This window comes from Streptomyces sp. NPDC044003 (genome assembly GCF_056435185.1).
Map to the genome: position 1 here is coordinate 56402 of NZ_JBWKFA010000017.1, position 57671 is coordinate 114072.

Sequence of the window (57671 nt, forward strand, 5' to 3'; positions counted from 1 at the left end):
GGGGGACGGCAGGGCGGTGGGGACCACGGGCTCGCGGGGCCGGCGGGAAACGGGGCGGCCGACCCGTCCGGGGGACGGGCCGGCCGCGGCCTGGAGGTGCGAGCCCGGGCGCCCGGGGCGGTGTGGCTAGGCGGTGCGTTCGGCGGTGATGAAGACGAAGGAGCCGGTGCCGGACTGCTCGCGGACCGTCAGGCCGGCTTCGGTGAGCCAGCCGCGGACCTCGTCCAGGTCGAACAGGAGCATTCCGGCGGGGCGGCTGGGGAAGAAGTGCGCCCCCTGGAAGTAACGGTCGACCGGGTCGTCCGCCCAGCGGAAGGTGAGCAGGGTGAAGGTGCCGCCCGGCTTGAGGACGCGGCCGATCTCGGCGATGGCGATGTCGGCCTGCTCGGGGAAGGCCTGGAGCGCGTTCCAGCAGTTGACGGCACCGAGGCTGGCGTCGGCGTACGGCAGGGTGAGCGCGCTGGCGACGACGGCCGGCACCTGGGGCAGGGCACGGCGCAGGGCGGTGAGCATGGGCAGACCGAGGTCCTGGGCGATCAGCCGCTCGGTGCCGACGGCCTGCTCCAGGACGGCGGTCCAGCGGCCGGCACCGGCGCACAGGTCGAGCACGGGGCCGTCGACGGGCCGGGTGTGGTCACGGAGGTAGGTGTCCTCGTCGGCCGGGGTGACGGCGTCGTCCCAGTTGAGGCCGGCGATCCGCAGGAAAGCGGGGCGCAGCACGGTCTCGTAGTAGACGCCCATGCTCGGCATGGCGGCGAGCTTCTGGAGGAGGTCGGCGGTGTCGTCCTCCTCGGAGGCCTGCGAGCCGGTCGCGCCGCGGGAGAGGTCGAGCAGGCCCTGGGCGAGCGGGTAGGCGGTGGCGCAGGAGGCGCAGCGGACGGCGCCGTCGTAGTCGAGCGGGCCGTCGCACGACGGGCAGCGCAGGGCGTCGGCGTGGCGGGCGAACGCGTCGGGGCCCAGTTCGCCGACGGTGTTCCCGGCGGCGGCGGGGGCCGGGTAGGAGGTCTCGTTGACGGAGCCGTGCCGGACCGCCCAGTAGGCCCGCATGCCGGCGTAGGCGAGGACGGTGCGGGTGTCGTTGTTCCAGTTGGCTTCGATCTGCTCGGGCGTGAGGGCCTTGATCCACTCGGTGTCGAAGCCGCGCTCGTCGTCGTTGAGGTTCCAGGCGGCGGGCGAGGGCCAGCAGCGACCGAGGTCGGGGGCCTCGGGGTCGAGGGGGCGCAGGGCGCGCTCGAGGCGGGTCAGGTCGTGCTCGTCGAGGGCGAGTCCCTCGGTGGCCGCCGCGGCCAGGATGCGCTCGCGGTGCTCCGGGAAGTGGGCGAGCAGGTACACGAGGGCGAGGGTCAGGGGCGTGCCGGCGCCGCTGTCGGCGAGCAGCTCCAGGTAGCGGTCGAGACCTTGGCGGACCGCGGTGCGGACGGGGCCGTCACCGGCCGGGTGGTCCTGGTACTCGGACTCGGCGAGCAGGCCGAGGAGGACGACGAGGTGGCCGGTGCGCCGGGCGTCGGCGGCGTCGAGCGCCGCCACCAGGGTGCCGGCGCGCTCCGCGGCGCCGTCCACCGGGCCGTCGGCCGACCACAGGGCGGCGGCCAGGCGAGCGAAGCCCTCCTGCAGGTCCTCGCCCTCGGCGTGGCGGAAGGCGTCGAGGAGATCGGTGAGCACCGGGGACGTCGACGGGTGGCTCATGTGCGGGTCCTTTCTCGGATTCGGGCGGGCGCCGGGTTCCGGGGCGACCGTTCGGCGCCCGTGAGCTGCCCGGACACCGCATGGGCGAGCGCCGCCGTGTTCGCGGGCTCGGTGAGGTAGAAGTGGCCGCCGGGCAGCACCCGTCGGACGAAGTGGCCGGTGGTGGTCGCCGCCCAGGCGTCGGCCGTGTCGGGGGTGACGACCGGGTCGGCGTCGCCGACGACGGCGGTCACGGGGCACGACAGCCGGTGGCCCGGGTCGCGGTAGGTCTCGAAGGCCTGGAAGTCGGCGCGGATCGCCGGCAGCAGCAGGCGCAGCAGCGTCTCCTCGCCGTCCGAGCGGTGGGTGGTGCCGCTGATCCGGTCGAGTTCGGTGACGAGGGCGTCGTCGTCGCGAAGGTGGACGCCGAAGTCGCGGGACGCCGAGGGCGCGAGCGCGGCCGAGGCGAAGAGGTGGACCGGGGCGGGGCCGGTGGCCTGGAGGCGGGCGGCGGTCTCGTAGGCGACGAGGGCGCCGAGGCTGTGGCCGAGCAGGGCCAGCGGAGCGTCCCGGAGCGGGGCGAGCGCGGCCGCGATGTGTCCGGCCATCAGGGCGAGGTTGCGCAGCGGTGGTTCGGCCAGCCGGTCGTGGCGGCCGGGGTACTGCGCGGCCAGCACCTCGATGCCCGGGCCGAGGGCCTGGGCCAGCGGGTGGAAGGCGTGGGCGGAGCCGCCGACGTGCGGCAGGCACACGACGCGGACCGCTCCCGGAGGAGCGGTCCGCAGGGTGCGGAGCCAGCTCACTTGGTGATCGTCTCGACGCTGGGCGTGGCCGAGGCCTTGCCGAGGCGCTCGCGCAGCTTCATGGCGGGGTTCTCGACGAGGTAGAAGCTGGCGGTGGCGAGGACGATCGAGCCGCCCAGGGTGACGGCGAACAGCTCGGGGAAGCTTCCCCTCGGCATGAGGTCGCCGCGCCAGAAGTAGATGATGGCGATGTGCCACAGGTACAGGCCGTAGGAGATGCGGCCGAGGAAGCGCATCACCGGGTTGCTCATGGCCGCGACGATGGCGCGGGAGGGGTTCGGCACGGTGACCGGGGCGACGAGCAGCAGACCGAAGAGCGTGTAGAGGAAGTGCTCGGTCATGCCGCCGGCCATCGACGGGTAGTCGGCGTGGCCGGGCTCGCCGATCGGGCGGACGCAGGCCAGGACGTAGACGCCGGCCGCGAGGACCCAGCACCACACCGGCTTGTTCTGCACGAACCGGTAGAACGCGGGGACGCGGTCGGGTGCGACGTCGGCGCCCGCGGAGAGCGCGGCGAGGCCCATGCCGACGGCGATGAACCCGAGCCACTTCGGCGGCCACTCGTTCTGAATGGGGTAGAGGCCCATGGAGGGCAGGAAGGTGTACGCGGCGTAGGCGAAGCCGATGACGACGAGCGGGCTCAGGCCCCACAGGATGCGGCGGACGCGCACGCCCGGATCCGTGGCCTTGCCGGCGAACTTGTCGAGGGCCCAGGCCAGCAGCGGCAGCGCGGCGTAGAAGGCGACCTCGGTGGCGAGGGTCCAGGTCTGCTCCAGGCCCTCGCCGACGAGGCGGGCGTCGATCTGGTAGACCTGCAGCAGCAGCACGGGGCGGAGGACCTGCCACAGGCTGTGCACGGCCTCGCGGTTGAGGGTGAGCATGGTGACGGCGACCAGCACCCAGTACGCGGGCAGGGTGCGCAGGGCGCGACGCCAGAAGTAGGGCTTGATCTCGGGCTTGCGGGTACCGGCGATGGTCGCGAGCGCGAACGGCCGGTAGAGCAGCATGCCGGAGAGCACGAAGAAGATGGGCAGGCTCACATGGAGCTGCTGGAGCATGACGCCGAGGAACCCGTTGGGTTCCTTGTCCATGAACCCGACCATGCCGGAACTGAACCCGACGTGTGTGCAGAGCACTCCCATGGCCGCGAGCCCACGCATGCCCTCAAGCTCCGGGAAGAACCGGCGCTGGGTGCTGCGGGTGCTGCTGACGGCCTTGGGAGATCTGGTTGTGGTGATGGCCACCGGCCCGACCCCCTGATCAGCGAAGAGACGGGGGCCAGCCTCCCGGCGACCGGTTCACGGCTGCATCTTGCACGTTGCGGTGTTGCCGCCGGAACGTCGCGGCACCGGAACCGGGCGCCCGGTGGGCGGCGGCTCGTCGGCCGGGGCGCGGACGACGAGGGGACGGAGACGACGGAAGGGAGCGGTACGGGTCGACAGGACCCGTACCGCTCCCTTCTCGTACGGTCGGTTCAGACGCCGGCCAGGTGGTCGGCGAGGCAGTCGAGGAAGCTGTTCCAGCCCGCCTCGACCTCTGCGGCCTTCTCCGTGTCGAGTCGGCCGACCTGCTGGAAGCAGAGCGTCGTGCCGCCGTCGTGGTCCTCGAAGGTGACCGTGGTCAGCTCCTCCGCCTCACCGCGCTCGGCGCGCTCGGCGACGTTCTCGTCGTTCGGGTCGACGAGCGTGAACACCAGGCGCTCGTCCGCCACGACCTCGCGGTAGACGCCCGTGAACGGGAACTCACCGATGCCCTCGGCCGCCATGGTGGCGTTCCAGGTGCCGCCGACCCGCACGTCGAGGGCGACCGTGGAGAGCTCGGTGGTGAAGCCGCGCGGCCCCCACCACTGGGCGAAGCGCTCCGGCTCGGTCCACGCGCGGTAGACCTCGGCGCGCGGGGCGTCGAGAACGCGGGTGACGGTGATCGCCGTCAGCTCGGTGGTGTCGGCCACGGATCAGGCCTCCGGCGCGTCGAACAGCGGGCGGATCTCGACGCCGCCGTCGTGGACCGGGACGAACTTCGCGATCTCCAGGGCCTGCTCCAGGCTCTCGGCCTCCAGCACGAACGCACCGCCGAGGGACTCACGGGCCTCGGCGAACGGGCCGTCGTTGATCTCGCCCTTGCGGACGTTCTTGGCGGTGCCGGCCGGCTGCAGGGCGAGACCGTTGAGGATCTTGCCGCCGAGCTCCTCGACCTTGCCGGGGAACGCCTCGTGGGCCGCGAGGAGCTCCTTCGGAGCGTTCTCCCAGCCGCCGGGGATCTCCGCCTCGTAGATGAAAACCGCGAACTGAGCCATGGGGGGATCTCCTTCTGACTGTGCTCTGTCTGCGTGGTCGGTGCACCCCACGACGACGACAGGGTGCGCAGGCGTGGGTCCACCCGCCCAGCCTCCCCGGCGGGAGGGCCGTGCGGCATCTTCGAGGTTGCTGTCGTTCGGGCGGTTCCCTCGAGCCGCTGGCGGCCCGGCCGTCGGGCGGGGCGCTGCGCAATCGAGGAGATGCGCGGTGGTGCGCGGCGCCCCGACGCTGGCCGTATGACTGACTTCGCCAACAAGACGTACTTCATCACCGGTGGTGGCAGCGGCATCGGCTTCGCCACCGCCCGCCGCCTGCTCGACGAGGGTGCGAACGTGGTGATCGCGGGCCGCGACGCCGCCCGCCTCGAAAAGGCCGTCAAGGAGCTGGACGGCGGCGACCGGGTGCTCGCCGTGACCGTCGACGTCTCCCGCCCGGCAGAGCTGGAGGCGGCCTACGAGCAGGTCCGAGCCCGCTTCGGCGCCCTGCACGGCGTCTTCGCCAACGCCGGCATCGGTCTCAACGCCCGCACCGCGGACGTGACCGAGGAGGACTTCGACCAGGTCGTCGACACCAACTTCAAGGGCTCCTTCTTCACCGTGCAGAAGGCGCTGCCGCTGCTCGTCGAAGGCGCCTCCGTGGTGCTCAACGCCTCGTGGCTGGTGCACCGCGGCATGGGCGCGGGCTCGGTCTACGCGGCCAGCAAGGCGGCCGTGCTCAACCTGCCGCAGACCCTCGCCCCGGACCTGGCAGGCCTCGGCATCCGGGTCAACGCGGTCACCCCGGGCCACATCCGCACCGAGATGTTCGACGCCGTCGCCCCGGTCGAGGAGGTCCGCGAGTTCTTCCGCGGCCAGGTCGCCCTCGGCTCCCTCGGCACCCCGCAGGACATCGCCGAGACGGTGCTGTTCCTGCTGTCGCCGCGCGCGGCGTACATCACCGGTCAGGAGTTCGTCGTCGACGGCGGTCTCGTCGGCTCCGTCCCCGCCTGACCGGCGCTGCCCCCTTCCCGGCCCGCCAGCACACGAGGAGATTGAAGTGATCGGCTTCCGGCTCGACGAGGAGTACGAGGTCCTGCGCAAGACCGTGGAGGACTTCGCGCGCACCGCCGTGGCCCCGGCGATCGGCGACCTGTACAAGCGGGACGCGTTCCCCTACGACCTGGTGGCCGAGATGGGCCGCATGGGGCTGTTCGGGCTGCCGTTCGCGAAGGAGTACGGCGGCCAGGGCCGCGACTTCCTGGCGCTGTGCCTGGCGCTGGAGGAGCTCGCGCGTGTCGACACCTCGGTCGCGATCACCCTGTCCGCGGGTGTCTCGCTGGGCGCCATGCCGCTCTACCGGTTCGGCACGCCCGAGCAGAAGGAGCGCTGGATGCCGCAGCTCTGCGCGGGTGAGGCGCTCAGCGCGTTCGGGCTGACCGAGCCGGGCGGCGGCACCGACGTCGCCTCGCTCACCACGACCGCTGTGCGCGACGGCGACGAGTGGGTGATCAACGGGGCGAAATCGTTCATCACCAACTCCGGTACGGACATCACCCGGCTGGTCACGGTCACGGCCGTGACCGGGGTGCGCGCCGACGGCCGCCAGGAGGCCTCGACCGTCGTGGTGCCCGCGGGCACACCCGGTTTCGAGGTGGCACCGCTGTACTCCAAGGCGGGCTGGAACTCCTCGGACACCCACGAACTGTCCTTCACCGATGTGCGGGTGCCGGCCGGAAACCTGCTCGGGCGGGAGGGCCGCGGTCTCGCCCAGTTCCTTTCGGTGCTCGACGAGAGCCGGATCGCGATCTCCGCGGTGGGCGCGGGCATCGCGCAGGGCTGCGTGGACGAGTCCGTGCGCCACGCCAAGGAGCGGATGGCGTTCGGCCGGAGCATCGGCGCCAACCAGGCCGTCCAGTTCAAGATCGCCGACATGGAGGTGCGGGCCCACGGCGCCCGGCTCGCCTACTACCAGGCGGTGACGAAGATGCTGCGGGGCGAGCCGTTCGGGAAGGAGGCGTCGATGGCGAAGCTGATCGCCGCGAACGCGGCGATGGACAACGCCCGGGACGCCACGCAGATCTTCGGCGGCTACGGCTGTCTCAACGACTATCCGGTGGCCCGTTTCTACCGCGATGCCAAGGTGCTCGAGGTCGGCGAGGGCACGAGCGAGGTCCAGCGGATGCTGATCGCCCGCAGTCTGGGGCTTCCCGTCGCCTTCTGAGGACCGGCGTCCGCTTCCGGGACGGTCGCGCCGAGAAGGGAGGAGGGGGACACCGCGTGCGGTGTCCCCCTCCTCCTTGGGCGCGCCTCCGGCATCAGGCCGCCTGGCCGAGCCGTTCGGCGAGCATCAGGGTCGCCTGTTCACGCAGCTCGACCTTGCGGACCTTGCCGCTCGCAGTCATCGGGAAGGAGTCGACGACGGTCACGTAGCGCGGGATCTTGAAGTGGGCGAGCCGCCCGGCGCAGTACGCCCAGAGCGCGGGGGCGTCGATCGGCCGGGCGCCGTCGCGCAGCCGGATCCAGGCGATGAGCTCCTCGCCGTAATACGGATCGGGCACGCCGACCACCTGGGCGTCGAGGATGTCGGGGTGGGTGTGGAGGAACTCCTCGATCTCGCGCGGGTAGATGTTCTCGCCGCCCCGGATGACCATGTCCTTGATCCGGCCCGTGATGCTCACGTAACCGTCCTCGTCCATGACGGCGAGGTCCTCGGTGTGCATCCAGCCGTCCGCGTCGATCGACTCGGCCGTCTTGTCGGGCTGCCGCCAGTAACCCCGCATCACGGAGTAGCCGCGGGTGCAGAACTCGCCCTGGCGACCACGGGGCACGGTCTGCCCGGTCTCGGGGTCGACGATCTTGATCTCGACGTGCGGGCCGGCCGTGCCGACGGTCGACACCCGCCGTTCGAGGGAGTCGTCGGGGCGGGTCTGGCAGGCCACCGGCGAGGTCTCCGTCATCCCGTAACAGATCGTCACCCGGGACATGTGCATCCGGTCGACGACCTGCCGCATCACCTCGACCGGGCAGGGGGTGCCGGACATGATGCCGGTGCGCAGCGACCTGAGGTCGTAGGCGTCGAAGTCCGGGTGGTTGAGCTCGGCGATGAACATCGTCGGGACGCCGTACAGCGAGGTGCAGCGCTCCGCCTCGACTGCCTGGAGGGTCGCCGCCGCTTCGAAGAACGAGCCGGGGATCACCACGCACGCCCCGTGGCTGAGGGCCGCGATCGTGCCCATCACCATGCCGAAGCAGTGGTAGAAGGGCACCGGCAGGCAGACCCGGTCGGCCTCGGTGTACTCCAGCAGCTCGCCGGTGAAGAAACCGTTGTTGAGGATGTTGCGATGGGTCAGCGTCGCACCCTTGGGCAGACCGGTCGTCCCCGACGTGTACTGGATGTTGATGGCGTCGTCGGGGTGCAGCGCCGCGTCGATCTCGGCGAGCCGGCGCACCGCCCGCGGGTCGGGCCCGGCGAGCAGGCCGTCCCATTCCTCGCCTCCGATGACGACGGTGTGCCGCAGCGACGGGCAGCGCGGTGCGACCTCGGCGATCATGTCGGCGGCGTCGGTGGTGCGCAGGGTCCGGGCGGCGACGAGGACACGTATCCCGGCGTGGCCGAGGACGTACTCCAGCTCGTAGGAGCGGTACGCCGGGTTGATGTTGACCAGGATCGCCCCGATCTTCGCCGCCGCGTACTGGGTGAACACCCATTCGGCGCTGTTGGGCGACCACAGCCCGATCCGGTCGCCGGGCTCGACACCCAGGTTCAGCAGGCCGGCGGCGAGCGCGTCGGTACGGGCGTCGAGCTCGGCGTAGCTCCAGCGGCGACTGCTGCCGGTCCGGTCCACCAGGGCGTCCCGGTCGCCGAAGGAGGCGACGGCCCGCCGCAGGTTTCGGCCGATGGTCTCGTCGAGCAGCGGCAGGGGGTGGCTGCCACTGATGTGACTGGGCGGGGCGGGCGTCGTCGCGTCCGCCGACTCAATACGGTCCATCCCCTCAGGCTGGTCGCGTGGCGACACGGCCCGCATCTCGGTGATTGCCCTCTTCCACCAGGCCGTTCGTGCCTTTCCGACGGCACGAACCCCGCACGTTCGAAGAAGGGCCGGCCGCCCCGTCCGACCTATTCTGCGGTTGCCGAGCCCGACGGCCCCGCCGCGGGTACACACCCCCACCCCCGTCATCGAGCCTGTTGGGAGACTGCCTTGAAACTCGGCCTCGCATTCGCGGACTACGCCTGGGACGGCGGAGCGGAGCGCATGGCGGACACGCTCGCGACGATGGCCCGCACCGCCGATGACGCCGGATTCGACGTCATCGGGGTCGCGGATCACGTCTGGCAGGGCCCCCACATGGGCGGCCCCGAGCAGCCGATGCTGGAGTGCTTCACCACACTGGCCACGATCGCCGCGCACACCCGCCGCATCCGGCTGATGCCGATGGTCGCCGGGGTCCATTTCCGTTCTCCGGGCCTGCTGGCGAAGACGGTCACCACGCTGAACGTGCTGTCCGGCGGCCGCACCGACCTCGGCATCGGCGCCGGCTGGTACGAGGAGGAGGCGCGCGGTCTCGGCATCGACTTCCCGCCGCTGGCCGAGCGGTTCGAGCGGCTGGAGGAGACCGTCCGGATCTGCCGGAGCATGTGGGACGGGGAGCGCGGCGACGAGAAGCCGATCACGGGCCGCCACTACCGGCTGGACCGTCCGCTGAACGTGCCGCAGAACCTGACCCGGCCGCGGATCGTGATCGGAGGCGGCGGTGAGAAGAAGACGCTGCGGCTGGTCGCCCGCCACGCGGACGCCTGCAACCTGTACCCGGGCCCGGACCTGAGCGACAAGCTGGAGGTGCTGCGCCGTCACTGCGAGGCCGAGGGCCGCGACTTCGACGCGATCGAGAAGACCTGCATCATGCCGTTCACGCCCGCGGACGAGGCCGCCGCCGACGAGCTGGCCGGGACGCTGCGCCAGATCGCCCAGGCCGGCGTCACCCGGGTGATCGGCATCCTGGAAGGCAAGGACCAGGTGGGCCGCATCGAGCTGATCGGCGAGCGCGTGCTGCCCGCTGTCGCGGACGCCTGACGTCTCTCGTACGGGTCGGGGCCGGACGGCCCCGACCCGTACCGTACGAAGACCGGTGCCCGGCCCCGCCGACGAGCGGGGGCCGGGCACCGGTGTGTGCGGCGGGCCGTCAGTCGGGCAGCCGGACGGAGAGCGCGTGGTGGAAGACGTCACGCGGGTCGTAGGTCTTCTTCGCCCGCTGGAGCCGCGGGTAGTTGTCCTTGAAGTACAGGGTGTGCCACGGCACCCCGGAGGTGTTCCACTCGGGGTCGGCGAGGTCGGTGTCCGCGTAGTTGACGTAGCTGCCGTCGTTGGCGTCGTCCGGCACGGGCACGCCGCCGGTCCGTGCGTACACGTCGCGGTACATCTCGCGCACCAGCCGGATGTTGGTGTCGTCCTCCTCCGGGGAGGCCCACACGGCCATGTAGGCGGCCTTGAGGACCGAGTCGCGCTGGGCGGCGGCGGTGGCGTCCGGGGCGACGGCGTTCACCTTGCCGCCGTAGCCGATGAGGATGAGCTGCACGGGGCTCGCCTCACCGGTCGTCAGATGGCGGTACAGCGCGTCCGTCTGCTCCTTCGCGTAGCCCTTGCGCAGATAGGCGGCCTTGATCTTGATGCGCCGGGTGAAGGGGTCGCCCGGGTCGCCCCAGCCGGGGTACGACGACATGTACAGCCAGGGCCTGACCTGCTGGGAGACGAACAGCGGCTCGGCGTCCACACCCGCCGTGACCTCCTCGAAGAACGAGGTCATCAGCTTCTCGGCGTCCGGGGTGGCGTCGTCCATGTGGGCGCCGACGGTCAGCCCGAAGCCGGATCGGTGGGTGCCGTGGAAGTAGCCGGCCAGCGCCGCGTACGGCGAGTCGGGGTCGCTGTTGCGCTCGAACCAGGAGCCGAAGTTCGCCTGGAGGGTGGCGAACGCCTCCGGGGTCATCGACTCCCAGGACCACACCGCCATGCCGCTGCGCCAGGCGCCGGGCGCCTTCGGCAGCAGTTCGCCCGGGTCGTCGGAGCGGGCGTCGGGCGCCCTCATCCAGTAGCGGGTCACGACGCCGAAGGTGCCGCCGCCACCGCCCGTGTGCGCCCACCACAGCTCGCGGTGCGGGTCGCCCTCCTCGCGGGTCGCGACGATCGCGCGGGCGGTGCCGTCCTCGTCGACGACGACGACCTCCACCGCGTACAGGTAGTCGACGACGGCGCCGAGGCTGCGGGAGAGCGGCCCGTAGCCGCCGCCGACGATGTGCCCGCCGACCCCCACCTCGGGGCACTCGCCGGCCGGGATCGTCACGCCCCAGCCCTTGAACAGCACGCGGTAGACATGGCCGAGGGTCGCGCCCGCGTCGATGGCGAAGGCACGCCGCCCGGCGTCGTACCGGACGTCGGTCATCTCGGACATGTCGAGGAGGATCTCGACACCGTCGGTGGCGAGGTTCTCGAAGCCGTGTCCGCCGCTGCGGACGGAGATCCGCTTGCCGGCCGCCACGGCCTCGGCCACCGCGACCACCACCTGCTCGGTCGTGGTCACCACCCGCACGTAGTCCGGCTGCCCGACGAACCGGTGGTTGGTGCCGAGCACCATGCTCGGGTAGCGGGGGTCGTCCGCGGTGATGGTGGCCGCCGCGAAGGCGGGGCTGTCCGGCTCGGTCACGTCTCTCCTCCGTGGAAGGGGCGGCCGCCCGAGGCCTCGGGCCGGGCCGCCGAGGGGCCGCCACCAGCGTGGCCGAGGACCGCTCGGGATGTCTTCTCCCGCCGTGCGCTTCCCCCGTGGCCTGGCGTTCTTCCAGATTGCTCAAGGACCGGGCGTGGCCCGGATTCGCTTGTGGCCCCGGCCCGGCCGCTGGTTTCGTGGGGCGCCCAGGCCCGACGAAGGAGGATCCGTCACATGTGCGGCATCGCAGGTGCCATGGTCCTGCAGGGCGGCGCGGGAGTCGACGCCCGGGTGCTGGACCGTATGACGGCGACCCTGCTGCACCGGGGGCCCGACTCGGTCGGCACGTACCTCCAGGAGGGTGTCGGTCTCGGCTTCCGGCGCCTGAGCATCAACGACCTCGCCGGCGGTTCGCAGCCGATGTCCAGCGAGGACGGCTCCGTCGTCATGGTGTGCAACGGCGAGATCTTCAACCACCGTGAACTGCGCGCCGAACTCGTCGCCAAGGGCCATCGCTTCGCGTCCGACTGCGACGTCGAGGTCCTCGTCCACCTCTACGAGGAGGAGGGCACGGCGCTGCTGCACCGGCTCAACGGCCAGTTCGCCTTCGCGCTGTACGACCGCACGCGGCGCCGCCTGTTCCTCGCCCGCGACCACGTCGGCATCCTGCCTCTGCACTACGCGACGACGCCCGACCAGTTCGTCTTCGGCTCCGAGGCCAAGGCCGTCCTGGCCCACCCGGGCGTCGGCCGGGCGGTGGACCTCACCGGCCTCGACCAGGTCCTGACCTTTCCCGGCCTGGTCAGCCCCCGCACCATGTTCCAGGGCGTCAGCGCCGTGCGCCCCGGTCACTACCTCCTCGTCGAGGACGGCGACGTGCGCGAGGTGCGGTACTGGGACCTCGACCTGCCGCCGGCCGGCGAGCCCCAGGAGCACCCGGACGCCTACTACCCCGAGCGGCTGCGGGAGCTGTTGACCGAGGCGGTGCGGCTCCGGCTGAACGCCGACGTGCCGGTCGGCTTCTACCTCAGCGGGGGGCTCGACTCCTCGCTGATCGCCGGGCTCGTCGGCGAACTCGCGCCGCCGGCCGACTCGTTCTCCATCACCTTCCCCGAGGCCGAGATCGACGAGTCCGGCTATCAACGCCTGATGGCGCAGAAGGCCGGGTCCCGCCACCACGAGATCCCGTTCACCACGGACGACATCGTCGAGGGACTCGAGCGGATGGTGCGGCACGCCGAGACGCCGGTGAAGGAGACCTACAACACGTGCTCCCTCGCGCTGGCCCGGCAGGTGCGGGCGAGCGGCACCACGGTGATCCTCACCGGTGAGGGCGCCGACGAACTCTTCGGCGGCTACGTCGGCTACCGCTTCGACCGGCTCGGCCGCGGCGCCGGACGCTCCGCCGACCCGCTCGCCGACGCCCTGGAGGACGACGTCCGGCGCCGGCTGTGGGGGGATGCCGGGCTGTTCTACGAGCGCCCGTACCACGCCTGGCGCGAGGCCAAGCTCGCCCTGTACTCGGCGTCGGTGCGCGACGCGTTCGCCGAGGTGGACTGCCTGCGCGAGGCGCCCGTGGACCACGACCGGCTGGCCGGCCGCGATCCGCTGGCGCAGCGCTCGTACCTGGACTTCCGGCTGCGGCTCTCCGACCACCTGCTCTCCGACCACGGCGACCGGATGGCGATGGCCCACTCCGTGGAGGCCCGCTATCCGTTCCTGGACCGTGCGGTGGTGGAGTTCGCCACCCGGGTTCCGGCCCATCTCAAGGTGCATCCGCGGGGCGGCGAGAAGTACGTCGTGCGGCAGGCGGCCCAGGGGCTGGTGCCCCCGGAGATCGTCGACCGCGAGAAGTTCGGCTTCCGCGCGCCCGGCAGCCCGGCATTGCTGCGCGCCGGCACCGAGTGGATCAACGACATGCTTTCGCCCGCGCGGATCAGGCGGCAGGGCTACTTCGACCCGGCGACGGTGGAGCGGCTCCGTGCCCGCTACACCCGCGACGGCTTCGAGATCCATCCGCACTACGGCGACGACCTGCTGCTCACCGTTCTGACCTTCGGCATCCTCCTGGACACCTTCTCCCTGCCGGACCACCCGTGACGGGCCGGACGTCGGCCGGACGGGACCTTCCGGGACAGAGAAAGGAATCACGATGACGTTCGAGGCCATCCACGACCTGGTGGGGAGGGCGATCGAGCGCTTCCCGGACCACGTGGCCGTCGAGACGGCCGACGGCCGCCTCAGCTACTCCGAACTGGACGCGCGCGCCGCGCACGTGGCCGCGGAGCTGCGGGCCGCGGGCGCCGGTGCCGGCGCCTTCGTGCCCGTCCTGGTCGAGGACCGCCGCGACCTGGCCGCCGCCGTCCTCGGCATTCTGCGCATGGGCGGGGTGTTCGTGCCGGTGGACCTGGCCGCGGCGCCGGCCCGGCTGCGCGCGATGCTGCTCGACCTCGACCCGCGCTGGGCCGTGGTCGGCGACCCGGTCGACCCGGTGGCGCTCCAGGCGCTCGCCGAGGCGGCACCGGCCGCCCGTACCGTCACCGCCGGTCCCGCTGCCGAAGCCGGGGCGGTCGAGGCGCACCGGGCAGGCGCGGACGACCCGGCGTACGTCTTCTTCACGTCGGGCACCACGGGCCGGCCCAAGGGCATCGTCGGCCGACTCGGCTCGATCGCCCCGTACATCCGGTGGGAGACCGAGCTGCTCGGCGCCGGACCGGGCTGGCGCGTCGGCCAGCTGGTCTCGCCCTCCTTCGACGCCGTGCTGCGCGACCTGTTCGTCCCGCTGACCTGCGGCGGCACCGTCGTCGTTCCGCCGAAGGAGACGCTGCTCGACCCCGCGGCGCTGGCCCGCTGGACGGACGAGCAGCGCGTCGCCCTGATCCACACCGTGCCCTCGCTGTTCCGGGGCCTGGTCTCGGCCGCGATCGCCGGGGACCACACGCTCTCCGCGCTGCGCTGGGTGGCGCTCTCCGGGGAGCGGCTCGCACCGGCGGACGCCGAGCGGCTGTTCGGGCACTATGGCGACCGGATCCGGCTGCTGAACCTGTACGGGCCGTCGGAGACGACCATGACCAAGACCTTCCACGAGGTCACCCGCGCCGACCTGGGCCGCCCGTCGATCCCCGTCGGCCGGCCTCTTCCGGGCACCGAGGTGCTGCTCGTCGACGAGCGGGGCCGGCTCGCGGAGCCCGGCACGGTCGGCGAGATCCACCTGCGCACCCCCGACCGCACGCTGGGCTACCACCGGCGTGCCGAGGAGACCGCCCGGGTCTTCGTGCCCCACCCGGTCACCGGCGACCCGGCGGACGTCGTCTACCGCACCGGTGACTTCGGCCGCCTGCTGGACGACGGCAGCCTGGAGTTCCTCGGCCGCAAGGACCACCAGGTCAAGATCGGCGGCGTCCGGGTCGAGCTGGAGGGCGTCGAGAGCGTGCTGCGCGCGCATCCGGACGTCGCCGACGCGGCCGTGGTCGCCGGCGACGAGGACGGCGCCGCCTACCTGTGCGCCTATCTGGAGCTGCGGGAACCGGCCGGGGAGACCCTGCCCGAGGGGTTCGAGCAGCGGCTGCGTGCCCACCTCCGCGAGCGGCTGCCGGACGGCGCGGTGCCGGCCCTGTTCGTCCCGCTGGCCGAACTGCCCCGCACGCTCAGCGGCAAGACCGACCGCAAGGCGCTGCCGGCGCCCGTCCGGCGCGCCGCCGGGGGCGCGGGCGGCGAGCCGCCGCGCACCGCGACCGAGCGGACCGTCGCCGAGCTGTGGCTGGCGACGCTGCCCGTGACCGGCGTCGGCCGGAACGACGACTTCTTCGCGTCCGGCGGCACGTCGCTGCTCGTCGTCGAGCTGCTCAGCCGGGTGAACCGTACCTTCCGCGTCGCGGTGCCGCTGCGGGACTTCCTCCTGTCACCGACGGTCGCGACCCTGGCCGCGGCGGTCGAGCAGGAGCTGCTCGCGGCCGACGCCCCGCTCGACGACCTCTTCGCCATCTAGGGACCGCCGATGACCACGCACCTCGCCCAGCCGACCACCGCCGCCGGCCTCCCGGCCGCCGAGCGGTCCTGCGTCCGCTGCGGCATCAGCAGCCGCTACCCCGGCCTCGTCTTCGACTCCGACGGGGTCTGCGACCTGTGCACCCGGTACGCGGAACACGGCACCGAGATCGACGCCTGGTTCGGGGACGTCGACCGGTTCGTCGAGCTCGTCCGGGGCCGGGCGGAGGCCCGCGGCTCCGCCTACGACTGTCTGCTGCTCTACAGCGGTGGCAAGGACAGCAGTTACGTGCTGTACCGGCTGATCGACCTCGGCCTGCGGGTGCGGACCTTCACCTTCGACAACGGGTTCATCTCCAAGACCGCGCTGCGGAACGTGGAGACGATCACCTCCGAGCTGGGGATCGAGCACGTCACCGCCACCCACGCCGACCAGAACGCGGTGTTCCTGCGCAGCCTCCAGCAGCACAAGAGCGTGTGCAACGGCTGCTTCCGCTCGCTGCTCGACCTGAGCACCCAGCACGCCCACGACCTGGGCGTCCCGACCATCGTTACCGGTCTGTCGCGCGGTCAGATCATGGACGAGCGGCTGACCTGGTTCCACCGTCAGGGCATCTTCGACCCGGCCGAGATCGAGCCGCGGCTGCGGGAGGGCCGGCAGGTCTACCACCAGGCGGGCGGGGCCGTCTCCGCGGAGGTGGTCGACTCGGTGGAGGTCGTCGACTTCTACCGCTACAGCGACGTCACCAAGGACGGCATCCGCGCGCTGCTGCGTGAACGCTCCGACCTGTGGGCGCAGCCCGGCGACACCGGCTTCTGCAGCTCCAACTGCATGATCAACGACGCGGGGGTGCTGGTGCACTCCCGTGAACGGGGCTTCCACAACTACGAGGCCCCCACCCGCTGGGAGGTGCGCCTGGGCCACCTGGACCGGGCGGAGGCGGACGAGGAGCTGCGCACACCGGCGGCGACACCGCGGGTGCGCAAGATGCTGCTGCAGATCGGTTACCCGCTGCCGGAGGAGGGCGTCACCCGGCCGCCGGCCGAGGCGCCGGTGGCCGAGCGGACCTCTCCCCCGGCCCCGTCCCCCGCCGGCTCGGCCGTCCGGGCCGCGCGGCGGGCACCGCTGACGCCCGCTCAGCGCGAGGCGCTCGGGCGCGGAACGGAGGCACCGGGCCGCCGGGCCAGGGCCCTGCTCCTGCAGACCTCGGGGCCGGCGGACAGCGCCCTGGCGCGCCGGGCGACGCTGCGGTTGCTGCTGCACCACGAGGCGCTGCGGCTGCGGTTCGTGCGGCGCGGCGAGACGTGGGAGCAGTACGACGCCGGTCCGGCAGGAGCCGTCCCGGTGCTGCGTCTGGACGCGTCCGGACGAGACGCGGCCGCCGAGGCGGAGCTGGTGGGCACCGCCGTGGACCGGCTGCGTTCCCGGCTCGACCTCGCCGACGGGCCGCTGTTGCAGGTCGCGCTGGTCGACCGGGGCGAGCTGCCGGCCCGGCTGCTGCTGGTCGTCCACGAGCTGGTCGCCGACACCCGTTCCTGGCGGGTGCTGCTGCGCGACCTGTCCGCTCTGTGGGCGGGCGGCGGCGAGGCGGAACTCACCCTGGCGGACTCCTTCCTGGAGCGGGCCGCGGCCGTCGTGCCCGGCCCGGTCGTACCGGCCACGCCCGCGTCGGGGACCGGGGGGGATCCGGTGCGGCTGACCGTGGCCTGCGGCGCTCCGGCGAGCGCGACCCGGGTGGCCGGGGCGCTGGCGGCGGTCCTCACCGACCTGGGTGACGCGCCGGACGTCGAGGTCCTCGACCACACCTCCGGGGAAGGCCCGGCGGGCATCGGCCGCTGGACCCTGGCGCAGGCACCCGCGTCGGGCGATGCACCGCTGATCCGGTACCAGCACTTCGGTGACCTGGACGCGCTGCTTCCGAATGGTTCGCCGTTCACGCGGGTGACGGCCGACGAGGCGGACTTCACCGTGCTGCCCGACACCGGTCGGGACGGCGTGAGCGTGCACGGCGTGGTCCGCGCGGGGGTGCTCCATCTGGACTGGTGGTGCCCGCCCGGCATGCGTGGGCGGCTGCTGGCCGCCGGGATACCGGAGCGGGTGGCCCGTCGGCTCACGGCGTCGCCATGACGGCTGCCGCGCCCGTCCCGGTCCGGACGCTCGGCGTCCTCGGCGGGATGGGGCCCGCGGCGACCGCGGAGTTCCTGCGGCTGCTGGCCGCACGGGCGCCGGCGGCCGACGACCAGCACCATCCGCGGATCGTGATGCTGTCGGACCCGTCGGTCCCCGACCGGTCCGCGGCGCTGACGGAGGGCGGCCCGTCGCCGCTGCCCGCGCTCCGCGAGGGTCTGGCGACGCTGACGCGCTGGGGCGCGGACCTGCTGGCCGTGCCGTGCAACACGGCGCACGTGTACCTCGACCGGTTCCGGGCCGAGCTCCCGGTGCCCCTCGTCCACATCGTCGACGCGACGCTGCGGGCCGCCATGGCGAGGAGCCCGGAGGGCGGCTGGCTGGCCGCCACGGCGGGAACCGTGGCCAGCGGGCTGTACCAGCGGCGGGCGGCCGAGCTCGGCTACCGGCTGATGCAGCCGGGGGCTGCTGCCCAGGGGCCGATCCACCGAGCGGCCGTGCTCGTCAAGGCGGGTCGGACGGACGAGGCGGGGCAGGTACTGGCCTCGGCCCTGGGCCCGCTGTGGCGCGAGGCCGCCCTGCCGGTGATCACGGCCTGCACGGAACTTCCCCTCGCCTACACGGCGGCGCTGCTGCCCGGAAACGCCACGGTGTCCAGTCTGGACGCCCTCGCCTCGGCCTGTGTCGACGCGCTGTACGCGACGCGGGCCCCGCGCACCACGCCGGACCTGCTGGCGGTGGCATAGCGGCGCGGGGCCCGGACGGTCAGATGCGGACCGTGAGGCAGTCGGGGGTCTTCGGGCCGGTGCCCAGGGCATACGCGTTGTAGTCGTCGAGGTGGCCCTGTGCCACGGCGGCGGCTTCGGCGAGGCGGGTGTCGATGTCGGCGTCGTGGGCGAGGACGTCCTCCATCGCCTCCATGAAAGCCATCTGGACGGCGTGGAAGGCGCCGAGGACGGCGCCGTGCGCCTCGGGCGGGCCGGCACGCAGTTCCAGCTGTTCGCCGGTGGCGCGGTGGTGCGGGTGCTCGTCGAACCAGCCCTCCTCCTCGAGGAGGGCGATGCACCCGTACGTGGCGGGGGCGGAACCGCTGGCACGGTGCCAGGCGGCGGCGGCGCGAGGGCTGTTGAGGTACATCATGAAGGCGAGCGCGCCGTCCCGGACGGCCTCGTCGAGGCCGTCGGCGAGCCACAGCGAGTCGCCGCCGATCCAGTTGCCGGCACAGGGCAGATCACCGTTGCGGGGCAGCACGCCGACCTCGAGGTCGAAGCCCGCTGCGGCCGCCGCCTTCACCATGTAGTTGGCGTCGAAGGAGGAGCTGAAGCGCAGGACCACCTCTTGGCCGGCGAGGGCCTGGAAGGTGCCGGCCCAGTCCTCGAGGACGTCGCTCTTGCGGTAGTGGCCGGCCCGGTACAGGTCGCGCCACCAGCGGACGTACGCCTTCACCGCGTCGGAGGTCAGGTCGAGGCGGGTCGCCCGGCCGTGCCGCCCGTTGCCCGCGTCGGTGAGCAGTGCGCCCTGCTGGGCGACGGCGTGCTGGAGGAACTTGCCGTCGACGGGCCAGGCGATGGCGTGGGCGGGGCCGTCGTCGAGGCGGGCGACGGCCTCGCACGCGGCTGTCGTCTCCTGCCAGGTGCGGGGCGCGGCGGCGATGCCGGCCCGGCGCAGCAGGGTGGTGTTGGCGTACAGCAGCATCGTCGAGAGGGTCATCGGCACGGTCGCGAAGTCGCCGTCGACGGTGTAGTACTCGCGTACGCCCGGCAGGAAGTCGTCCAGGACGACGGGCTCGCCGAGGATGGTGCCGCGTCCGGCGACGGCCTTCTCCACGGAGACGAACAGGGGCCGGCCGTCCGGGGTGCGGGCGTCGCGGGCGAGCTGCGAGGCCCCGGCGTAGTAGGTGGCGAGCGCGGGCGCCCGGCCTTCCGCGGCCGCCCGCGCGACGGCCTCGGGCAGCTCCTCGTAGGAGTGGCCGCGGATGTCGATGCGATAGCCGGGGTGGGCCTTCTCGAACTCCCGGGCGCGCTCCCGGATCGGCTCCAGGAAGTCGGGGAACGGGAACTCGGACAGCCAGGCCTCGATGACGACGACGTCGTCCGGGGCTCCGGAGTGCATGGGTCCTCCAGTGAGGGGGATCGGGGCGGACGCGCCGAGGCGGTCCGCCGCGCGGGTCAGGCCGTGACGACGGGGAGCTGCGTCCGCCGCGGGGCGGGCTCTTCGCCGGCCGGGGCGGCGGCGGGCTCGACGACGACCGGGGCGCCGTTGAAGACGGCGTTGCCGGACAGGGCGTCGATGGTGGAGTCGTCGGTGAGGGCATTGGCGTTGACGCCGGGGTACCGGGCCGCGGTGCGCTGGGTCGATCCGGCGTGTCCCCAGCCGTGCGGCAGGCTCACGACGCCGGGCATGATCCGGTCGTTGGCCTCGACCGCGACGACGAGGTCGCCGGTGGCGGAGACGATCCGGGCGTGGGTGTCGAGGCCCAGGCGGGTGATGTCGTCGGGGTGGACGTGCAGGGTGCAGCGGTTGCTGCCGCCCATGAGCGTGGGCACGTTGTGCAGCCAGCTGTTGTTGGAGCGCAGCTGGCGTCGTCCGATGAGCAGCATCGCGGGGGTCGGTGCGGCGAGCCGCTCGCCGAGGCGGCCGATCTCGTCGGCGAGCTCGGCCGGGGCGAGCCGGATCCGCCCGGATTCGGTGCTGAGCACCTCGTCGATGCGGGGCTTCAGCGGGCCGAGGTCGATGCCGCTGGGGTGCTTGCGCAGCTCGGCGAGGGACAGGCCGTAGGGGCCGAGGCGGAGCATCGCGTCGAGCATGAGCTCGGGTCCGCTGTCGCCGTCCAGCAGGGCCCGCGCCTCGGCGAGCTCCATGCCGTGGAAGGGGGAGCCGGGAATCTGGGTGCCGGCGCCGAGGAGCTGGCCGAGGACCATCTCGTCGACGAGGGACGGGTCGGCGTCGGCACCCTGGCCGGAGGCGATGAGGCACAGCCGGGCCATGATCTCGGCCTCGGAGAGCTGTCCGGGTTCGAGCGGCAGGACCGGCGGCGAGAACCGGGTGTAGTTGCGCACGGTGACGGTGAGCAGCAGCAGGTCGTAGTGCGGCATCTGCATCATGCGCGGCGGCGGCAGGATGACGTTCGCGTGCCGGGTGGTCTCGTTCAGGTAGGGATCGACGCAGACCATGAAGTCGAGCTCGTCGAAGGCCCTGCCGAGGCGGGGCCCGTTGGGGGCGGACAGGACGAGGTTGCCGGCCACGCACACCAGTGCCTTGACCTGGCCTTCGCCAGGGGTCTCGATCTCGTCCGCCAGGGTGGCGACGGGCAGGTCGCCGCAGGCCTCGGGCAGGCCGCGGACCCGGCTGTGCCAGCGGCCGGAGGTGAAGGGCCGCGGACCCCAGGGCACTTCGAGGGTGGCGGGCTTGGTGAACATCACGCCGCCGGGCCGGTCGAGGTTGCCGGTGAGGATGTTGAGGACGTCCACCAGGTACTGGGTGAGGGTGCCGAACTCGGCGGTGCTGGTGCCCATCCGGGTGTAGACGGCGGCGGTGGGCGCGGCGGCGAGGTCGCGGGCGAGGCGCCGGATCGTCTCGGCGGGCACGCCGGTCGGCCCTGCGACGGCCTCGGGGCCGAACGGGGCGGCGTGGGCGCGCAGCTCCTCGAGGCCCTCCACGTCGAGGCGCACGGTGGCGAGGTCCTCGGCGAGCAGGGTGTGCACCATCGCGAAGAGCAGCAGGGCGTCGGTGCCGGGGCGGACGAAGACGTGTTCGTCGGCGAGGTCGGCGGTGCGGGTACGGCGGGGGTCGACGACGACGATCCGGCCGCCGCGGGCCCGTATCGCCTTGAGCCGGCCGGGGAAGTCGGGGGCGGCGCACAGCGAGCCGTGGGACTCGGCCGGGTTGGCGCCGATGACCATCAGGTGGTCGGTGCGGTCGAGGTCGGGTACGGAGATCGCCGTGGCGTTGCCGAAGAGCAGGCCGACGGCGACGTGCTTGGGCATCTGGTCGATGGTGCTGGCGCTGTACAGGTTGGTGGTGCCGAGCGACATCGAGAGCGGGCCGCGGTAGAAGATGCCGCCCATGGTGTGGAAGGTGGGGTTGCCGAAATACGCGGCGAGGGCCTGGCGCCCGTGCTTCTCGACGACACCCATGAGGCCCTGCTCCACGGCCCGGAACGCCTCGTCCCAGGTGGCCTCGCGCCACTGGTCGCCGGTGCGGATCATCGGGACGCGCAGCCGGTCGGGGTCCTCGTCGATACGGCCGAGGCTCGCGCCCTTGGGGCATATGTAGCCGCGGGAGAACGGGTCGTCGGCGTCCCCGCGCACGCCGGTGACGCGGTCGGCCTCGTCGAGTTCGACCTTCAGGCCGCAGACGGCGTCGCAGACGGGGCAGGAGCGGTGCGCGGTTCTCAACGGAACTCCAGGGACGTGGGTGTGAGGGTCCGTCACGGTGACCTCGGAAGGACCGGCCCGACAAGGCCGGACCGGGCGGCAGGCCGCCGCCCGAGGATCTCACCGGGCCGGGGCGGCGGGCATCTCCTGCTGTGCTCTCCTCCGGCGGTCCGGCCGCCGGGCGGGCCGGAAGGGCGTCCTGACGAGGCGCTGCGCAATCGAAGAGATGCCTGTCCCGAGCGACGGGTGCGACGCTGCGAGCTCCATGGCCGTGGGCCAGGTCCGGTCCGGCGCCGTAGGCGCGGGGCCGGCTCCACCGAGGCGGCTTTCGTCCCAGGCGTAAGGAATCCGCGCAGCATGACAGTCACCGCGAGTGCCCCCGAACGGACCGCCGAGGTGCCGGTGCCCGAGCCCGGCCTGACGCCCGACGCGATCGTGGCCCGGGCCGAGGCGCTCGCCCGTGGTCTGATCGGCCGCCAGGCCGAGACGGAGCGACGCGGTTTCTACGCCGAGGACACCCACGAGGAGTTCCGCCGGGCCGGCCTGTACCGGATCCTCGTCCCGCGGCGGTACGGCGGCTACGAGTTCGGCGTCGAGACCTTCATGCGCGTGGTGGTGGCGCTGACCCGGGGCTGTCCGTCGACGGGCTGGATGTACTGCCTGGGCGCGGCGCACGCCCACGCGGTGGCGACCCTGTTCGACGAGCGGGCGCAGGCCGAGATCTTCGCCGGCGGCGACTTCCTGTGCCCGTCGACGGTCGCCCCCAGCGGCACGGGCGAGCGCATGGACGACGGGCGCTGGCGGATCAACGGCACCTGGCGCTACTGCTCCGGCTCTCCCTATGCCACGCACTTCCTCGGGCACACCCTGGTCGACGACGGCACGGGCGAGCCCCGTCCGCTGCTGTTCGTCGCCCCGCGCGAGACGTTCACCCGGCTCGACGACTGGGGGGCCCAGCTGGGCCTGCGCGGCAGCGGCTCGCACAGTCTGCGGATCGACGACGGTCTGATCCCGGAGCACCTGACGCTGGACACCCACCTGAGCCAGGTCGACGTCACGGACGGGACGCCGGGCCGGGCGCTGCACGGGAACCCGACGTACGGCGGCGGGCCGCTGAGCTTCATGATCCTTGAGGACGCGGCGCTCGCCGTCGGCATGGCCAAGGGCGCTCTCGACGCGTACGAGGAGCTGATGCGGTCGCGGCAGACGCTGTTCCCGCCGATCGTGCCGCGCACCGAGGATCCCGACTTCCAGTACTGGTACGGCGAGGCCGCCGGCCTGGTGCATGCCGCCGAGGCGGGCCTGCTGGGCGCCGTGCGCCAGTGGGACGAGATCGCCGTCAGGGGTGAGGTCACCCCGGAGCACGAGCTGAAGGTCGCCACGCTGTGCCGTGAGGCGGTGCGGATGAGCTGGCGGGCCGTCGAGAGGTACCTCTTCCCGACCGCCGGATCCAGCGCCGTACGCGACGGTGAACGCATGGAACGCGTGTGGCGCGACATGTCCATGCAGCAGAGCCACGCGGGCATCTCCGTCTTCCTGTTCACCATGGCCAACCGCGAGCTCACGCGGACCCGCTTCGGCGTCGCCGCCGCGCACTGAGCCGCGCGCAGCACGCCAGGAGATGCGCCCCACCATGTCGGGGCGCGACGATCGGCCCCTGTCCGGAACCGATCATCCGTTTTCCGGCCAGATCAATATTCCACCCTCACACCGGGAAATTTTCGAGGAGGTACCCGTGTCGGGCGACAAGACCGGTACGCGCGCGGTGGTACTCGGCGGCAGCATCGCAGGGCTGTTCGCGGCCCGAGTGCTCGCCGATGCCTACGACGATGTGCTCATTGTGGACCGCGACGTCCTGGTCGGGGTGGAGGGGCCGCGCAAGCACTGCCCCCAGAGCCGGCACATCAACGGCCTGCTGGCCCGCGGCCAGCTCGCCATGGAGGAGATGTACCCCGGGATCACCGAGGAGATCTTCGCCGACGGCGTCCCGACCGGTGACCTGGCCGGCCACGTGCGCTGGTACTTCAACGGCAGGCGGCTCAAGCCGCAGGTGGCGGGCCTGACCTGTGTGGCCGCCAGCCGCCCCATGCTGGAGAAGCACATCCGCCGGCGCACCGCCGCCCTGTCCAACGTCTCCTTCCGCGAGCAGCACGACATCCTGGGCCTGGTGACCACGGCGGACAAGAGCCGCGTCACCGGCGTCCGCGTGCAGAGCCTCGTCGAGGAGAGCGGCGAGCAGGTCATCGAGGCCGACCTCGTGGTCGATGCGACCGGCCGCGGTTCGCGCACCCCGGTCTGGCTGGAGGAGCTCGGCTACCCGCGGGTGGTCGAGGAGCGCAAGAAGATCGGCCTCGGCTACGTCACCCAGCACTACAAGCTGCTGGACGACCCCTACGACGGCGACCTGTCGATCAACCCGGTGGCCTCCCCCGAGCTGCCCCGCGGTGCGATCTTCACCAAGACCGACGGCGACCGCGTGGAGCTCACCACGTACGGCCTGCTCGGCGACCACCCGCCCACCGACCAGGAGGGCCTGTACCAGTGGGTGAAGTCGCTGGCGGTGCCGGACATCTACGAGGCGCTGCAGCGCGCCGTGCCGCTGGACGAGCCGGTCGCCTTCCGCTTCCCGACGACGCTGCGCCGCCGCTACGAGGAGATGGACCGCTTCCCGCTCGGCCTGCTGGTCGCCGGTGACGCGGTCACCACCTTCAACCCGGTCTACGCCCAGGGCATGACGGCCGCCGCGCTCTGCGCCCTGACCCTGCGCGACCACCTGCACTCCGGTGCCACGCCGATCCCGGCGCAGTACTTCCGGGACCTGGCCCGTGACGTCATCGACCCGCCGTGGGAGATGACCAACGCCGTCGACCTCACCTTCCCCGGGGTCCAGGGCGAGCGCACCAAGCAGGTCAAGGCCGCGCAGAAGTTCCTCAAGCTGGTGCAGACCGCGGCCGTCCACGACGGCAGGGTCACCGCCGCCTACATGCGCGGTGCCGGTCTCGTCGACAAGCCGGAGGCCATGATGCGTCCGGCGTTCCTCGCCCGCGTGCTGTGGAACGTGGTGCGCGGCACGGTCGTGGAGAAGCTCAGCGGCCGGAAGGCCGGCGCGTCTCCCGTCCGGCCGGTGGCCACGCCCCCGGTGTCCGTCCCGTCCCGCGACGACGAGCTCGTCTCGGCCAAGTAGCACGGCCGGCGAGGACGAGGGGAGTGGGTGTGACCGAGACGGCCCAGCTGATCCGGGCCTACGCGGTGACCGACGGTCTCGACGAGGCGGCGCTGTGCGCCGCCTGGGGCGAGGCCGCGGCACACTACGGGGCCGCCGACGCCGAGGGGGGCCTGTTCACCGACCTCGGGGACCTCGCGGCCCCGGGCCCGTGGGAGGCCGCCGAACGACTGTGGGCCGACCAGGAGTTCCTGGTCTTCCCCGCGGGCACCGGACCGGCCGCACGGCTGGTCGTCGGCCGACCCGCCGCCGGCGGGCAGCTGCTGGTCCTGGCCGTGAACCGGGCGTTCACGGCCGCGGGCCACCGTCTCGCCCCGCTCGCCGACGCCCTCGGCGCGGCGTACGCGGAGCGGGTCGGGGCCGACCCGGCGACGGTGGAGTTCACCCTCGACGCGGGGACGGCCGGGGCCGTCTCGGCGCTCGCCGCCGGAGAGGGCGCCGACCCCGCGGACGTGCTGCTGGCCGCCTACGCCTGCCTGGTCGGGCGCCATCACGGCACCGACCGCCCGCATCTCGCCGTCCGCACCCCGGACGACGACCGCACGGCTCTGACCGCCGACCTGTCCTCGGCACCGTCCTTCCGGGCCCTGGTACGCCGGATCGCCGCCGCGCCGCAGGCCGGTCACGAGACGCCCGTGAGCGGCGCGTTCGCCGTGGAGGGCGCCGACGAACCCGTGCTGCGGCTGGCCGGGGCACGGGTGCGCCGACTGAGGGCGGGCGGTGCGCTGCCCGGCGGCGCCGACCCCGTCCTGACGGTGACGGCCGGACCCGCCGGTCCGACCCGGGGGTTGCTCGAGTACCGCCCGGTGCCCTGCGACACGGCGGCCGCGACCGGTCTGCTCGGCCAGCTGCGGACCCTGCTCAAGGCGGCCCTCGCCGCCCCCGACGCGTCCGTCGACACCCTTCCGCTGGAGACCGGTGAGCAGCTGCGCGCAGCGGTGCGCGCCGCCGACCTCACCGGCGCCACGCCCCAGGCCGGGCCACCGGTCAACGCCCGGGTGCGCGCAAGCGCCCGGGCCTTCGGGGACGTGCCGGCGCTGGACGGCGACGGCGGCCCCGTCCTGTACCGCGAGCTGACCGGCCGGGCCACCCGGATCACCAACGCGCTGCGCGCGCTCGGCGTGGGTGAGGGCTCGGCCGTGGCGCTGCGCCTGCCGAACGGGCCGGGACAGGCCGCCGCGCTGCTCGGCGTCCTCGACGCGGGCGCCCACGCGGTGGGCCTCGCCCCCAAGGACTCCGGCGAACGCGTCAAGGCCGTGCTCGCCGGCCTGCGGCCCGAGGTCCTGGTCGTCGCCGGGGAGGAGGCCGGAGCGGCGTTGCCGACCTGGTTCCGTGCCGAGGTCGGCGGCCGGGTCCTCGACCTCGACAGCCTGACGTACCTCCCGCCCGGCCCGGTCCCGTCCGCGGCGGATCTCGACGGGGACGAGCAGGACCGCTGGGCGTACGTCGCCTACACCTCCGGCTCGACGGGAACGCCCAAGGGCATCCCGCAGACCCACCGCACCTTCGGCCAGTTCGTCGACTGGTTCGCCTCCGCGTTCGGCATCGGCCCCGGCTCCCGGGTGGCCCAGTGGGCGCAGCCCGGCTACGACGCCGGCCTGGTCGAGCTGTTCGCGGCGCTCACCACCGGCGCCACGCTGTGCCCGGTTCCCGACCGGCTGCGGGCCCACCCGGAGAAGCTGGCGGCGTGGCTGGAGTCCGAGCGGATCACCCACTTCCAGACCGTGCCGAGCTTCGCCCGGGAGCTGCTCGCCGCGCTGCGGGCCACCGGCGGGGCGCCGTCCTCGCTGAGGTGCCTCCTGCTGGCGGGCGAGCCGCTCGGCGGGGAGCTCGCCGACACGCTGCGTGCCGCGCTCCCTCGGACCCGCGTGGTCAATCTGTACGGCGCCACCGAGACGGTGCTCGCCACCTGGCACGAGGTCGACGCCCCGGTGGGCGCCGGCACCGTCCCGATCGGGCGGCCGATCCCCGGCCGCCAGGTCCTCGTCCTCGACGAGGAGGACCGGCCCTGCCCGACGGGCGTCACCGGCCGCATCGTGGTGTGCGGACCGTATGTCACGCCCGGCTATCTCGACGCCGGCCGGCCCGACGGGTCGTTCCGCCCGGTGTCCGCCGGGCCTGACGGGGCCGGTGCCGCGGACTCCGGCTGCTATCGCGGCGGGGACCTCGGCCGCAGGCGCTTCGACGGCCTGCTGGAGTTCCGGGGCCGCGGCGACGAGCGGATCAAGATTCACGGCACCCGCCTGGAACTGACCGATCTGGAGGCGGCGCTCGCGGCCGATCCCTCGGTGCGCTCTTGCGCCGTGGTCGCCCGCGCCGCCGACGACGGCCTGGTCGCGGGCCTGGTGGCCTACGTGGTGCCGCACGAGGGCCCGGAAGCGCCCGTCGGCTCTCCGGCGGCCTGGCGTGCCACGCTGCGCCGCTGGTTCGGCCCTGCCCTGCCCGCGGTGACCTTCGTGACGATCGACCGCCTCCCTCACAACACCGGCGGAAAAGTCGACCGGCGCGCACTGGCGGACCGCGCGACAGCCACACGCTGAACGCGACGCCGCCCTCCGAACAACCGCCCGTTTCCCAACTGATGCTTGTATCCAATCCATGATGGGGTGAATGTCGTGACCATGCTCGAAACCGACTTCTCGATCGAATCCGACGGGTCGAGCGTCAGCTTCGACGGCGAGAACCTGGACATCCCGGCGGTCCGCCGGGTCGCCGAGGACCTCGCCCCGGTCCAGGTGGCCCCCCAGTCACTGGCCAAGGCCGCGAAGAGCCGCGCGCAGTTCGAGAAGATCATCCACGACGGCGCCCCCGTCTACGGTGTCACCACCGGGTACGGCGAGATGATCTACATGCTGGTCGACCCGTCCAAGGAGACCGAGCTCCAGACCAACCTGGTCCGCAGCCACAGCGCCGGCGTCGGCCCGGTCTTCGCACAGGACGAGGCGCGCGCCATCGTCGCCGCCCGCCTCAACGCCCTGTCCAAGGGCTACTCGGCGGTCCGTCCCGAGCTCCTGGAGCGCCTCGCCCTCTACCTCAACCAGGGCATCACCCCGGCCATCCCGGAGATCGGCTCGCTGGGCGCCAGCGGTGACCTCGCCCCGCTCTCGCACATCGCGAGCACGCTGATCGGCGAGGGTTACGTGCTCCAGGACGGCAAGCGGGTCCCGACCGGCCAGGTGCTGCGCGAGAAGGGCATCGAGCCGCTCCAGCTCCGCTTCAAGGAGGGCCTCGCCCTCATCAACGGCACCTCGGCGATGACCGGCCTCGGCTCGCTGGTCGTCGGACGTGCCCTGGAGCAGGTGCGCCAGGCCGAGATCGTCACCGCGCTCGTCCTGGAGGCGCTGCGCGGCTCCACCAGCCCGTTCCAGGCCGAGGGTCACGACATCGCCCGCCCGCACCGGGGCCAGATCGACACCGCCGCCAACATGCGCGCCCTGCTGCGGGGCAGTGGTCTGGTCGTCGACCACGCCGATCTGCGCCACCAGGCCGAGGCGCAGCGCGGCGACGGCGACGTCTCGCGCACCGAGGTCTACCTGCAGAAGGCGTACACGCTGCGGGCCATCCCGCAGGTCGTCGGCGCCGTCCGCGACACCCTGTACCACGCGGTGCAGAAGCTGGAGACCGAGCTGAACTCCTCCAACGACAACCCGTTGTTCTTCGACGGCAAGGAAATCTTCCACGGGGCGAACTTCCACGGCCAGCCGATCGCCTTCGCGATGGACTTCGTGGTCCTCGCCCTGACCCAGCTCGGCGTCTTCTCCGAGCGCCGCACCAACCGGCTGCTGAACCGTCACCTCAGCGACGGCCTGCCGGAGTTCCTCGTGGCGGGCGAGCCGGGACTCAGCAGCGGTTTCGCGGGTGCGCAGTACCCGGCCACCGCGCTGGTCGCCGAGAACCGCACGATCGGCCCGGCCTCCACCCAGTCCGTCCCGTCCAACGGCGACAACCAGGACGTCGTCAGCATGGGCCTGATCGCCGCCCGCAACGCACGCCGCGTCCTGTCGAACAACACCCGCATCCTCGCCGTCGAGTTCCTCGCCGCCGCCCAGGCCGTCGACCTCTCCGGCCGTGCCGACCAGCTCAGCCCGGTCGGCCGCGCGGCCTACGACCAGATCCGCTCGCTGGTGCCCACCCTCGACAAGGACCGCTACATGTCCGACGACATCGAGCTCGTCGCCGCCGCGCTCTCCCGTGGCGAGTTCCTCCAGGCGGCCGAGCAGACCGGCACCGCGCTCGTCTGATCCCTCCCGCCCCTTCCTCCTCCCCCCAAGACTGGGACGAACCGATGAGTTATCCGCTCTCCTTCAACCAAGAGTTCCTGTGCATGTTCGACCAGGGCGACGAGGAGGGTCCCTTCGGGCCCCTCTACAACATCGTCGGCGGCTGGCGGCTCAGCGGGAAGATCGACGCGGAAGCGCTGCAGGAGGCGCTGAACGACGTCGTCGCCCGCCACGAGGCGCTCCGCACGACGGTCGTGCGCACCCCGGGCGAGCAGCGTCAGGAGATCGCGCCGGCCTCGCCGGTCTCCCTGACCGTGCGGGAGATCCCCGAGCCGGACCCGACGCAGCGCGACCGCCGTGCCGAGGAACTGCTCATCGAGCTGGAGGGCGGCCGCTACGGCACCGACCTGCCGCTGCTGCGGGCCGTACTCGGCAGGTTCGCCGAGGACGACGCCGTGCTCGTCCTGGTCGTCCACCACACGGCGGCCGACGAGGTGTCCATGCAGCTGATCATCCGCGACCTCGGGGTGCTGTACGCCCGGCGCCGCGGTTTCGAGACCGCGGAGCTGCCCGAGCCGACCGCGTTCGGCGAGTTCGCCGCCTGGGAGCGGGAGCGCTACGCGCCGACCGCCGAGGTCAAGGCGCGCGGCTACTGGCGCGAGCAGCTCGACGGCGGTGCCATCACCGGCGTGCCGAGCGACCACCGCAAGTCCGACGGGGTGCCGAAGACGACCGCCGTGCACCGCTTCGTCATCGGCGAGGAGCTGACCTCGGCCGCGTTGGCGCTGGCGAAGGAGACCCGCGGTTCGGCCTTCATGGTGCTGCTCGCCGCGTACAAGGTCTTCCTCAACGAGCGGGTCGGCGCCACCGACATCGCCGTGCCGACGATGGCGGCGGGCCGTGGCCTGGCCCGCTTCGAGAACACCGTCGGCGCGTTCTTCAACTTCGTGCCGTTGCGCACGGACCTCGCGGGCGCGGCCACGTTCCGCGAGGTCGTCTCCCGCACCCGCGGCACCTGCCTGAAGGCGTACTCGAACCCCCTGCCGTTCGGCCAGGTGGTGGCCGAGGCCCCGGCGTCGGCGGCCGCGTTCGCCGCGGACGACCTCGCCGTCGTCGCCTTCCAGGTCTTCCAGTTCCCCGCCCTGGAGGGGGTGGAGACGGGTGATCTGACGATCTCCGAGATCCGCCGCCGGATGCTGTCCCAGGACGTCTCCACCGACATCCCGGACGGGGTGATGTTCCAGCTGGACATCGACCCGCTCTCCGGCGAGATGCTCGGCCACCTCGGCTACAACACGAACCTGTTCGAGGAGCGCACGATGCGGGAGTTCGCCGCCGCGTTCGTGACGGTGCTGCGCCGCACGCTCTCGGACCCCGACGCGCCGCTGCGGCTGGCCTCCTGACGGGCCTTCCGCACCACGGCACTCCGCCCGCGTCTTCCCCGGAAGGGAAGGACGCGGGCGGAGTGCCGTCCACGGGTTCCGGCTCAGCCGTTGTGCAGGGCTCCGCGGACCGTGGAGCGCAGGTCGTCGAAGGACGCGAGGTCGGGCACGGTCCAGCCGTCCAGGTCGTACTCGTTCAGGCACTCGTCCACGAAGGCCTTGTAGCTGTCGACGTGACCGGAGGCGGTCTGCGAGAACAGCAGCTCCACCCGGGTGTTCTCGTGGTTGCCGGCGTAGTTGCGCTCGTAGAGCTCGTGGCGGCCGCCGAACTCGGTGCCGACCGCGTCCCACAGCAGCTTCATCACCTTGACGCGGTCCACGGCCTCCTTGCCGCCGGAGCCGCGCAGGAACTTGTCGAGGTAGGGGCGGACGTCCGGGTTCTTGAAGTCCTCGGCGGCCGAGTTCACGTAGATCAGGCCGCTGGCGACGTCCTGCTGGATGATCTCCTTGATCCGCGGATAGCCCATCTGCATGAACCAGCGGTAGGCCATGCCGTACTGGGGGTTGGGCAGCAGAGCGCCGTTCTTCCACTCCACCGGGTTGCGGGCGGCCGCGTCCGACAGTCCCCAGAAGAGGTTCCGCCAGGCGAGCACCTCGCCGACGCGGCTCTGCACGCCGCGGAAGTCCTTCGTGCCGGTGATCTCCAGCGCCTTGATGAGCAGGCCGGCGAGGAACTCCAGCTTGACGGCGAGGCGGGTGCAGCCGTGGAAGGTGAAGCGCTCGACGAAGCCGGAGCGGCCGGGGAACATCTGCACCTTGCCCAGGTGTCCGTAGACGAAGACGTTCTCCCAGGGGATGAGGACCTTGTCGAGGACCAGGATGGTGTCGTTCTCGTCGAGCCGGGACGACAGCGGGTAGTCGAACGGGCTGCCCATGGCGGCCGCGTTCGCCGTGTACGACGGCCGGCAGATCAGCTTCATGCCCGGCGCGTCCATGGGCACGGTGGCCACCAGCGCGAACTCGCGCTTCTTCACGGGCAGCCCGAAGTGGGCGATGAAGTTGTAGTGGGACAGCGCCGAGCCGGTGGCCACCACCTTCGCGCCGCTGACGATCAGACCGTTGTCGGTCTCCTTCTCCACGTGGATGAAGACGTCCTCCACCTCGTCGGGCGCCCGGTCGCGGTCGACCGGGGGGTGCACGATGGCGTGGTTCCAGAAGAGCACCTTCTCCTGTGACTCCGCGTACCAGCGGCGGGCGTTCTCCTCGTAGGGCGCGTAGTAGTCGGCGTTGGCGCCGAGAGTTCCGAGGAACGAGGCCTTGTAGTCGGGGCTGCGCCCCATCCAGCCGTAGCCGAGGCGCGCCCACGCGGCGATCGCCCGCTGGTCGGCGACGAGGTCGTCGACGCTGCGCGGGGTGGTGAAGAAGCTGTGGGTCCAGCCGTCGGAGCCGGTGTCGGTCGGCCGGGTGAGAATGCCACGCTGGGCCGGGTCGTGCAGCGCCTCGTACATCCGTGCCGTCATACGGATCGGATTGCGGAAGGCGGGGTGGGTGGTGACGTCCTTGACGCGCTCGCCGTAGAGGTATATCTCCCGGCCGTCCCGCAGACTCTCGATGTATTCGTCACCCGTCAGCGGGCGGGTGCGGCGCCGCCCCTCGGCGGTACCGGCGGGGGCATCCTGACGGTCGGTCATCGGATTTCTTCCCTCTTCCACGGGGCGCTTTCGAAGACATGCAATGCGGGCCTCATCGTGGCAGCCCGCACCTGGTCAGGGCTTCTTGTCGTGTGCGGGAAGCACGTGGCGGCAGCTGCCCAGCAATCCTGAAGATGCAGCTGATCGGCGCCCGCTGGGAAGGTCGTCCCGTTGTTACGGACGGCCATTTCCGGCCTTCCGAGAACGGACGTCTCCGGGAGGAAATGGTGCTTGCGACGACTGATGTTCCCACGCGGGAACAGATTGTTCGTCGGGTCTCCGAACTCGTGCCGCAGCTGCGCGAAAAGGCGGCTTGGACGGAGGAGAACCGCCGGGTCCACGAGGACTCGATCGCTGCCCTCACCGACGCCGGCGTCTTCAAGCTGCGCACGCCCGCCCGCTTCGGCGGCTACGAGGCCGACACCCGCACGCTGATCGACGTGGCGGCCGAGATCGGCCGCGCCGACGGCTCCACCGGCTGGACCGCGTCGGTCTACTGGATCCCCACCTGGATGGCCGGTCTGTTCCCGGACCACGTCCAGGACGAGGTGTTCTCGACACCCGACGTCCGCGTCTGCGGCACCCTGAGCCCGAGCGCCATGGCCACCCCCACCGAGGGCGGTGTCGTGGTCAACGGCAAGTGGGGCTTCATCAGCGGTGCGCTGCACGCCCAGTGGCAGGTCGTCGTCGCCGTCCAGATCGCCCCGGACAGCGAGCCGATGCCGGTGATGGCCCTCGTCCCGCTCTCCGACCTCCAGATCGTCGACGACTGGCACACCTCCGGCCTCAAGGGCACCGGCAGCGTCTCCACCGTCGCCGACAACGTCTTCGTGCCGGCCGACCGCGTGCTGCCGCTGCCCGTCGTCCTCCAGGGCCAGGGCGGCGCCTCGCAGGCCAACGCCGACGCCCCGATCTACCGCGCTCCGCTGCTGCCGGTCGCCTCCGCGTCGTCCGTCGGCGCGATCCTCGGCATGGCACGCGCCGCCAAGGAGGCCTTCCTTGAGCGGCTGCCGGAGCGCAAGATCACGTACACGAACTACGCGAGCCAGGCCGAGGCCCCGCTGACCCACCTTCAGGTCGCCGAGGCCACCCTCAAGATCGACCAGGCCGAGTTCCACGCCTACCGCCTGGCCGACCTCGTCGACTCCAAGTCCGCCGAGGGCTCCGGGTGGACCCTCGAGGAGCGGGTGCGCGCCCGCGCCGACATGGGCGCGGTCGTGAAGCTCGCCAAGGAGGCCGTCGACATCCTCGCCACGGCCAGCGGCGGCTCGTCCATCTACACCACTGCCGCCATCCAGCGCATCACCCGGGACATCCAGGCCGTCAGCCTGCACGCCCTGATGCACCCCGACACCAACACCGAGCTGTACGGGCGGGTCCTGTGCGGCCTCGAGCCCAACAGCCTCTACATCTGATCCGTACCGGACACCGCACACAAGGGGAACGAGCATGACCGCAGCACCCTCGACCGCGCCCGCCGGCACCGTCTCCGACGCGGACCAGGCAGCCGTCGCCGCGCTGCCCGGCCGGATCGTCGAGGCGTGGGCCCGGCACGACGCCGCCGCCTTCGCCCAGGTCTTCACCGAGGACGGCACGATGATCCTGCCCGGCGTCTACCGCAGCGGGCGCGAGGAGATCGAGGCCTTCATGTCCGGTGCCTTCCAGGGCCCGTACAAGGGCACTCAGGTCGTCGGCACGCCGCTGGCGCTGAAGTTCCTCCGCGAGGACGTCGCCATCGTCATCACGCAGGGCGGCGTGCTCGCCCCGGGCGAGACCGAGGTGGCCGACGCCCGCGCGGTGCGCGCCACCTGGGTGGCCGCCAAGCAGGACGGCGAGTGGCTGCTCGCCGCCTACCAGAACAGCCCGCGCGACAACTGAGCCACCGCGGCGGCGCCCCACCCACCCGTCGCCGCCCCGGCCCGCACGAAAAAGCGCCCCCCGGATCCGAGCTGGACCGGGGGGCGCTTTTGTGGGTGCTTCAGCGGGTACCGGCGGTGGCCGGGACCGGGGCGGTCAGACGGACCGGGAGGGCGCGGTGGCCGTTCATGATGAACGTCGGCAGCGGCTGCAGCTCCCCGGCGGGGACCGCGAGCGACAGCTCGGGGAAGCGGGCGAAGAGCGAGGACAGGCCCACGGTGGCGACCAGGCGGGCGATGCCGGCGCCCAGGCAGTAGTGGGGGCCGTGGCCGAAGGACAGGTGGTCCTTGTCCGCGCGGGTGATGTCGAAGGCGTCGGCGCTGTCGCCGTGCACCTGCGGGTCGCGGCCGACGGCACTGTAGTTGACGAGGATCGGGTCGCCCTTGGGGATGGTCACCCCGTCCAGCTCGATGTCCTCGACGGCGTAGCGCAGCGGCAGGTGCGCCAGCGGCGACTCGACGCGCAGCGTCTCGTCGATGACGTCGTCCCAGGAGGCCTCGCCGGACAGCACGAGCCGAAGCTGCTCGGGGTGGTCGAGCAGGGCGGTGATCGCGTTGTCGAAGAAGTTGATGGTGGTCTCGGAGCCGGCGCCGAGGATCGCGAAGATGGTGTCGCACAGCTCGGCCTCGGAAAGGCGCGAGCCGTCCTCGTCACGGGCGGCGATGAGGTCGCTGGTGATGTCCTCGCCGGGGTTGGCACGCTTCTGGGCGACGAGCTCCTCCATGGCGCCGCGCCAGTTGAGCAGCACCGCCTGGGCCTGTTCGGGGGTGACGGTGGTGTCCACCATCATGTCGATGACCTTGGCGGTCGCGGCGCGCTGCTCCTCGCCCATGCCGATGAGTTCGGCGACGAGCATGGCGGGCAGCGGGTAGGCGAACCGCTCGCGCAGGTCGACGACCTCACCGGGCTCGGCGGACTCCAGCGCATCGAGCAGGTGGTTCGTGAGGCCCTCGATGAGGGGCCTGACGGCCTGGGTGCGGCGCGGCGAGAAGGCTCCGCCGACCAGGCGCCGCAGTCGGATGTGGTCCTTGCCGTAGGCGGTGACCATGTTGTCCATGGCGACCCAGCTGATCATCTCCCAGTCGGGGCGGATACGGCCCTCGATGAAGTCGGGCCAGTGGTTGCGGGCGCTCTTGGTGACGCGGGGGTCGGAGAGGATCTTGCGGATGGTCGCGTAGTCGTTGACGGACCAGGCGTGCACGCCGCCGGGAAGCTCCACCAGGACGGCGGGGCCCTGGGCGCGCAGGCCCGCGGCCTCGGCGTGGATGTCCTGGCCGGTGGTGTCGAGGGTGTGGGCGACGGGGCAGCGCTGCGTCATGGGTTCTCCCGCGGTGACGTTGAGTTCGGTGTGAGGCGGCCCGGGGCGTGTCGTTCGGCGCCGGCCGCGTAAAGAGAGGAGCCGGCCGGTGCGTGACCGGCCGGCGGATGCCGAAGGGGCGTTACGGGGTGGGCACCGGGACCTGCGCGGGGGCCTCGTCCTCGAGGACGACGTAGGGGTCGTCCATCTCGTACCAGCCGAGGCCGGGCGGGCAGCGGTCGTAGCCGAGCAGCCGGCGCACCTCCTCGGGATGGGCGAGGACGGACTCCTTCGGCACCGCGAGGTACTGGTTCTCCTCCTGGCGGAGGTTGCCCAGGTCCAGCGCGATGGTCAGTCCGGTGCGCGGGGTCTCGGTGGTGTTGGCGCCGCCGCCGTGGTAGACCCCGCCGAGCCAGATGAGGCCGGAGCCGGCCTTCATCTCGGTGGGGATCGCCTCTTCGGCGCGCGGCGGCCGCTCGTCGTCCCAGTGGTGGCTGCCGGGGATCACCAGGGTGCCGCCGTTCTCGGCGGTGAAGTCGCTCATGGCCAGCATGAGCTGGACCCGGCTGGTGGGGCCGGGGTGGCGGCGCAGATGGAGCGAGTCGTCCCGGTGCAGCGGCTGGCGGCCCTGGCCCTCGTGGATCTGGATGGCCTGGGTGCCGCTGATCTGGACGGTGGGCACCAGGGCGGTGCGGGACCTGCCGATCCAGACGTGTACGGGCCGCTGCATGATCCGGCGGGCGCTGCCGAGGAACAGCGGGTGGGTGACGACCGGGGTGAGCCGGTGCGTACGGGCGAAGAGGGAGGAGACCCGCCGGGTGCGGGTCCCGTTGTACCAGTCGCCGCTGTAGTCGCGGGTCTCCAGCGCCGGGCCCAGGTCCTCCCACAGGGCGGCCATGGTGGCCGGGTCGGCGAGGTCCTCGACGATCAGGGCCCCGTCGCGCTCCAGGATCTCCACGGCCGTGTCGAGATCGGTGTCGGGCGCGACCCGCCGGAGACCAGGGGTCATGACGTCGCCCGGGCGCCGGCCTTGGCCGTGACGATGCCGACGAGTCCCTCCAGGGTCGGGTCCTCCTCGAAGATGTCGCCGACCTCGATCTCGACGCCGAGCTCCTCCTCGATCCGGACCACGAGGCGGGTGGCGGAGATCGACTCACCGCCGGCCTCGAAGAACGTGACCTCGGACCCGGCCTCGGGGGCGTCCCCCAGGATCGTGGTCCAGATCGACCTGACCGTCTCCGCGGCCGTGGCCACATCCGTGCTCATGCGCTGCTCTCCCTCATGCCTCGGGCTGACGCGGGTCGCCCACCGGGCGATGCGGTGGCAGCATCACACCCGGGCGCGGGAGGGGGCATCTCCTGGATTGCGCGACCCCGCGGCCGCCACAAGGGCCTGCCGACCGAGGTTTCCGCGCAGCAGCAGCCCGCCGACGGTGACCGATCCGGCCTCGTCGTCCTCCCTCAGCTCCCGGGCCAGCAGGGCGAGGTCGGCGGCGACCCGGTCGAGCGCGTCGGCCACGGCGGGGGCGTTGTGGCCGAGGATGTCGCTCCACAGACCGGGGTCGCCGGCGGCGATCCGGGTGGTGTCGGCGAGCCCGCCGCCGGCCAGGTCGAGGACCTCGGGGGCGGTGTGCGCGAGCTGCGCCGCGAGTGCGGCGGCCACCAGGTGCGGGGTGTGGGAGACGGTGGCGACGGCCTCGTCGTGGGCGGTGGGGGTGAGGGTGCGGGGACGTGCGCCGACCAGGGCGATCAGTTCCTCGACGGCCGCCACGGCCTCGGGCACGGCGGTGGGACCGGGGCAGAGGATCCAGGGCCGGCCGGCGAACATGCCCGGCTCGGCGGCGTCCGGGCCGGAGGACTCCCGTCCGGCCATCGGGTGGCCGGGGACGTAGCCGTGGAGGTCGCAGCCGCGCAGCTCGGCCTCCTCGGTGATGCGTCCCTTGACGCCGGCCACGTCGGTGTAGGCGCGGCCGAGGCCGATCGCCTGCGCCTCGTACACGGTGTCGACGACGGCCGACGGCGGTACGGCGACGACGACGAGGTCGGCGGGCGGGGCGGTGGCGTCGAGCGGGGTGCCCGCGCCCCGGGCGGCGGCGCGCTCCACGGCACGGGGGTCCAGGTCGGCGAGAGAGACGTCGACGCCTGCGCGGGTGAGGTCGAGCGCGAGAGAGGTACCGATCAGTCCGCAGCCGATCACGGTGACGCGGCGGAGGGGAGGGCGGGGGGCCATGGGTTGCTCCTGGTGGGCTTCGGCCTCGGACGGGCGAGGGGGCGGGGGCGGGGGCGAGGCCGGCGGCGGGAGCCGCCGCCCGGCGCGGAGGGTGCGCCGGGCGGGTCAGTCGCAGCACTGGTCCGCGAACTGGCCGGGGGTGCGGCCCTCGCCCGCGGGGCCGCGGTAGGCCTGGGCGATGTCGAGCCAGCGGTCCGCCTCCTCACCGGTGGCGACGAGAGCGAGGTCGTCGCGGTGGCGGCGGCGGGTGACCAGGAGGCAGAAGTCCTGGGCGGGGCCGGTGACCTTGTTCGCCGCGTCCTCGGGGCCGTACGCCCAGATCTCGCCGTTCGGGGCGGTCACCTCTATGCGGAAGGGCTCGGCCGGCGGGGTCAGCCCGCGGGAGAGGTAGCCGAAGTCCCGGGTGAGGAAGGCGAAGAACACGAGGTGGCGCAGCCGCTCGGTGGGCTCGCGGCGGACCCCGAGGGCGTCGGCGATGTCCTGGCCGTGTCCGAAGAGCTCCATGATTCCGGCGGAGGCGAGGACGGCCGGCGGCAGCGGGTTGACCAGCCACGGCACCACCGAGTTCTCCGGTACGGCGGCCAGCGCCTCGACCGAGGCGTCGCCCTCGGCGCGGAACCGGGCCAGGAGCTCGGCGGGCGGGAAGCCGTTGAACTGCTTCAGGGCGGCGTTGACGGCTCCGTCGAAGTTCCCGGCGGCCTGGGCGGCGATGCCCTTGAAGGTGTCGGGGTCGGCGGCCGCGGTCTTGGCGAGCCGGAAGATGAAGGTCAGGTGGGCGACCTGGTCGGCGATGCTCCAGCCGGGCGCCGGGGTGGGCTTGTTCCAGTCGGCCGCGTCGAGGTCCCGTACCAGGTCCTCGACCTCGTCGATGTCGGCGGCGAGGGCCTTCAGCACGTCGTTGAGGGTGCTCATGTCCGTTTCACTCCTGAAGGTACGTAGATGACGTAGGTTTTTTGATGCAACTCACTTGAGCTGCCAAGTCCTTTGATGCAACTCACTGGCCGTGCGAAGTCGCGGATCGGATCAGACCTTCGCGAGCGGCTTCTTGCGCAGCAGCGGCAGGTCGACCGTGGCGCGGGCCTTGTAGCCGGTGGGGGCCGGGGCGCCGTAGGTGACGTCGATGCCCTTGGCCTGGGCGGCGGCCACGATGTGCGGCACGGCCCGCTCGGCGAGCGCGGCGATGGTCATCGCCGGGTTGACGGTCAGGGCGCCGGGGACGGCGGAGCCGTCGGTGACGAAGATGCCGGAGTGGCCGCGCAGTTCGTTGGTGTCGTCGAGTGCCGAGGTCTCGGGGTCGTCACCCATGCGGCAGGAGGCCAGCGGGTGGACGGTGTAGGCGCCGACCAGGTCGTTGGTCCACGGCATCACCTTGGCGAGGCCGTCCTTCTCCAGGATCTCCTTCACGTCGGCGTCGGCCTGGTTCCAGCCGTGCCAGGTGTTCTTCGTCGGCTTGTACGACAGGTTGCCGCGGCCGAGCAGCTGCTGGGAGATGCGCATGGAGTTGCCGGTGGCCGGCGGCGGGCCGAAGACGCCCTCGTTGTCGTCCTCCGTCATGCAGAAGATCGTCAGCCAGGACTTCCAGTTCTTGAGGATCTCCTTCTTCTCCTTGCCGAACCAGGTCGTCGGCCCCTTGGCGTCGGGCGCCTGGGCGAGGATGGTGCCGAGGCCCGGCGGGAAGTAGAGCTGCTCCAGGGAGTAGCGGGAGTACTCGGGCAGGTCGGCGTCGAGCTTGTCCCAGCTGGCCACGGTCGGGCCCTTGCCGATCGCGTTGGCTCCGTACGGGAGCTCGCCCTCGCCGCGGGACAGGCCGAGCAGCTCGGCGACCTTCTCCTCGTTGAGGATGGCCGTGTTGAGGCGCTCGCCGTTGCCGGAGAAGTAGCGGCCGACCGCGTGCGGCATCTTGCCGAGGTGGTCCTCGCTGCGCTGGAGGATGACCGGGGTGGCGCCGGCGCCCGCCGCCAGTACGACGATCTTGGCCTCGATGACGCCGGAGCCGGTCTGCAGGCGGTAGTCCTCGTCGTCGACGATGTTGTAGTGGACGCGGTAGTCGCCCTCGGGGGTCCGCGACAGGTACTGCACCTCGTGCAGCGGGCGGATCTCCGCGCCGTGGGCGAGCGCGCCGGGCAGGTAGTTGACGGTGAGGGACTGCTTCGCCTCGAAGCGGCAGCCGGCCATCATGAAGTTGCAGTTGACGCACTTGGAGTTGTCGACCGAGGCGGCGAGCGGGTTGGCGGTGCGCCCGGCGTGGTCACAGGCGGCGGCCCACAGGCCGCCCGCGTAGGAGGCCTCGTTCCAGTCCGGCTTGGTGACCGACAGGGACTCCTCGACGCGCTCGTACCAGGGGTCCAGGCTCTCGCGGCTGATCGACTCGGGCCACATCCGGCGGCCGATGCTGCCGTGCCGCTCGAAGACGAACTTGGGGGCCCGGGGCATGGCCGCGAAGTAGACGACGCTGCCGCCGCCGACGCAGTTGCCGCCCAGCACGCTCATGCCGTCGCCGACGACGAAGTCGAAGATGCGGGTGTAGGAGGAGCCGAGCTTGTAGTCGTGCTCGAAGTCCTCGGGCTTCAGCCAGGGGCCGCGCTCCAGGACGGTGACCTTGGCGCCGCCGGCGGCCAGGTGGTAGGCGGTGATCGCGCCACCGAAGCCGCTGCCGATGACCAGGACGTCGGTCTTCTCGATCGTGGTGCTCATGCTGGGCTCCCGGTGGGGGTCGTGTCGGGGTGGAGTTCGGCGAGCTGGCGGCCGTAGCCGAAGTCCTGGAAACGCCACAGGCCGTCGGCGTCGGGCGCGGTGATGCCCATGGCCGTCAGGCCCGGGTGGCCGTCCGCGAGGGCCTCGTCGGTGTGCAGGTGGGCGGCGGAGTCGTAGGCCATGTTGCAGAAGAGGGAGAGCAGGACCCAGAAGTCCTTCTCCGGGTGGCCCGGCGTGGTCAGCTCCACGATGAGGTTGACGCGGTCGTCGTAGTCGAGGGAGACGAACGGCGGAACCTCGGCGTCGAGGGCGAGGCCGGTCTTCTCGGCATAGACCCTGGCGTGGTCGTTGACCAGGGTCGCCAGGTCGTCGAGGCCGTCGTGGATGCCGGTGGCGTCCCAGCGCAGGAGGTCGAGGGCGCCGGCGGTGACCGCGCCGCCGCCGGTGCTGACTCCGGCGATCGCCCGGTCTCCGGGCCAGCGCTTCTCTCCGGGGACGATGGTGTCCGCGTAGGCCTCGAGGGTGATGGTCGTCTCAGGGCCGATGTCGACCCGGCGTTCGGGGATCCTCCGAACCCTTCTCACTGCAGGCACCTCATCCTCCGCTCGATCTGTCGGGACTTCGTGTTGTCGTCGTGCTGTCGTGAGAAGAACGTAGAGCTGTCGAGTTGTTTCAAACAACCAACCCGGATCGCGTTCACCGAACAGCGAGTTGCGCGATGAACCTGCCGAAGTCGAATCGGGCCCCGCGGTATCCATGCGAAAAAACCAAAGGCCCGTTATATTTTTTGGTGCATGTTGGATTTCCTGGTTCTCGGTTCTCTTCTGCTACGGGGAAGCGGAACACGCTAGAGACCCGTATCCGACCCGGGGGGGGTGGAGTTGGAAAGCACGGACAGGCGCCTGACACTGCCCATGAACCTCACTCACCGGGTCCGTATAGAGACTCTTCTCCCGGCGGATTCCCCGCGTTTGAACGGGCTGGACGAGAAGCATGTGCAGCGACTCGCCGAAACGCACACGTCCCTGCCGCCGATCCTCGTCCACCGCCCGACCATGCGCGTCGTCGACGGAGCCCACAGGATCGCCGCGGCCCTGCTCAAGGGCGTGGACACCATCGAGGCGCACTACTTCGACGGCCCCGAGCAGGACGTGTTCCTTCGCGCCGTGGCCGCCAACACGGGCCACGGCCTGCCCCTGCCGGTCACCGACCGCAAGGCCGCGGCCGCCCGCATCCTGCGCTCGCACACCGACCTCTCCGATCGCGCCGTGGCCGGCTACACCGGCCTGGACGCCAAGACGGTCGCGGCGGTGCGCCGCCGTTCAACCGAGGACGCGGCAGGGTCGAACACCAGAATCGGCAGCGACGGCAAGCCCCACCCGCTGGACCGCACCGCCGAACGGCTGCACGCCGCACGGCTCATGGCCAGCCACCCCGACCTGCCCCTGCGGGCCATCGTCAAGGAGACCGGGCTGTCCCTCGGCACCGCCCACGACGTGCGGCAACGCCTGCTGCGCGGCGAGGCTCCCGTGCCCGGGCGACGCACCCCGGCACCCGCCGCCGAACCCTCGCTCCCGGCCTCCGGCCACGCACCCGCCGAACCCGCCGCTCCCACGCCGACCGTCGACCCCCCGGGCCTGCCCGCGCCGCACACCGCGCCCCGGCAGCCCGGTCCTCAGAGCCCCGGCCCGCAGGGCACGGGCCGGACCCGGACGTCGCTGGAGACGCTGCGCAAGCTCTCCGGCGACCCCTCGCTGCGCCACTCCGAGTCGGGCCGGCACTTCCTGCGCTGGCTGCACACGCACTTCCTGGTGGACGACTCCTGGCGCCAGCAGCTGGAGACCGTCCCGCCGCATTGCACCGCCACCGTGGCCGAACTCGCCCTGCAGTGCTCCCAGACCTGGCGCAGGTTCGCCGAGGACCTGAGCAGTCGGCGCCTGACCGACATGGCGCCCGCCACCACCCCACCACGACCCGTCACGCGTTCCCGCTGACGGCATCAGGGCATCGTCAACAACGACAGGGAGAATCGGTGACCTCCACCGCCATCGAGCGTGCGGTCCGCAGGGTGATCCAAGACATGCGCGCCAATCTCGGTCAGGATCTGACGATCGACGACATGGCACGTACCGCCATGTTCAGCAAGTTTCATTTCACTCGCGCGTTCCGTGATGTAACCGGAACCTCTCCCGGGCGTTTTCTTTCCGCGCTGCGACTTCAGGAGGCGAAGCGTCTTCTGGTCGACACGAGATTCAGCGTCGCCGATATCAGCAGCCAGGTCGGATACAGCAGCGTCGGAACCTTCAGTTCGCGTTTCAAGTCATGCGTCGGTGTTTCGCCGAGCATGTTCCGGGACCTCGGCGGATTCACCTCCGCCATTCAGACGGACTCCACGGGAAACCAGGTCCTCACGCGCAGCAGCCTGCGCGGCCGGGTCACCTTTCCCGAGGACCGCGCCCCCGGCAACTGCTTCCTCGGTCTGTTCCCGACCCCGGTCCCGCAGGGCCAGCCGGTGCGCTGCACCGTCCTGGACGGTCCCGGCACCTTCGAGCTGCGCAACATCCCGGCCGGTACCTGGCACGTGCTCGTCCACTCCGTTCCCTACGGCTACGAGCACCTGGTCGCCGGCGCCGGCGCCGAGGACGCCGTCTCCGTCGGCAGTTACGGACCGGTGACCGCGCACGCCGACACCCTGCTGCTGCCCGCGGAGATCACCCTGCGTCCGCTGAACGAAATGGACCCGCCGATCCTCCTGGCCCTGCTCGATCTGCGCACCAACGCCCTGGAGCGCCTGGCCGGCTGACGGACCGTACGACAACGAGAAGACACGAAGCAGGCCGGCCACGGGTTTCCACCGTGGCCGGCCTGCTTCGTGCGGTCGTGCGGTCGTGCGGTCGTGCGTTCGTGCGGAAATGCGGTCGTGCGGAAATGCGGTGTGGCGGCGATCAGCCCGCCGACCGGATCGTCATCGGCAGGCCGCCCCGCATCCGCAGCGACATCATCGGCTCGGCGACCGCCTCGTGCCCGGGCACCACGGTCATGTCGAGGTCACGGGTGACGAGCGCGGTGACGAAGACCGCCTCCATCATCCCGAGGTTGCTGCCGACGCAGAACCGCGGTCCCGCGCCGAAGGGGATGTACGCGTACCGGGGCCGGTTCGCGACCCGCGACGGTTCGAAGCGGCCCGGGTCGAAGCGCTCCGGGTCGTCCCAGAGGTCCGGGTGGCGGTGCAGCGTGTACGGGCACACCAGCACGTCGGCCCCGGCCGGCACGGTGAACCCGCCGACCTCGTCGGCCGCCTGGGCGATCCGGGGCAGGATCCACACGGGCGGGTACAGCCGCATCGCCTCCTGGACGACCTGCGTCGTGTACGTCAGCTTGTGCAGGTCGTCGGCCTCCGGAAGGCGGCCTCCGGCCAGCACGGCGCGGGCCTCCTCGCGCACCAGGTCACGGACGTGCGGGTGACGGGCGAGCAGCAGCAGGGTCCAGCCGAGCGTGCTCGCCGTCGTCTCGTGCCCGGCAAGCAGCAGCGTGACCAGTTCCTCCTGGAGCAGGCGGCGGCCGAGTGCCGGGTCCTCGCGCTCGCGGGCGGCGAGGATCATCCGGGCGAACGCGTCGTCGGCACCGTCCCCGTCGCGCAGGCGGTCGCCGCGGTCGGCCACCAGCGCGTCGACGATCCGGGTCAGCTCCCGGCGTGCCGCGCGGAACCGCCGCTGGGTGCCGAAGGGCACCCAGGTCGGCACCAGGCCCTGGGAGACCATGTCGAACATGGCCTGGTCCTGCACGGCCTCGAAGGCGTGCTCGATGCCGCCGTGTCCCTCCAGGGAGGTGTCCATGAGGGTCCGGCCCAGCACGCCGAGGGTGAGCCCGGTGACCTCCTGCAGGACGTCGACGGGCGTGTCCCCGGCATGCCCGCGCAGCAGGTCCACCAGCCGGCCGGCCTCCTCCGCGACGGCCCCGGCCTGGGCGGCGATCCGGCCCGGCTTGAACGCGGGCTGCACGTTGCGGCGCTGGGCGCGCCACAGGTCGCCCTCGCTGGTCAGCAGTCCGTCGCCGAGGACCTTGCGGGACTCCACCAGGCCGATGCCCTTGTGGTAGTTGGCGGCGTTGTCGGCCAGCACGTGCTTGGCGTAGTCGGGCCGGTTGAAGATGTACAGCTTCTTCGGGCCCATGGAGACGCGCACGGCGTCGGAGAGTTCGGCGGCGTCCCGCATCATGCCGAGCCGGTCGACCGCCAGCTTGCGCAGCAGACCGGGCAGCGCCCACACGGGCGGGCCGGGCGGATGGACGCTCATGGGCGGCCTCCGTCCGGCACGGGGGCGAGCCGGCGGAAGCGGCCGCCGTGGAACACCAGCGGCTCACGGCCGGGCAGCTCGTCCAGGGCGAGCACGCGTCCGACGTGGATGGTGTGGTCCCCGCCGTCGTAGGTCCGCCACCGGGCGCACTCGAAGTGGGCCGCCGCCCCCGCGATCAGCGGGGCGGCGGCCGCCTCGCCGGGCAGCCAGTCGACGGCGTCGAACTGGGCGGCGCCCGGGGGCCGTGAGCGGTCGGCGAAGTGCCGGGCCACAGCCTCCTGGCCGGCGCCGAGGACCGACACCGCGAAGGTGTCGGCCTCGGCGAGGACGCGGTTCATGACCGCGTCCTTGCCCACGCACAGCAGCACGAGGGCCGGGTCCAGCGACACCGAGGTGAAGGAGTTGGCGGTCATGCCCCGCGGGGAGGCGCCGCCGACCGTCACGACGGTCACGCCGGTGGCGAAGGACCCGAAGGCCCGCCGCAGCGCCGCGGGGTCGCCGGTGACGGCGTCCCGCGGCGGCGCGGCGGCCAGGGTGCTCATGCCGTCCGCCCGGCCAGGGCCGGCCCGCGGGTGGTGTACGGCTCCAGGGCGCGCGCCAGGCCCTCGGGGATGCGGGAGGGCACGGTGTTGGTGTTCGGGCCGCGCATGCACGCGATCCGCTGGCGGCCGCGGGCGATCAGCACCTCGGCGCCGCCGGTCACCTTGACGTAGTCGAAGGTGAACTCCAGCTGCGTCTGGCCCAGTTCCGACAGCCGCATCCGGATGGACAGCTCGTCGAACGCGGTGATCTCGGCGAAGAACTCGCAGTCCACCTTGAGCGTGAACAGCTTGAGGTCGTCCTGCACCTCGGCCAGCACGTCCGGCGCCTTCTGCTGGAGGAACATCTCACGGCACCGTCCCTGCCAGCGCAGGTAGTTCACGTAGTACACGTTGCCGACGAGGTTGGTCTCCTCGAAGCCGACCATGTGCCGGTACTCGAAGTAGTCGTCCGCCATGGTTCAGGACCGCCCTTCGACGAGAGGGGTTTCATGGGTGAGGAAAGCGAAGACGGCGGGCTCCAGGGCATCGCGCAGGGCGGTGACGAAGGTCGCGATCCGCAGGTCGCCGGCGGCGAAGACCACCCAGGCGTCCTTGCGGCGCGGCAGCACCGTCAGCGGCGCGCCGGCCATGATGCCGGCCTTCCGCAGGCACTCCACGGCGCCCCAGACCCGGGTGGCGGCCGTGTCCGGCGCCTCCCCCGTCTCCTTGGCGACCAGCTCCGCGACGGGCGCGTGGTCGCCGAGCAGTCCGCGCCACTCGTGGGCCGAGCGCATGCTGACTGCCTCGATGTCGCAGGCCACCTCGGTGTCGGAGACCGCGCTGAGGGTGACCCCCAGGCCGTGCGCCGCCGACATCGACATGTGCCGGCCCGGCTCCAGCTCCGGACGCCCGTCCGGACGGTGCCGGACGGCGACCGGGCTGCCGAGGGCCCGCGCGGCCGCGTCGGCCGTGAAACTCCGCCGCTGGGCGACCGAGCCGGCGGGGGCGTCCCCGTGCGGCTCGACGGCGACCGCGACGCGGCTGCCGACGACGTCCTCCAGCGCACGCTCCAGGTAGGGGCCGAGCAGCGGGGCGACCCACGGGCCGGACCCGTCGGTTTTCCGCACGGCGTGCAGGGTCAGGCCGTCCCAGCGCTCGACGACCGTGCCGTCCTCGTCCCGTACCGCGATGTCGTACACGTACGTGTCGCCGTCGCGGCTGCGCTCGACCGCGGTGTACCGCAGTCGCTCGGGGACGTGGTCGCCGGAGCCGAGGGTGTGGATCCGCTCCACGCCCGAGGGCAGCAGCGTGGCGTCCGGGACGCACACCTGGTTGCCGTGCATGAGCGCGTCGCGCATGCCCGGGTCGGCGAGCAGCAGCTCGTCCGGCAGGAAGCCGGCGAACCAGCCCTCCGGCCGCTGCTGGACGGCGACCTCGGCGTCCACGTGACGGGCCGCGGCCCGGTGGAAGCGGCGCAGGCGCTGGAAGCGGGCGCCCTGGAACAGGACGCTGCCGTACAGGTCGGCGGCCGGGTCGAGCGGAACGACCGGGGTGTCGTCCGGCACCTGGAGCGGCGGGCCGTCCGGCGCCGGAGTCTCCGAGAAGACCAGGCGCGCCCTGAAGTGCTCGGCGACGAACCCGGTGTCCTCGGCGTGGATGGCGACGTCGACGGTGTCGGTGCCGGTGACGGTCGCCGCGATCCGGATCCGCGTGCTGCCGTTCGGCGGCACGACGATGGGGCGCAGGAACTTCGCGCCCTCGATGACCGGGGCGGTGCCGGTGCGGCCGGTGACCGCGGCGGCGACCTGGGTCATGGCCTCCATGCCGATGACGGCGGGCAGCAGCAGGTTGCCGTCGAGCAGGTGGTCGGCCAGGTACGGGTCGGTGCCGGCGTTCAGCTCGACCTCGGTGACCAGCTCGACGCCGTGGTAGCGCACCAGCGGGTTGCCGGTGAAGCGGAGCAGCGGCAGTGCGGGAAGGTCACGGCGGACGGTGTCGATGCCCTCGGTACGGCCGCTGATGACCGTGACGACAGGGGCGTCCGGGTCCTCGATGAGGCGCAGCAGGATGGCCACGCCCTGGTCCGGGGAGACCGGGACGATGCCCTCGCGGGAGAGCGACTCGACGACGGAGAGCTTCTCGCCCATGCCGACGCCGGACCACACCGACCACTCCATGCAGCGGGCGCGGACGTTCGGGTGGGTGCGGGCGACGTCCTCGGTGAGGTCCGCCAGCCACTCGTTGGCCGTGGCGTAGTGGGCCTCGCCGCGCAGGCCCGCCCGGCCGATGATGCTGCCGAAGGTGACGAGCAGCTTGAGCTCGCCGGCGCCCACCGCGTCGAGGACGGTGGAGAGGCCGTCGACCTTGGGGCCGAAGGTCTTGTCGAAGTCCTCGGACGTGAGGGCGGTCAGCGCGCCCGGCTCGTTGCGCCCGGCGCCGTGCAGCAGTCCGGTGATCGGGCCGAGCGCCTGGCGCAGTTCCGTGACGGCCGCCGTGACCTGATCGGGGACGGTGACGTCGGCGCGCGCGTAGTGCACGGGGACACCGCTGTCCCGCATCCGGTCGAGGTTCTCGGCGAGTTCGCGGTCCTGGGCCGGGTCGGAGCGGCCGAGCACGGCCAGCTTGGCACCGGTCTTCTGGGCCACGGCCAGGGCGCACTCGGCGGAGATGCCCTTGCCGCCGCCCGTCACCAGCAGGACGTCGGAGGCGTCCAGCGGCGCCGCGGTCCGCTCCGGCTCCACGGGCAGGGCCCGCAGCGTCGGCACGCGGCGGACGCCGTCCTCGTCGTAGTGGACCTCGGCGAAGCGGGTGGTCGCGGCCACCTCGGCCACGACCCGCTCCACCGCGTCCTCGGACGCCGGGGTGTGGACGATGGTGGTGCGCAGGTGCGGGGCCTCCAGGTGGAGGGTCTTCGCCAGGCCCGCCGCGCCGCGGCCGTCCTGGACGAGGACGAAGCGCCGCGTACGGTCGCCGGCGAGGGCGTTCTTGGCGGCGGCCAGGACCTGCTCGACCTCCTGCCGCGGGCAGCCCTCGGCCAGCACGGCCAGGACGCCTCCGCCGAGGCCGGCGGTCGCCAGCTCCTGACGGAGCCGTTCGGCGTACGGGTGTCCCTCGGAGCCGAACAGCTCCCAGGCGCCGTCGACGCCGTCGGTCACGGCGTACGGCCGGGCGACCTCGTCGAGGTCCACGGCGAAGGGCCGGGCCCAGGGCGCCGCGCCCGCGACGACGGGGGCGGTGGGTTCCTCGACGCCGCCGGTGCTGATGAGGGTCTCGAGCGCCTCGGCCAGCTGGGCCAGGGTGGCGGTGGCGAAGTTGGTCGGCACCTGGGCGGCGGCGATCCCGAGGCGGGACGCCGCCTGGTTGACGATCTGTCCGACGGTGATGGAGCTCATGTGCAGGTCGTCCAGGAGCCTGCTGTCCGGGTCGACGAGCTCGGCGGGCAGCTCGGCACGCTCGGCGACGAGCGTGCGCAGCACGTCGAGCACGTCGAGCACGTCGGGAACCTCGGCGTCGTGGCCGGCGGCCTCGGCCGGCCCGGCGCCGGGCGCCTCCTGGGCGACCGCGGTCGTCTCGGGCTTCGGAGCCCGCTTCGCCTTCGGAGCCGCGGCGGCGACGGCAGGACGCGGCCGGCGCTCGGCCGGCGGCACGTCACGCGGCGCCTGCTCGGTGGGGTTGGCGAAGAAGGAGAACTCCTGGCCGACCTCCAGGGGCCGGATCAGCCGGTCCTGGAAGAGCCGCTCGAGGGCCACGGGCGCGCCCGCGACGAACGCGGCACCGGCGACCTGGAGGAGGCTGCGCAGCGACTCGTCGTCGGTGTTGAGCGCGACGACCGGAACGCCGGTGGTGGCCCGGGCGAGGCCGCTGAGCACCCGGCCGGGGCCCACCTCGACGAACAGGTCGACGTGGCGGGCCGCCTCGCTCACCGCCTGGGTGAAGCGGACGGGACCGGTGATCTGGTCGCGCAGGAGTGCCGGCAGGTCCGTACCGGCCGCCAGTTCCTCGCCGGTGACCGTGGAGAAGACCCGGCCGACGGGGGCACCGAGGTCCGCGGTGCCGAGCCAGGTCCCGAAGGACGCGGCGGAGTCGGCGACCAGCGGCGAGTGGAAGGCGTGCGACACGTTCAGCCGGGTGCAGGCGATCTCCGCCCGCTCGGCCCGCCGCTGCACTTCCTCGATGTCCTCGACCGAACCGGCGACGACCGTCTGCTCGGGACCGTTGTAGCCGGCGATGACGGCACCGAGGCCGGAGACGAGTTCCTCGGCCCGCTCCGGCTTGGCGCCGAGGGAGGCCATGGTGCCGGAGGCGCTGTGCTCGGCCATGGCCCGGCCGCGCACCCGCGCGGCCTGGAGGAGGGTCTCCTCGTCGAGGGCCCCGGCCCAGTGCAGGGCGGACAGTTCGCCGAGGCTGTGCCCGACGGCGACGGACGCCTCCAGGCGGAGCGAGTCGAGGACCCGCAGGCCCGCGGCGGAGCCGGTGGCGATGCGCGGCTGCGCCACGTCGGTGGCGACCATGTCGCCGGTGGCGGGCAGGGCGGCCCGGTCGAAGACCTCGGCGGCCTCGGGGAAGCGACGGCGCAGCGCGCCTCCCCCGGTGCCGTGGCCGGAGCCCTGGCCCGGGAAGAGGAAGCCGACCCGGGCGCGGCCGGTGACCCTGCCGAGGAAGCTGCGGCCGTCGGCCGCCGTGTACGCGCTCTCGCCGCCCTCCAGGAGGTCGGCCAGGTGCGTCAGGCGGCGCTCGGCGTCCTCCGGGGAGGTGACGACGACCGCCGCGCGGTGCGGCAGGCCGCGCAGTTCGCGCTGGAGGGTGGCGGCGAGGTCGGCGACCTGGCCGTAGGAGACCTTCGCGACGAAGGCGGCGACTTCGGCGAGCCGGGCGCGCAGCGCCTTCGGGGAGTCGCCGTCGACGACGAGCAGTTCGGCGTCCTGGAGCGAGTGGGCCAGGTCGGCGGAGCGGCGGCCGGGGGCCGTGCGCCGCCGGGAGGCCGGCTCGTCGAGGACGACGTGGGTGTTGATGCCGCCGAAGCCCATGGCGGTGATGCCGGCCCGTCGGGGCGTTCCCTCGGGCCAGGCCTCGGCCTTGCGCAGGGCCTTGAGGTTGGCCTTCTCGTCGGCGAGCAGCTCGTGCGGGTCGGTGGTGCCGATGGCGGGCGGGAGGGTCTGGTTGTCGACGGCCATGGCCGCCTTGATCAGACCGGCGACGCCTGCGGCGGCCTTGGTGTGGCCGATCATGCCCTTGATGGAGGTGATGGCCGCGGTCGGGGCGTGGGGATCGGCCTCGCGGCGGGCGCCCATGAGGGCGGTGAGCTCGGTGGCGTCGCCGACGGCGGTGCCGGTGCCGTGGCCTTCGAAGAGGCCGACGGTCTCGATGCCGAAGCCGGCCTTCTCGTACGCCCGCTTGAGCGCGAGCTGGTAGCCGCTGACCTCGGGGCGGGTGATGCCGCCCTGGCCGTCGGAGGACACGCCCCATCCGGCGATGGTCGCGTAGATGCGGTGACCCGCCGCGAGGGCGTCCTCCTCGCGCATCATGACGATCATGCCGCAGCCCTCGCCGGGCCAGAAGCCGTTGGAGCCGCGGTCGTAGAGCTTCATCTCGCCCTTGGCGAGGGCACCGGTCTTGGCGAAGCCGATGATCTCGAAGGGGTCGATCGACAGGTCCACGCCGCCGGCGACGGCGACGTCGATGTCGCCGTTGATCAGCGCGGTGCCGGCGGTGGTGACCGACAGCAGCGAGGAGGAGCAGGCGCCGTCGACGGTGTAGCCGCCGCCGTTGAGGTCGAAGTGGTTGCAGATCCGGCCGGCGATGGTGTTGGCCAGTCCGCCGGCGAGGGTGTCCTCGTCGATGGCCGGGAACGGCTCCTTGTACGCGACCTCGACGTCGTCCAGGAACTCCGCGATGCGCTCGTCGTCCCAGATGTCCTGGTCCTTGAGGGCGGCGGACATCACCCGGCGCACGTAGGGCCAGCGCAGCCGCATCACGTTGGCGCGGGAGAACTCGCCGGTCAGGGTGTTGCCGATGACGACGCCGGTGCGCTCGTGCGGCAGGCCCTCGCCGCCGGGGAATCCGGCGTCGGCGAGCGCCCGGCCCGCGGTGTCCAGGGCGAGCCAGTGCGTGAGGTCGGTCGAGCGGAAGGTGCTGCCCGCGATCTTGTGGGCGATCCGGTCGAACTCGTAGCCCTCGATGACGGCGGCGTTGCGGGCGTAGAAGGTGTCGGGGGTGGCCGGGTCGGCGTCCCAGTAGTCGTCCAGGTTCATCCGGACGTCGGGCAGGCGGCGGAACGCGCGCCGTCCGGCGACGGCGTTGTCCCACAGCTCGCTCGGGTTCGTGGCGTCGGGATAGCGGCAGGCCATGCCGACGATGGCGATCCTGGTCATGCGGCCACCGGAATCTTCTTGGTCTCGGCCTCGGCGGTCGCCGGGGCGGGGCAGGCGCAGGCGCCCTCGGGGCAGGCGCAGCCGGCCTCGGCGGTCACCGGGGCGGGGCAGGCGCAGAGGCCTTCCGGGCAGGAGCAGGCCGGGGCCTCGGCGGTCGCCGGGGCGGGGCAGGCGCAGGCGCCCTCGGGGCAGGCGCACGCGGCGTCGGCCAGGGCGGCGTCGGCCTGTGCGACGGACTGGGTGACGGCGGCGAGCGCGAGGGCCTCCTCGGCACGCTTCTTGGACACGACGTCGGCGGTCCACAGGAAGGCGCCGCGGATGGCGCAGACCAGGGCGGTGGCGAAGAACAGGCCGTAGGCGATGCTCATCGCGGTCAGCACGCCGTACATGGCGGCGACACTGCCGCCGAAGGCGATCTGGCCCCACTTCGAGGACGGGGTCGTACCCGGGTCCGTGATCATGTAGTTCGTGAAGAGGACGAACGCCACGCCGGTCATCATCGCGAGGCCCGCGGGGATGGACGTGTCGAACAGCAGGCCGCGCACGACGGCCTGGAGGGCGAAGCCGCCGACCCAGGCGAGGATCAGCCACATGCGCTCGGTGAGCTTGGCGTTGAGCATCGTGCCGAGGCTGATGATGATCGCCGGCACCAGCCAGTCGAAGCCGCCGTCGAGGTACTCGGTGAACTGGTACGGCGGGGCGATCGAGGCCCACGGGAAGAGCACCAGGATGACGGCGATGCCGAAGTTCGACGGGTTCATGAAGTGCCGCATGCGGCCCTTGACCGGGGCGCGCAGCACCCACTTGGTGCCGACGGCGACGATGACGCCGAACACCATGACCCACACCTTGTCGTTGACGTACGACAGCATGTTCACGGCGAGCGCGGTGATGTGGGCCGGGAAGAGGAACTCCATCACGCCCTTGGGCCCGCCGCCCAGGAAGCGCGGCGCGCGGCCCTCGGAGCGGGCGCCGAGGATCTCCAGGACGATCTCGAGGCTGTAGGCGGTCGCCAGGGCGATGAACGGCCAGGTCCAGGGCTGCTCGAAGCCGAGGACGCTGTAGCCGAAGACGTTGAGTACGGAGATGGAGATCGCGAAGCGGCGCAGGGCCGTCGTGACCTTCGGGTTGTGCCGTGGGGCGGCGGTCTTCGTTGCGGACATCGTCACTTCTCCTTGACCTGGGTGCCCAGCTCGAGGCTGTGCCAGCCCGTCGTGAGCTTCAGCTTCTGCTCGTGGACCTCACCGGCGCGGTCACGCCAGGTGACCATGGCGTCGAGCGGTCCGCTCACGCCCTTGCCCAGACCGATGTGCACATCGGTGCTGCGCTTGCCCGAGTGGCCGCCGCCGCCGTCGAGACGGGCGACGCGCTTGGTGCCGTCGGGCAGTTCGACGCAGACCTCCGCGCCGACCACCGGGGAACCGTCCGGGTGGGTGAGCTTCAGGCCGATGTAGGAACCGGTGTTCTTGCTGACGTTGTGCAGGAAGAGCGGCTCGCCCCACTGGCGGGCGACCGCCAGGTCGAGACGGCCGTCGCCGTCGACGTCACCGGTGGCGAGGCCGCGGGTCGGGACGGGCTCGCCGATGCCGAGGGCGACGGAGAGGTTGTGGTACCTGCCGGTGTCGGGGTCCTTGGCGAAGAAGCGCATGCGCTGGCTGCCGGCGAGGTCGTCACCGTGCTTGACGTTCGGCCACCACAGCGGGTTGGGGACGAGGGAGTCGTTGGCCGTGGCGAGCTCCTGGAGCTGCGGCCAGCGGTTGTTCTTGCCCTTGACGAATCCGAGGGCCTGGGTGATCTCGAGGTCGCCGTTGTTGTCGAAGTCGCCCATCTTCACGTCCCAGCCCCAGCCGGACCAGGCCAGACCCAGGTCGGCGGACTCGTCCTTGTACGGGGCCTCGCCCTTCTTGAACCTGCCGGCCAGTTCTTCCTTGCTGTCGGCCTGGCTCATGAAGGCGAAGTTGGACTCCTGGATGCCGAACGACGTCGTGATGTTGCTGACGAACATGTCGTAGATGCCGTCGTGGTTCAGGTCTCCGAAGTCGACGCCCATGCCCTTGAAGGAGCTGCGGCCCAGCTCCTTGGACTTCGGCACGGTGCCGCTGTGCACGGCCTTGACCTCGGAGAACTTGATCTTGCCGGGTGTCGAGGTGTTGTACAGCAGCGCCGAGGTGCCGAAGTCGTGCGCAAGGAACAGCTCGGGCAGCCGGTCGCCGTCGAGGTCGGCGGCCGAGACGCCGAGCGACCAGCCCTTGTTCAGGTTCTGCGGGATGGCGTCCTCGGTCTTCTCGTAGCCGTCCTTCGTCCACCGGAAGATGTGGCCGCCGCCGCCGTTCTGGGCGTGCGACAGCGACGCGTTCATGGTGACGTCGCCGTCCTTGGACGGGTCGAGGACCGGGCTGTCCGGGAAGTAGTTGCCGATGTAGATGTCGTCGTGGCCGTCGCCGTCGAAATCGGCGACCGCGGCCGCGTTGGAGTTCCACAGCGGACCGGTGTAGGTCTTGCCGGTCTTGCCGGGCAGCAGCTCGGTGGGCGTGAAGGAGGCGGCGGTCAGCGGCTTCCCCTTCTCGCCCTTGTTCACGAAGATGACGGGCGTGCGGCCCCAGTAGTAGACGAGGAGGTCCATGCGGCCGTCCTCGTTGTAGTCGCCGGGCATGCAGCCCATCGGCGCCATCGTCTTGCTGGTGCCGAGCGGCGCCGGGTTCAGCGCGAACGGCGCGTACTTGTCCTTGCGCGTCGGTGCCGGGGTGACGACGGCCTGATCGATCCGTACGTCGTTCACACAGAGGTCGTTGTCCAGCCCGTCGCCGTCGAGGTCGTTGACGGCGATGCCGGCGCCGACCGAGGAGATCCAGGCCTCGATGTGCTGGTACGCCTTGTTGACCTTCCGGACCTCCTGCTTCTCGAATCCGGCGGGCATGGCGATGGACATCGGCTCGAATGCGAAATTCTTCGCCAGCTTGTCGATCTCAGCGGCCGAGGACTCGGGAAGCCGGACGGCGTAGAACGTGCCCACCATCAGGGCGAGCGCGACGATTCCCGGTGAATTCCTGCGGAGCCAGTTCTTTGTGACCGTCACTGGTCGGCACCTTTCGAAATGAGCGAGAGAGAAGCGAGTTCCGCGGCGATGTCGCGCCGCCATGTCTCGTAGGCCGGGGACGCGCCCCCGGTGGACGCCTGGGGCCGGGTGTCCCGGCACACCTGGGACGCCCGCTCGGCCGTCGTGCCGCACACGACACGGGCCGCGAGGTGGGTGTGGTCGATGACCGTGCCCGCCTTGACGCGGGCCTCGGTGGCGAAGGCGGATCCCTGGGCGAGCGCCCAGCGGTGCTCGCCGGCGCCCTCGGCGAAGCGCGCGAGCTCGTCCTCGGTCACGCCGCCCGCGTAGGCGCAGGCGAGCCCGGCACCCGCGTACAGGTCGCTGTGGCGCCGCTCGGGGTAGGCGCGGATCAGGCGGGTGACGACGTCGGGGTCGGTGCCGCCGACGAACCACAGCGCGCGGCCGATGCCCTGGTCCACCGCGTTGAGCGTGTAGTGGTTGTGCCCGCCGTTCCAGCGGAAGGGGTGCTGGATCTCCGGGGTGCGCACGTACGCGCCGGTCTTGAAGTACGCCTGGTGGAAGCCGTAGCCGTCCAGCGCCAGCCAGCGCAGCATCGGGTCCGTGGCACGGATGTCGGGCCACAGGAACTTCGGCAGGCGGGCCATCGCCCAGCCGACGCCGACGTAGATCATGTAGTCGTGGTCGCGGCCCTTGCCGGCCAGCAGCCCCTCCAGACGGCCGCTGTGCCCGGGCAGCGAGTCGTACACCGCCGCGCCCATGCCGGCGCCCTCGTAGGCGAAGCCTCGCATGTCTCTCGGAACGGTCTCCAGCAGGTCCTCCGCCTCGGCGGGCGATCCCGCCTCCACGGCGTACGCGTACCCCTGGAGGAACACCTCCCCGATGTATTCAAGCCGCGCCTTTGCTTCCGCGTTCTTCACATGGAATCCACGTACTTCCATGGTCGTCTCGGAAACAGGAGGCGTGAGCAATTTGCGGCGCAGCGCACCAAAAGCACTGGACACAGCGGTAAACCGCCCCTCTCGAATCCCTGAAATCCCCCAGCGAATCGAATCTAGCCAGGGGTCCGGGAGGGGCGTCTACTCCCGATGTGCTCAAACGACGACGGCGCTCAGCTGCGTGCGCACTTTGGCACGCCAGACCTCGTAGGCGGGTCCGACACCGGCTTCGGGAGCGGACGCCGCGCAGTCGTCGGCGAGGCGGGCCACGGCCTCGACGGTGCGCCCGGTGAACGCGTGCACGGCGGCGCTGCTGTGCTCCGGGACGAACCCGGCGTGGTGCCGCGCCTTGGCGGCGAAGACCGATCCCTGTGCCAGGTGACCGGCGAGGTCCCCCGCCTCCTCGCGCAGCGCGACCAGGTCCGCGGCGGTGGTGCCGCCCGCGAAGGTGGCGGCCAGACCGACGCCGCTCCACAGGTCCGCCCGCCGGTCGCCGGCGAACGCCCGGACGGCCGCGGAGACGTTGCCGACGTGGCCGCCGTGGATGAACCACAGCGCGCGGCCGACTCCCTGGTCGAAGGCGCGCTGCCAGTAGGACGCGTCGCCGTCCCAGTCGTACGGGGTGTCCAGTCGCTGTCCGCCGACCCAGGTGTCGGTGTCGAAGTAGGCCCGGTCGAAGCCGTAGCCGTCCACGCACAGCCAGCTCATTGCCGGGTAGAACTCCGGCTCGGTCAGGTCGGGGACGAGCTTCTTCCACAGCGGCCTGGGCAGCTTGGCCATGGCGAAGCCGATGCCGATGTAGTTGAGGAAGATGTGCGGCCTGCCGCCGCCCCGCAGCAGGTCACCGGTGCGGTGGCCCTTCGGGCCCATCGTGTCGCGGATCGCGCAGGCCATGGTCGCGCCCTCGTAGGCGAAGCCCCGGTTGAGCGGGTCGACGAGCGCGAGCCGGCGCTCGGTGGTCGCCAGGTCCTTGTCCTCGATGCCCCACTCGAAGCCGGTCACGACGGCCTGCGGCACGGCCTCCAGCTGCCGGGTGCGCTCCGTCGGTTCCACCGAGAAGCCCCGCCCGGCGAAACTCACGTCGTCCAGGGACGGGGCCATGATCAGCCTGCGCAGCGTTCCCAGTGCGGGCACGGACGCCTCCTCGTACGGGCCGCCACGGTCGTGGGCGGCGGGGGCTGCCATCGTGGGCAAGCCCGGCGCGGGGCGGCATCTTCCCCGTTGCGCTCCCGTGCGGTGCTCAGCGGATGCGGCGGACGTCCACTTCCTCGTCGTGGACGGCACGCCCGCAGTGCGTGCACCGCAGCTCGACGTGGACGGCGCCGTCGCAGCCGATGTGGTCGGCGCGGCGCGGCGGTCCCAGCTCCTGCGGAAGGTTGCGGTCCCCCCACTGCATCAGGGCGATGACGGCCCGGGTCAGGTCCCGGCCCACGGGGGTGAGCCGGTACTCGTACCGCACGGGCTTGTCCTGGTAGGCCACGCGCTCCATGATCCCGTACTCGACCAGCCGGGTCAGGCGGGTGGAGAGCACGTTGCGCGCGATGTCCAGGTGGGACAGGAACCCGTCGAAACGGGCGCTGCCGAGCAGCGCCGAACGGACGATCAGGAGGGTCCAGCGCTCGCCGATCACTTCCAGGGACCGGGCGAGGTTGCAGTCCTGTCCCTCGTACGTGTGCTTCAGCATGCGCTCACTCTAGGACGGGGCGGGTTGCGTGAAGGAACCCGAGTTGGCGAAGTCGTTCCGGGATCGGCCCGGTTCGTTCAGGCGGCGACCAGCAGCCGCTCTCCGCCGCCGGTGGGAGCGGGGCGCTGGTTGAAGCGGCTGTAGGCGTACGCGGCGGAGACCAGGGTCATGTGGTGGTGCCAGCCCGGGTAGGAGCGCCCCTCGAAGTCCTGCAGGCCGAAGTC

At 72.1% G+C, this 57671-nt stretch carries 43 protein-coding genes (1 of these 43 cut by a window edge); 16 read left to right on the forward strand and 27 right to left on the reverse strand.

Annotation, left to right across the window (positions count from 1 at the left end):
* Positions 1–126: 126 nt before the first annotated feature.
* The 5 genes from AC07AW_RS38565 to AC07AW_RS38585 all read right to left on the reverse strand — a co-directional run bounded on the left by AC07AW_RS38565 (position 127) and on the right by AC07AW_RS38585 (position 4764).
* A complete protein-coding gene (locus tag AC07AW_RS38565) occupies positions 127–1686 on the reverse strand; it encodes a methyltransferase domain-containing protein (RefSeq protein ID WP_478820120.1) in 1560 nt (519 codons plus the stop codon).
* Positions 1683–2468 (reverse strand): thioesterase II family protein, encoded by a 786-nt coding sequence (locus tag AC07AW_RS38570; RefSeq protein WP_478820121.1) that lies wholly within the window; start codon positions 2466–2468, stop codon positions 1683–1685. The genes AC07AW_RS38565 and AC07AW_RS38570 overlap by 4 nt, the downstream gene beginning before the upstream one ends.
* Complete coding sequence (locus tag AC07AW_RS38575) at positions 2465–3628, reverse strand: acyltransferase family protein (protein ID WP_478820122.1); 1164 nt, start codon at positions 3626–3628, stop codon at positions 2465–2467. Before AC07AW_RS38575 ends, AC07AW_RS38570 begins: the two co-directional genes overlap by 4 nt.
* A 314-nt stretch (positions 3629–3942) precedes the next feature.
* A complete protein-coding gene (locus tag AC07AW_RS38580; RefSeq protein ID WP_478820123.1) occupies positions 3943–4419 on the reverse strand; it encodes an SRPBCC family protein in 477 nt (158 codons plus the stop codon).
* Positions 4420–4422: 3 nt separating this feature from the next.
* Positions 4423–4764, reverse strand: a complete 342-nt coding sequence (locus AC07AW_RS38585) for a YciI family protein (RefSeq protein ID WP_389238526.1) — start codon at positions 4762–4764, stop codon at positions 4423–4425.
* Positions 4765–5001: 237 nt separating this feature from the next.
* On the opposite strand from AC07AW_RS38585, the gene AC07AW_RS38590 reads away from it, so the two are divergent.
* Both AC07AW_RS38590 and AC07AW_RS38595 read left to right on the forward strand, forming a co-directional pair.
* Complete coding sequence (locus AC07AW_RS38590; RefSeq protein WP_478820124.1) at positions 5002–5754, forward strand: SDR family NAD(P)-dependent oxidoreductase; 753 nt, start codon at positions 5002–5004, stop codon at positions 5752–5754.
* Between the two features lie 46 nt (positions 5755–5800).
* Positions 5801–6964 carry an acyl-CoA dehydrogenase family protein gene (locus AC07AW_RS38595; protein ID WP_478820125.1) on the forward strand — a complete coding sequence of 388 codons (1164 nt, stop codon included), beginning with the start codon at positions 5801–5803 and terminating at the stop codon, positions 6962–6964.
* A 94-nt stretch (positions 6965–7058) separates the two neighbouring features.
* Here AC07AW_RS38595 and AC07AW_RS38600 read toward each other — a convergent pair whose 3' ends face one another.
* Positions 7059–8732, reverse strand: coding sequence for an AMP-binding protein (locus AC07AW_RS38600; protein ID WP_478820126.1), 1674 nt, complete (start codon positions 8730–8732; stop codon positions 7059–7061).
* A 210-nt stretch (positions 8733–8942) separates the two neighbouring features.
* Between AC07AW_RS38600 and AC07AW_RS38605 the strand changes: the two genes are divergently transcribed.
* Positions 8943–9815, forward strand: a complete 873-nt coding sequence (locus AC07AW_RS38605) for an LLM class F420-dependent oxidoreductase (protein WP_478820127.1) — start codon at positions 8943–8945, stop codon at positions 9813–9815.
* A gap of 109 nt (positions 9816–9924) precedes the next feature.
* Here the strand turns inward: AC07AW_RS38605 and AC07AW_RS38610 are convergent, their stop codons facing one another.
* Positions 9925–11439: an FAD-binding protein gene (locus AC07AW_RS38610; RefSeq protein WP_478820128.1), complete on the reverse strand. Its 1515-nt coding sequence runs from the start codon at positions 11437–11439 to the stop codon at positions 9925–9927.
* A 234-nt stretch (positions 11440–11673) separates the two neighbouring features.
* On the opposite strand from AC07AW_RS38610, the gene asnB reads away from it, so the two are divergent.
* From asnB to cuyB, 4 genes are read left to right on the forward strand one after another with little or no spacing between them, the layout of a single operon-like run.
* Positions 11674–13539, forward strand: coding sequence for an asparagine synthase (glutamine-hydrolyzing) (asnB, locus tag AC07AW_RS38615; protein ID WP_478820129.1), 1866 nt, complete (start codon positions 11674–11676; stop codon positions 13537–13539).
* Positions 13540–13591: 52 nt separating this feature from the next.
* Positions 13592–15427 carry a non-ribosomal peptide synthetase gene (locus AC07AW_RS38620; protein ID WP_478820130.1) on the forward strand — a complete coding sequence of 612 codons (1836 nt, stop codon included), beginning with the start codon at positions 13592–13594 and terminating at the stop codon, positions 15425–15427.
* A 9-nt stretch (positions 15428–15436) separates the two neighbouring features.
* Positions 15437–17554 carry a condensation domain-containing protein gene (locus tag AC07AW_RS38625; protein ID WP_478820131.1) on the forward strand — a complete coding sequence of 706 codons (2118 nt, stop codon included), beginning with the start codon at positions 15437–15439 and terminating at the stop codon, positions 17552–17554.
* Positions 17551–18300 (forward strand): cysteate racemase, encoded by a 750-nt coding sequence (gene cuyB / locus AC07AW_RS38630; protein WP_478820132.1) that lies wholly within the window; start codon positions 17551–17553, stop codon positions 18298–18300. Before AC07AW_RS38625 ends, cuyB begins: the two co-directional genes overlap by 4 nt.
* 19 nt (positions 18301–18319) lie before the next feature.
* Here the strand turns inward: cuyB and AC07AW_RS38635 are convergent, their stop codons facing one another.
* Both AC07AW_RS38635 and AC07AW_RS38640 read right to left on the reverse strand, forming a co-directional pair.
* The gene (locus AC07AW_RS38635; RefSeq protein WP_478820133.1) at positions 18320–19666 is read right to left on the reverse strand and encodes an extracellular solute-binding protein; all 1347 of its coding nucleotides are present in this window, start codon (positions 19664–19666) and stop codon (positions 18320–18322) included.
* Positions 19667–19722: 56 nt separating this feature from the next.
* Positions 19723–21951 (reverse strand): molybdopterin-dependent oxidoreductase, encoded by a 2229-nt coding sequence (locus AC07AW_RS38640; protein ID WP_478820134.1) that lies wholly within the window; start codon positions 21949–21951, stop codon positions 19723–19725.
* A gap of 336 nt (positions 21952–22287) precedes the next feature.
* On the opposite strand from AC07AW_RS38640, the gene AC07AW_RS38645 reads away from it, so the two are divergent.
* The 5 genes from AC07AW_RS38645 to AC07AW_RS38665 all read left to right on the forward strand — a co-directional run bounded on the left by AC07AW_RS38645 (position 22288) and on the right by AC07AW_RS38665 (position 30776).
* On the forward strand, positions 22288–23529 hold the full coding sequence (locus AC07AW_RS38645) for an acyl-CoA dehydrogenase family protein (protein WP_478820135.1): 1242 nt from the start codon (positions 22288–22290) through the stop codon (positions 23527–23529).
* A gap of 136 nt (positions 23530–23665) precedes the next feature.
* A complete protein-coding gene (locus AC07AW_RS38650; protein ID WP_478820136.1) occupies positions 23666–25114 on the forward strand; it encodes an FAD-dependent oxidoreductase in 1449 nt (482 codons plus the stop codon).
* A gap of 29 nt (positions 25115–25143) precedes the next feature.
* Positions 25144–27693: an AMP-binding protein gene (locus AC07AW_RS38655; RefSeq protein ID WP_478820137.1), complete on the forward strand. Its 2550-nt coding sequence runs from the start codon at positions 25144–25146 to the stop codon at positions 27691–27693.
* An 81-nt stretch (positions 27694–27774) separates the two neighbouring features.
* Positions 27775–29394 (forward strand): tyrosine 2,3-aminomutase, encoded by a 1620-nt coding sequence (cmdF, locus tag AC07AW_RS38660; RefSeq protein ID WP_478820177.1) that lies wholly within the window; start codon positions 27775–27777, stop codon positions 29392–29394.
* Between the two features lie 44 nt (positions 29395–29438).
* A complete protein-coding gene (locus AC07AW_RS38665; protein ID WP_478820138.1) occupies positions 29439–30776 on the forward strand; it encodes a condensation domain-containing protein in 1338 nt (445 codons plus the stop codon).
* Between the two features lie 83 nt (positions 30777–30859).
* Here the strand turns inward: AC07AW_RS38665 and AC07AW_RS38670 are convergent, their stop codons facing one another.
* Positions 30860–32446, reverse strand: coding sequence for a 4-hydroxyphenylacetate 3-hydroxylase family protein (locus AC07AW_RS38670; RefSeq protein WP_478820139.1), 1587 nt, complete (start codon positions 32444–32446; stop codon positions 30860–30862).
* 224 nt (positions 32447–32670) lie between these two features.
* Between AC07AW_RS38670 and AC07AW_RS38675 the strand changes: the two genes are divergently transcribed.
* Both AC07AW_RS38675 and AC07AW_RS38680 read left to right on the forward strand, forming a co-directional pair.
* Positions 32671–33861, forward strand: coding sequence for an acyl-CoA dehydrogenase family protein (locus tag AC07AW_RS38675; protein WP_478820140.1), 1191 nt, complete (start codon positions 32671–32673; stop codon positions 33859–33861).
* Positions 33862–33895: 34 nt separating this feature from the next.
* Positions 33896–34324, forward strand: a complete 429-nt coding sequence (locus AC07AW_RS38680; RefSeq protein WP_478820141.1) for an SgcJ/EcaC family oxidoreductase — start codon at positions 33896–33898, stop codon at positions 34322–34324.
* A gap of 100 nt (positions 34325–34424) precedes the next feature.
* On the opposite strand, the gene AC07AW_RS38685 is transcribed toward AC07AW_RS38680, so the two are convergent.
* From AC07AW_RS38685 to AC07AW_RS38715, 7 genes are all read right to left on the reverse strand, one after another.
* Positions 34425–35681, reverse strand: coding sequence for a cytochrome P450 family protein (locus AC07AW_RS38685; protein ID WP_478820142.1), 1257 nt, complete (start codon positions 35679–35681; stop codon positions 34425–34427).
* Positions 35682–35802: 121 nt separating this feature from the next.
* Positions 35803–36669: a phytanoyl-CoA dioxygenase family protein gene (locus tag AC07AW_RS38690; RefSeq protein WP_478820143.1), complete on the reverse strand. Its 867-nt coding sequence runs from the start codon at positions 36667–36669 to the stop codon at positions 35803–35805.
* The gene (locus tag AC07AW_RS38695; protein ID WP_478820144.1) at positions 36666–36926 is read right to left on the reverse strand and encodes an acyl carrier protein; all 261 of its coding nucleotides are present in this window, start codon (positions 36924–36926) and stop codon (positions 36666–36668) included. The genes AC07AW_RS38690 and AC07AW_RS38695 overlap by 4 nt, the downstream gene beginning before the upstream one ends.
* Before the next feature lie 63 nt (positions 36927–36989).
* Positions 36990–37889 carry a prephenate dehydrogenase gene (locus AC07AW_RS38700; RefSeq protein WP_478820145.1) on the reverse strand — a complete coding sequence of 300 codons (900 nt, stop codon included), beginning with the start codon at positions 37887–37889 and terminating at the stop codon, positions 36990–36992.
* Between the two features lie 105 nt (positions 37890–37994).
* Positions 37995–38801, reverse strand: coding sequence for a TIGR03084 family metal-binding protein (locus tag AC07AW_RS38705; RefSeq protein ID WP_478820146.1), 807 nt, complete (start codon positions 38799–38801; stop codon positions 37995–37997).
* A gap of 111 nt (positions 38802–38912) precedes the next feature.
* Positions 38913–40583, reverse strand: a complete 1671-nt coding sequence (locus tag AC07AW_RS38710) for an FAD-dependent oxidoreductase (protein ID WP_478820147.1) — start codon at positions 40581–40583, stop codon at positions 38913–38915.
* A complete protein-coding gene (locus AC07AW_RS38715; RefSeq protein WP_478820148.1) occupies positions 40580–41167 on the reverse strand; it encodes a DUF5987 family protein in 588 nt (195 codons plus the stop codon). Before AC07AW_RS38715 ends, AC07AW_RS38710 begins: the two co-directional genes overlap by 4 nt.
* A 387-nt stretch (positions 41168–41554) precedes the next feature.
* Here AC07AW_RS38715 and AC07AW_RS38720 point away from each other — a divergent pair, with 387 nt between their 5' ends.
* Entirely contained in the window at positions 41555–42577 is a 1023-nt protein-coding gene (locus AC07AW_RS38720; RefSeq protein ID WP_478820149.1) for a ParB/RepB/Spo0J family partition protein, read from the forward strand.
* Between the two features lie 38 nt (positions 42578–42615).
* Positions 42616–43386 carry a helix-turn-helix domain-containing protein gene (locus AC07AW_RS38725; RefSeq protein ID WP_478820150.1) on the forward strand — a complete coding sequence of 257 codons (771 nt, stop codon included), beginning with the start codon at positions 42616–42618 and terminating at the stop codon, positions 43384–43386.
* Between the two features lie 142 nt (positions 43387–43528).
* On the opposite strand, the gene AC07AW_RS38730 is transcribed toward AC07AW_RS38725, so the two are convergent.
* From AC07AW_RS38730 to AC07AW_RS38775, 10 genes are all read right to left on the reverse strand, one after another.
* The gene (locus AC07AW_RS38730) at positions 43529–44878 is read right to left on the reverse strand and encodes a cytochrome P450 (RefSeq protein ID WP_478820151.1); all 1350 of its coding nucleotides are present in this window, start codon (positions 44876–44878) and stop codon (positions 43529–43531) included.
* On the reverse strand, positions 44875–45420 hold the full coding sequence (locus AC07AW_RS38735) for a flavin reductase family protein (RefSeq protein ID WP_478820152.1): 546 nt from the start codon (positions 45418–45420) through the stop codon (positions 44875–44877). Before AC07AW_RS38735 ends, AC07AW_RS38730 begins: the two co-directional genes overlap by 4 nt.
* Positions 45417–45875 (reverse strand): acyl-CoA thioesterase, encoded by a 459-nt coding sequence (locus tag AC07AW_RS38740; RefSeq protein WP_478820153.1) that lies wholly within the window; start codon positions 45873–45875, stop codon positions 45417–45419. The genes AC07AW_RS38735 and AC07AW_RS38740 overlap by 4 nt, the downstream gene beginning before the upstream one ends.
* Before the next feature lie 3 nt (positions 45876–45878).
* Entirely contained in the window at positions 45879–51770 is a 5892-nt protein-coding gene (locus tag AC07AW_RS38745; protein WP_478820154.1) for a type I polyketide synthase, read from the reverse strand.
* Positions 51767–52933, reverse strand: coding sequence for an enediyne biosynthesis protein (locus AC07AW_RS38750; protein WP_478820155.1), 1167 nt, complete (start codon positions 52931–52933; stop codon positions 51767–51769). The genes AC07AW_RS38745 and AC07AW_RS38750 overlap by 4 nt, the downstream gene beginning before the upstream one ends.
* A 2-nt stretch (positions 52934–52935) precedes the next feature.
* Positions 52936–54786, reverse strand: coding sequence for a CRTAC1 family protein (locus AC07AW_RS38755; RefSeq protein ID WP_478820178.1), 1851 nt, complete (start codon positions 54784–54786; stop codon positions 52936–52938).
* Positions 54787–54842: 56 nt separating this feature from the next.
* A complete protein-coding gene (locus AC07AW_RS38760) occupies positions 54843–55829 on the reverse strand; it encodes a DUF1702 family protein (protein ID WP_478820156.1) in 987 nt (328 codons plus the stop codon).
* 90 nt (positions 55830–55919) lie between these two features.
* Complete coding sequence (locus AC07AW_RS38765; protein ID WP_478820157.1) at positions 55920–56897, reverse strand: DUF1702 family protein; 978 nt, start codon at positions 56895–56897, stop codon at positions 55920–55922.
* Positions 56898–57003: 106 nt separating this feature from the next.
* Complete coding sequence (locus AC07AW_RS38770) at positions 57004–57447, reverse strand: winged helix-turn-helix transcriptional regulator (protein WP_478820158.1); 444 nt, start codon at positions 57445–57447, stop codon at positions 57004–57006.
* Positions 57448–57524: 77 nt separating this feature from the next.
* Positions 57525–57671, reverse strand: partial view of an IS701 family transposase gene (locus AC07AW_RS38775; protein ID WP_478820159.1) — the 3' end only. Its footprint extends 1077 nt past the window's final position; only the last 147 of its 1224 coding nucleotides appear in the window; the start codon falls outside the window, past its right edge; its stop codon occupies positions 57525–57527.

What these genes read in the sequence shown, in the direction of transcription:
- AC07AW_RS38565 (WP_478820120.1), bottom strand. Translation starts at nt 1,686, where the DNA reads ATGAGCCACCCGTCGACGTCCCCGGTGCTCACCGATCTCCTCGACGCC.
- AC07AW_RS38575 (WP_478820122.1), bottom strand. Translation starts at nt 3,628, where the DNA reads ATGCGTGGGCTCGCGGCCATGGGAGTGCTCTGCACACACGTCGGGTTC.
- AC07AW_RS38585 (WP_389238526.1), bottom strand. Translation starts at nt 4,764, where the DNA reads ATGGCTCAGTTCGCGGTTTTCATCTACGAGGCGGAGATCCCCGGCGGC.
- AC07AW_RS38590 (WP_478820124.1), top strand. Translation starts at nt 5,002, where the DNA reads ATGACTGACTTCGCCAACAAGACGTACTTCATCACCGGTGGTGGCAGC.
- AC07AW_RS38600 (WP_478820126.1), bottom strand. Translation starts at nt 8,732, where the DNA reads ATGGACCGTATTGAGTCGGCGGACGCGACGACGCCCGCCCCGCCCAGT.
- asnB (WP_478820129.1), top strand. Translation starts at nt 11,674, where the DNA reads ATGTGCGGCATCGCAGGTGCCATGGTCCTGCAGGGCGGCGCGGGAGTC.
- AC07AW_RS38620 (WP_478820130.1), top strand. Translation starts at nt 13,592, where the DNA reads ATGACGTTCGAGGCCATCCACGACCTGGTGGGGAGGGCGATCGAGCGC.
- AC07AW_RS38625 (WP_478820131.1), top strand. Translation starts at nt 15,437, where the DNA reads ATGACCACGCACCTCGCCCAGCCGACCACCGCCGCCGGCCTCCCGGCC.
- cuyB (WP_478820132.1), top strand. Translation starts at nt 17,551, where the DNA reads ATGACGGCTGCCGCGCCCGTCCCGGTCCGGACGCTCGGCGTCCTCGGC.
- AC07AW_RS38635 (WP_478820133.1), bottom strand. Translation starts at nt 19,666, where the DNA reads ATGCACTCCGGAGCCCCGGACGACGTCGTCGTCATCGAGGCCTGGCTG.
- AC07AW_RS38645 (WP_478820135.1), top strand. Translation starts at nt 22,288, where the DNA reads ATGACAGTCACCGCGAGTGCCCCCGAACGGACCGCCGAGGTGCCGGTG.
- cmdF (WP_478820177.1), top strand. Translation starts at nt 27,775, where the DNA reads ATGCTCGAAACCGACTTCTCGATCGAATCCGACGGGTCGAGCGTCAGC.
- AC07AW_RS38665 (WP_478820138.1), top strand. Translation starts at nt 29,439, where the DNA reads ATGAGTTATCCGCTCTCCTTCAACCAAGAGTTCCTGTGCATGTTCGAC.
- AC07AW_RS38670 (WP_478820139.1), bottom strand. Translation starts at nt 32,446, where the DNA reads ATGACCGACCGTCAGGATGCCCCCGCCGGTACCGCCGAGGGGCGGCGC.
- AC07AW_RS38675 (WP_478820140.1), top strand. Translation starts at nt 32,671, where the DNA reads ATGGTGCTTGCGACGACTGATGTTCCCACGCGGGAACAGATTGTTCGT.
- AC07AW_RS38680 (WP_478820141.1), top strand. Translation starts at nt 33,896, where the DNA reads ATGACCGCAGCACCCTCGACCGCGCCCGCCGGCACCGTCTCCGACGCG.
- AC07AW_RS38685 (WP_478820142.1), bottom strand. Translation starts at nt 35,681, where the DNA reads ATGACGCAGCGCTGCCCCGTCGCCCACACCCTCGACACCACCGGCCAG.
- AC07AW_RS38690 (WP_478820143.1), bottom strand. Translation starts at nt 36,669, where the DNA reads ATGACCCCTGGTCTCCGGCGGGTCGCGCCCGACACCGATCTCGACACG.
- AC07AW_RS38695 (WP_478820144.1), bottom strand. Translation starts at nt 36,926, where the DNA reads ATGAGCACGGATGTGGCCACGGCCGCGGAGACGGTCAGGTCGATCTGG.
- AC07AW_RS38700 (WP_478820145.1), bottom strand. Translation starts at nt 37,889, where the DNA reads ATGGCCCCCCGCCCTCCCCTCCGCCGCGTCACCGTGATCGGCTGCGGA.
- AC07AW_RS38705 (WP_478820146.1), bottom strand. Translation starts at nt 38,801, where the DNA reads ATGAGCACCCTCAACGACGTGCTGAAGGCCCTCGCCGCCGACATCGAC.
- AC07AW_RS38710 (WP_478820147.1), bottom strand. Translation starts at nt 40,583, where the DNA reads ATGAGCACCACGATCGAGAAGACCGACGTCCTGGTCATCGGCAGCGGC.
- AC07AW_RS38730 (WP_478820151.1), bottom strand. Translation starts at nt 44,878, where the DNA reads ATGAGCGTCCATCCGCCCGGCCCGCCCGTGTGGGCGCTGCCCGGTCTG.
- AC07AW_RS38735 (WP_478820152.1), bottom strand. Translation starts at nt 45,420, where the DNA reads ATGAGCACCCTGGCCGCCGCGCCGCCGCGGGACGCCGTCACCGGCGAC.
- AC07AW_RS38740 (WP_478820153.1), bottom strand. Translation starts at nt 45,875, where the DNA reads ATGGCGGACGACTACTTCGAGTACCGGCACATGGTCGGCTTCGAGGAG.
- AC07AW_RS38745 (WP_478820154.1), bottom strand. Translation starts at nt 51,770, where the DNA reads ATGACCAGGATCGCCATCGTCGGCATGGCCTGCCGCTATCCCGACGCC.
- AC07AW_RS38750 (WP_478820155.1), bottom strand. Translation starts at nt 52,933, where the DNA reads ATGTCCGCAACGAAGACCGCCGCCCCACGGCACAACCCGAAGGTCACG.
- AC07AW_RS38755 (WP_478820178.1), bottom strand. Translation starts at nt 54,786, where the DNA reads ATGGTGGGCACGTTCTACGCCGTCCGGCTTCCCGAGTCCTCGGCCGCT.
- AC07AW_RS38770 (WP_478820158.1), bottom strand. Translation starts at nt 57,447, where the DNA reads ATGCTGAAGCACACGTACGAGGGACAGGACTGCAACCTCGCCCGGTCC.